The 57,671-nt window shown below is 39.0% G+C and carries 49 protein-coding genes, 1 pseudogene and 1 riboswitch (1 of these 51 running past the window's edge); of the genes and pseudogenes, 29 read left to right on the top strand and 21 right to left on the bottom strand.

The annotated features are described in order from the left end of the window. A partial coding sequence (locus tag GWI58_RS17930; RefSeq protein ID WP_272927284.1) for a hypothetical protein occupies positions 1-100 on the top strand: 100 nt, incomplete at its 5' end. Between the two features lie 48 nt (positions 101-148). On the opposite strand, the gene GWI58_RS09610 is transcribed toward GWI58_RS17930, so the two are convergent. Beyond that, a complete protein-coding gene (locus GWI58_RS09610; RefSeq protein WP_004248280.1) occupies positions 149-523 on the bottom strand; it encodes a DUF454 family protein in 375 nt (124 codons plus the stop codon). Between the two features lie 97 nt (positions 524-620). On the opposite strand from GWI58_RS09610, the gene GWI58_RS09615 reads away from it, so the two are divergent. Continuing rightward, positions 621-818, top strand: coding sequence for a YpfN family protein (locus GWI58_RS09615; protein ID WP_004243408.1), 198 nt, complete (start codon positions 621-623; stop codon positions 816-818). Here GWI58_RS09615 and GWI58_RS09620 read toward each other — a convergent pair. From GWI58_RS09620 to dapA, 6 genes are all read right to left on the bottom strand, one after another. Then, positions 760-2,811: a GNAT family N-acetyltransferase gene (locus GWI58_RS09620; RefSeq protein ID WP_161769131.1), complete on the bottom strand. Its 2,052-nt coding sequence runs from the start codon at positions 2,809-2,811 to the stop codon at positions 760-762. The genes GWI58_RS09615 and GWI58_RS09620 overlap by 59 nt on opposite strands. Positions 2,812-2,813: 2 nt before the next feature. Beyond that, a complete protein-coding gene (locus tag GWI58_RS09625) occupies positions 2,814-3,266 on the bottom strand; it encodes a DUF441 domain-containing protein (RefSeq protein ID WP_004243411.1) in 453 nt (150 codons plus the stop codon). Positions 3,267-3,328: 62 nt separating this feature from the next. Beyond that, on the bottom strand, positions 3,329-4,213 hold the full coding sequence (gene ypfJ / locus GWI58_RS09630; protein ID WP_004243412.1) for a KPN_02809 family neutral zinc metallopeptidase: 885 nt from the start codon (positions 4,211-4,213) through the stop codon (positions 3,329-3,331). A 246-nt stretch (positions 4,214-4,459) separates the two neighbouring features. After that, positions 4,460-5,173 carry a phosphoribosylaminoimidazolesuccinocarboxamide synthase gene (gene purC, locus GWI58_RS09635; protein WP_161769132.1) on the bottom strand — a complete coding sequence of 238 codons (714 nt, stop codon included), beginning with the start codon at positions 5,171-5,173 and terminating at the stop codon, positions 4,460-4,462. 223 nt (positions 5,174-5,396) lie between these two features. Next, positions 5,397-6,443 carry an outer membrane protein assembly factor BamC gene (gene bamC, locus GWI58_RS09640; protein WP_004243414.1) on the bottom strand — a complete coding sequence of 349 codons (1,047 nt, stop codon included), beginning with the start codon at positions 6,441-6,443 and terminating at the stop codon, positions 5,397-5,399. A gap of 16 nt (positions 6,444-6,459) precedes the next feature. After that, positions 6,460-7,359 carry a 4-hydroxy-tetrahydrodipicolinate synthase gene (dapA, locus tag GWI58_RS09645; RefSeq protein WP_004243415.1) on the bottom strand — a complete coding sequence of 300 codons (900 nt, stop codon included), beginning with the start codon at positions 7,357-7,359 and terminating at the stop codon, positions 6,460-6,462. 216 nt (positions 7,360-7,575) lie between these two features. On the opposite strand from dapA, the gene GWI58_RS09650 reads away from it, so the two are divergent. Beyond that, positions 7,576-8,133 (top strand): glycine cleavage system transcriptional repressor, encoded by a 558-nt coding sequence (locus GWI58_RS09650; RefSeq protein WP_004248283.1) that lies wholly within the window; start codon positions 7,576-7,578, stop codon positions 8,131-8,133. Between the two features lie 19 nt (positions 8,134-8,152). Beyond that, positions 8,153-8,623, top strand: a complete 471-nt coding sequence (gene bcp / locus GWI58_RS09655; protein WP_004243417.1) for a thioredoxin-dependent thiol peroxidase — start codon at positions 8,153-8,155, stop codon at positions 8,621-8,623. A 101-nt stretch (positions 8,624-8,724) separates the two neighbouring features. Here the strand turns inward: bcp and GWI58_RS09660 are convergent, their stop codons facing one another. Beyond that, positions 8,725-9,813 carry an AI-2E family transporter gene (locus tag GWI58_RS09660; RefSeq protein ID WP_004243419.1) on the bottom strand — a complete coding sequence of 363 codons (1,089 nt, stop codon included), beginning with the start codon at positions 9,811-9,813 and terminating at the stop codon, positions 8,725-8,727. A 154-nt stretch (positions 9,814-9,967) separates the two neighbouring features. On the opposite strand from GWI58_RS09660, the gene GWI58_RS09665 reads away from it, so the two are divergent. From GWI58_RS09665 to GWI58_RS09675, 3 genes are all read left to right on the top strand, one after another. Further along, positions 9,968-11,440, top strand: a complete 1,473-nt coding sequence (locus tag GWI58_RS09665; protein ID WP_049208065.1) for a beta-barrel assembly-enhancing protease — start codon at positions 9,968-9,970, stop codon at positions 11,438-11,440. 8 nt (positions 11,441-11,448) lie between these two features. Beyond that, positions 11,449-11,805 (top strand): arsenate reductase (glutaredoxin), encoded by a 357-nt coding sequence (gene arsC, locus GWI58_RS09670; RefSeq protein ID WP_004243423.1) that lies wholly within the window; start codon positions 11,449-11,451, stop codon positions 11,803-11,805. Positions 11,806-12,650: 845 nt separating this feature from the next. Then, positions 12,651-13,901 (top strand): MFS transporter, encoded by a 1,251-nt coding sequence (locus tag GWI58_RS09675; protein WP_012368036.1) that lies wholly within the window; start codon positions 12,651-12,653, stop codon positions 13,899-13,901. Between the two features lie 110 nt (positions 13,902-14,011). Here the strand turns inward: GWI58_RS09675 and hda are convergent, their stop codons facing one another. The 4 genes from hda to upp all read right to left on the bottom strand — a co-directional run bounded on the left by hda (position 14,012) and on the right by upp (position 18,419). Then, a complete protein-coding gene (hda, locus tag GWI58_RS09680; RefSeq protein ID WP_036896130.1) occupies positions 14,012-14,719 on the bottom strand; it encodes a DnaA inactivator Hda in 708 nt (235 codons plus the stop codon). Between the two features lie 162 nt (positions 14,720-14,881). Continuing rightward, positions 14,882-16,087, bottom strand: a complete 1,206-nt coding sequence (locus tag GWI58_RS09685; protein WP_004243426.1) for a mechanosensitive ion channel family protein — start codon at positions 16,085-16,087, stop codon at positions 14,882-14,884. A gap of 295 nt (positions 16,088-16,382) precedes the next feature. Next, positions 16,383-17,684: a uracil permease gene (gene uraA / locus GWI58_RS09690; protein WP_094959482.1), complete on the bottom strand. Its 1,302-nt coding sequence runs from the start codon at positions 17,682-17,684 to the stop codon at positions 16,383-16,385. 108 nt (positions 17,685-17,792) lie between these two features. Beyond that, positions 17,793-18,419 (bottom strand): uracil phosphoribosyltransferase, encoded by a 627-nt coding sequence (gene upp / locus GWI58_RS09695; protein ID WP_060558704.1) that lies wholly within the window; start codon positions 18,417-18,419, stop codon positions 17,793-17,795. Between the two features lie 231 nt (positions 18,420-18,650). On the opposite strand from upp, the gene purM reads away from it, so the two are divergent. The 6 genes from purM to mgtE all read left to right on the top strand — a co-directional run bounded on the left by purM (position 18,651) and on the right by mgtE (position 26,398). Then, positions 18,651-19,691 (top strand): phosphoribosylformylglycinamidine cyclo-ligase, encoded by a 1,041-nt coding sequence (gene purM / locus GWI58_RS09700; protein ID WP_161769133.1) that lies wholly within the window; start codon positions 18,651-18,653, stop codon positions 19,689-19,691. A gap of 13 nt (positions 19,692-19,704) precedes the next feature. Next, the gene (purN, locus tag GWI58_RS09705; RefSeq protein ID WP_004243435.1) at positions 19,705-20,334 is read left to right on the top strand and encodes a phosphoribosylglycinamide formyltransferase; all 630 of its coding nucleotides are present in this window, start codon (positions 19,705-19,707) and stop codon (positions 20,332-20,334) included. Positions 20,335-20,443: 109 nt separating this feature from the next. Then, positions 20,444-21,034 (top strand): spermidine N1-acetyltransferase, encoded by a 591-nt coding sequence (gene speG / locus GWI58_RS09710; protein ID WP_004243436.1) that lies wholly within the window; start codon positions 20,444-20,446, stop codon positions 21,032-21,034. A gap of 46 nt (positions 21,035-21,080) precedes the next feature. Continuing rightward, on the top strand, positions 21,081-23,162 hold the full coding sequence (ppk1, locus tag GWI58_RS09715) for a polyphosphate kinase 1 (protein WP_004243437.1): 2,082 nt from the start codon (positions 21,081-21,083) through the stop codon (positions 23,160-23,162). Between the two features lie 3 nt (positions 23,163-23,165). After that, positions 23,166-24,701, top strand: a complete 1,536-nt coding sequence (gene ppx, locus GWI58_RS09720) for an exopolyphosphatase (RefSeq protein WP_004243438.1) — start codon at positions 23,166-23,168, stop codon at positions 24,699-24,701. 233 nt (positions 24,702-24,934) lie between these two features. Further along, complete coding sequence (gene mgtE / locus GWI58_RS09725; RefSeq protein WP_004248289.1) at positions 24,935-26,398, top strand: magnesium transporter; 1,464 nt, start codon at positions 24,935-24,937, stop codon at positions 26,396-26,398. Positions 26,399-26,461: 63 nt separating this feature from the next. Here the strand turns inward: mgtE and GWI58_RS09730 are convergent, their stop codons facing one another. Further along, positions 26,462-26,683, bottom strand: coding sequence for a hypothetical protein (locus GWI58_RS09730; protein ID WP_094959483.1), 222 nt, complete (start codon positions 26,681-26,683; stop codon positions 26,462-26,464). Positions 26,684-27,449: 766 nt separating this feature from the next. Here GWI58_RS09730 and GWI58_RS09735 point away from each other — a divergent pair. Further along, complete coding sequence (locus tag GWI58_RS09735; protein ID WP_004248292.1) at positions 27,450-28,823, top strand: MFS transporter; 1,374 nt, start codon at positions 27,450-27,452, stop codon at positions 28,821-28,823. Positions 28,824-29,245: 422 nt separating this feature from the next. On the opposite strand, the gene dtpA is transcribed toward GWI58_RS09735, so the two are convergent. Beyond that, positions 29,246-30,712 carry a dipeptide/tripeptide permease DtpA gene (gene dtpA, locus GWI58_RS09745; RefSeq protein WP_004243443.1) on the bottom strand — a complete coding sequence of 489 codons (1,467 nt, stop codon included), beginning with the start codon at positions 30,710-30,712 and terminating at the stop codon, positions 29,246-29,248. 564 nt (positions 30,713-31,276) lie between these two features. Between dtpA and GWI58_RS09750 the strand changes: the two genes are divergently transcribed. From GWI58_RS09750 to fbaB, 8 genes and pseudogenes are all read left to right on the top strand, one after another. Continuing rightward, positions 31,277-32,512, top strand: coding sequence for an MdtA/MuxA family multidrug efflux RND transporter periplasmic adaptor subunit (locus tag GWI58_RS09750; RefSeq protein ID WP_110229146.1), 1,236 nt, complete (start codon positions 31,277-31,279; stop codon positions 32,510-32,512). Further along, positions 32,512-35,643 (top strand): MdtB/MuxB family multidrug efflux RND transporter permease subunit, encoded by a 3,132-nt coding sequence (locus GWI58_RS09755; RefSeq protein WP_004243446.1) that lies wholly within the window; start codon positions 32,512-32,514, stop codon positions 35,641-35,643. Before GWI58_RS09750 ends, GWI58_RS09755 begins: the two co-directional genes overlap by 1 nt. Beyond that, entirely contained in the window at positions 35,640-38,723 is a 3,084-nt protein-coding gene (mdtC, locus tag GWI58_RS09760) for a multidrug efflux RND transporter permease subunit MdtC (RefSeq protein ID WP_004243447.1), read from the top strand. Before GWI58_RS09755 ends, mdtC begins: the two co-directional genes overlap by 4 nt. Next, positions 38,720-40,096: a two-component system sensor histidine kinase BaeS gene (baeS, locus tag GWI58_RS09765; protein WP_004243448.1), complete on the top strand. Its 1,377-nt coding sequence runs from the start codon at positions 38,720-38,722 to the stop codon at positions 40,094-40,096. Before mdtC ends, baeS begins: the two co-directional genes overlap by 4 nt. A gap of 65 nt (positions 40,097-40,161) precedes the next feature. Next, the gene (baeR, locus tag GWI58_RS09770; RefSeq protein ID WP_004243449.1) at positions 40,162-40,869 is read left to right on the top strand and encodes a two-component system response regulator BaeR; all 708 of its coding nucleotides are present in this window, start codon (positions 40,162-40,164) and stop codon (positions 40,867-40,869) included. 119 nt (positions 40,870-40,988) lie between these two features. Then, entirely contained in the window at positions 40,989-42,368 is a 1,380-nt protein-coding gene (gene trhP, locus GWI58_RS09775) for a prephenate-dependent tRNA uridine(34) hydroxylase TrhP (RefSeq protein WP_004243450.1), read from the top strand. A gap of 309 nt (positions 42,369-42,677) precedes the next feature. After that, positions 42,678-43,570: pseudogene (yegS, locus tag GWI58_RS09780) on the top strand (lipid kinase YegS). A gap of 49 nt (positions 43,571-43,619) precedes the next feature. Continuing rightward, the gene (fbaB, locus tag GWI58_RS09785; protein ID WP_004243453.1) at positions 43,620-44,669 is read left to right on the top strand and encodes a class I fructose-bisphosphate aldolase; all 1,050 of its coding nucleotides are present in this window, start codon (positions 43,620-43,622) and stop codon (positions 44,667-44,669) included. Between the two features lie 52 nt (positions 44,670-44,721). Here the strand turns inward: fbaB and thiD are convergent, their stop codons facing one another. Then, a complete protein-coding gene (gene thiD, locus GWI58_RS09790; protein WP_094959486.1) occupies positions 44,722-45,519 on the bottom strand; it encodes a bifunctional hydroxymethylpyrimidine kinase/phosphomethylpyrimidine kinase in 798 nt (265 codons plus the stop codon). Between the two features lie 50 nt (positions 45,520-45,569). After that, a riboswitch (TPP riboswitch) is annotated at positions 45,570-45,658 on the bottom strand. 231 nt (positions 45,659-45,889) lie between these two features. Between thiD and GWI58_RS09795 the strand changes: the two genes are divergently transcribed. Together GWI58_RS09795 and pagP are read left to right on the top strand one after the other, a co-directional pair. Further along, positions 45,890-46,189, top strand: coding sequence for a hypothetical protein (locus GWI58_RS09795; protein WP_237611687.1), 300 nt, complete (start codon positions 45,890-45,892; stop codon positions 46,187-46,189). Between the two features lie 617 nt (positions 46,190-46,806). After that, positions 46,807-47,445 carry a lipid IV(A) palmitoyltransferase PagP gene (gene pagP / locus GWI58_RS09800; RefSeq protein ID WP_237611688.1) on the top strand — a complete coding sequence of 213 codons (639 nt, stop codon included), beginning with the start codon at positions 46,807-46,809 and terminating at the stop codon, positions 47,443-47,445. A 100-nt stretch (positions 47,446-47,545) separates the two neighbouring features. On the opposite strand, the gene GWI58_RS09805 is transcribed toward pagP, so the two are convergent. Together GWI58_RS09805 and mgrB are read right to left on the bottom strand one after the other, a co-directional pair. Beyond that, positions 47,546-48,928 carry an amino acid permease gene (locus GWI58_RS09805; RefSeq protein WP_004248300.1) on the bottom strand — a complete coding sequence of 461 codons (1,383 nt, stop codon included), beginning with the start codon at positions 48,926-48,928 and terminating at the stop codon, positions 47,546-47,548. A 147-nt stretch (positions 48,929-49,075) separates the two neighbouring features. Continuing rightward, positions 49,076-49,372 (bottom strand): PhoP/PhoQ regulator MgrB, encoded by a 297-nt coding sequence (gene mgrB / locus GWI58_RS17965; protein WP_004243459.1) that lies wholly within the window; start codon positions 49,370-49,372, stop codon positions 49,076-49,078. A gap of 217 nt (positions 49,373-49,589) precedes the next feature. On the opposite strand from mgrB, the gene GWI58_RS09815 reads away from it, so the two are divergent. The 3 genes from GWI58_RS09815 to brnQ all read left to right on the top strand — a co-directional run bounded on the left by GWI58_RS09815 (position 49,590) and on the right by brnQ (position 52,560). Further along, on the top strand, positions 49,590-49,976 hold the full coding sequence (locus GWI58_RS09815; protein ID WP_020945857.1) for a helix-turn-helix domain-containing protein: 387 nt from the start codon (positions 49,590-49,592) through the stop codon (positions 49,974-49,976). Positions 49,977-50,099: 123 nt separating this feature from the next. Beyond that, the gene (yidA, locus tag GWI58_RS09820; RefSeq protein ID WP_004248301.1) at positions 50,100-50,906 is read left to right on the top strand and encodes a sugar-phosphatase; all 807 of its coding nucleotides are present in this window, start codon (positions 50,100-50,102) and stop codon (positions 50,904-50,906) included. Between the two features lie 301 nt (positions 50,907-51,207). Continuing rightward, the gene (brnQ, locus tag GWI58_RS09825; protein WP_004243464.1) at positions 51,208-52,560 is read left to right on the top strand and encodes a branched-chain amino acid transport system II carrier protein; all 1,353 of its coding nucleotides are present in this window, start codon (positions 51,208-51,210) and stop codon (positions 52,558-52,560) included. Positions 52,561-52,627: 67 nt separating this feature from the next. Here brnQ and GWI58_RS09830 read toward each other — a convergent pair whose 3' ends face one another. After that, positions 52,628-53,512, bottom strand: coding sequence for a peptidoglycan recognition protein family protein (locus GWI58_RS09830; RefSeq protein ID WP_017628032.1), 885 nt, complete (start codon positions 53,510-53,512; stop codon positions 52,628-52,630). A 130-nt stretch (positions 53,513-53,642) separates the two neighbouring features. After that, positions 53,643-55,112 (bottom strand): alanine/glycine:cation symporter family protein, encoded by a 1,470-nt coding sequence (locus GWI58_RS09835; protein WP_004243466.1) that lies wholly within the window; start codon positions 55,110-55,112, stop codon positions 53,643-53,645. Between the two features lie 1,356 nt (positions 55,113-56,468). Here GWI58_RS09835 and GWI58_RS09840 point away from each other — a divergent pair. Further along, entirely contained in the window at positions 56,469-56,693 is a 225-nt protein-coding gene (locus GWI58_RS09840; protein WP_004243467.1) for a DNA polymerase III subunit theta, read from the top strand. Between the two features lie 115 nt (positions 56,694-56,808). On the opposite strand, the gene yebF is transcribed toward GWI58_RS09840, so the two are convergent. Beyond that, a complete protein-coding gene (gene yebF / locus GWI58_RS09845) occupies positions 56,809-57,204 on the bottom strand; it encodes a protein YebF (RefSeq protein ID WP_012368045.1) in 396 nt (131 codons plus the stop codon). Between the two features lie 97 nt (positions 57,205-57,301). Further along, entirely contained in the window at positions 57,302-57,484 is a 183-nt protein-coding gene (locus GWI58_RS09850) for a YoaH family protein (RefSeq protein ID WP_004243469.1), read from the bottom strand. Between the two features lie 79 nt (positions 57,485-57,563). On the opposite strand from GWI58_RS09850, the gene pabB reads away from it, so the two are divergent. Beyond that, positions 57,564-57,671 carry the beginning of an aminodeoxychorismate synthase component 1 gene (pabB, locus tag GWI58_RS09855; protein WP_442958944.1) on the top strand. 1,320 nt of this gene lie beyond the right edge of the window, so the window shows 108 of its 1,428 coding nt (coding positions 1-108); the start codon lies at positions 57,564-57,566; its stop codon lies beyond the right edge, outside the window.

A 57,671-nucleotide genomic window follows, 5' to 3' on the forward strand; every position in this document is an offset into this window, starting at 1 on the left:
TTTAGCGGCAGGACATGCCGTGCTTGCCTGTGGAGGGAGGGTGCAGTCAGACCGCCCGTCGAATCAGGAACCCACCGAGGTGATTCAGACATCAGTCTGAACGCAGTAGGGACCCACGTCCTTTAGGGCGTGGAGGATGTCAATTATCTCAGGAGACATCTTGTTTATCTATTACAGGAAGTCTCCACATAAATATCAACAGACAGGCTAAAATTATCAGCAATAAAATTCTCACCCACCACATTGAGACCAACCATAGCGAGATAGCAAAAGTTACTAAAATGACTAAAATAGCTTTCGGCTTAGCCCCCTTAGGCATGGCGCGATAAGTTTGCCAATAACGCAAATAACCACCAAACCAAGAGCGATATAGCAACCAGTGATGAAAGCGTGTTGATGAGCGAGAAAAACACCATGCCGCTAATAACAAAAATGGTGTTGTGGGTAACACGGGTAAAACAACACCTAATGTGGCTAATCCAACACATAACCACCCTGCTATAATCAATAATATCCGTTTCATGTTATGCTTTCCAAATTATGCTTGATCGCTCTAGGGTAAAGAGTAAATAAAAAAGCTCCTCATTCTCAATAACAATTTTAAAACATAAGGCGGGTTTATGCACTGGATCACTGACTATTGGTGGGTTATTTTAATTCTTTTAGTTGGAATAATTATTAATGCCATAAAAGATATGAATAAAATAGATCCAAAACAGTTTCTAAAAAATAAACGGAAACTGCCTCCCCATCGCGACTTTAATGATAAATGGGATGATGAGGACGATTGGCCCAACAAAAATGACCAGAAGAAGTAGTCGTTAACCAATGTTGGTAAGCCTGTGCTAATTGCTCATCTTTTTCTGCCATCAGTTGTTGGCATTGCCGACGTAGTGTCGTGACAAGGGCTTTCTTACCCGATAACGAAAATTGTTTTACACAGGCCTCTACAGATTGCTTATCAATAAAAAATGCCACTAATAACGGGTAGCGTGTTCTATCACCTTGCAGAAAATAACCAACACTTTGATATACCGTTAATATAGAGCGATGGGCGAAAGCAAAACCTGCCATCATCAGCCAGTGATCTGCTTCACTGGCGCTAGGCAATGCAGTAGCAAGAGAGATACCTGTTTGCTGAGTGATATAATCACTTTGTAATGCGAGTGCTTGTTGTGCAACTTGTAATAATTGCTGCCCCTGAGCACTGATTGGGTAAATAGCCATAGCAGTATAACAGCCACTACTGGCTTCTTTATGAACGCCTAATCTCACCAGATAAAAACCACATTGTTGCCAAAAATTGGCTAATGCGTCGGTATAGCCAAAACTGACAGAAAGGTAATCAATATTCTGTTTCTGGCACTGCTTAGCAATATCCGCAACTAATTTTGCAGCGACTTTTTGACGTCGATATGCTGGCAATACCGCAATTCGGCTGATGCGTAATGAAGTTAAACACATTGCCTCAATGGATAAGCCGTAAGTGACTAACGATTGGGCAACAAGATTACCTCTTGGTCGACGTATACCTCGCCAAACATCTTGTGCTAAGGCTTTCGCTAGTCCCCCTTCTTCAATACACCACACCGCCCCAACAAGATGCCGATGAATAAATGCAGACCAATAGTGCTGTTTTTGTCCATCGAATAAACGTCGAAGATCTAAAGGCGTGGTTCGATAATGAGCACTAGTTAAAAGTTGATAAAAATTGGCTCGTTGTTCACTATCGAAATGCTGGCATGAGGTGATCACCACCTCGCCAGATTGGTTAGCATGATGAAAAGAAGGCTCATCAAGTAACAACAGTTGATTAAGCCAATTTTCGAGTGGATCGTCCTGCGCCCAGCGAATAGGTACGGTAAGTTGATAATTTTGTAACGTTGGAATGCTATCACCCAGTTTTAAAATAAAACCGCGCCCTGTTCCTTCATAGCCTTGTACCGTGGTGGTCATTAACACTCGAGGGAAGTGCTGACAAAGTGCTATCAGTTGAGCAATGGGTATAGTCGCCGCTTCATCAATAATTAACCAATCTCGACACAAATGCTCTGTATCACAAAGGGCTAACAAATTATCCGGTGAGTAGAACTCGATGGTTTTATATGTATGAGATAATAGCACTTCAATACTGTTTCTCGCAGGGGCACAAACCGTCACTGAGCCAGGCCATTGCTCTATCAACATTCCCGCTAAAGCTGATTTTCCTCTGCCTCGTGGTGCCGTGATACTCCATACGCCAGATTTTGCCTGTAAAAGATGCGCTAATAACTGTTGCTGTTGTATGGTTGGTATCCCTTGAGGCAACGCCCACTGTTGGCCTGTATTTTTTATTTCAGGTAGAACAAGGGGCTGCGATGCTTGCCAAATAATGGCCTGTTTATCTGCGAGTGTAATTTTTGCTAACCAAGCCATAAAATGGGGAGTAGATATAACCCCTTGCGCATCATTCCAGCGCTGACTATCGTTATCAATATAATGTTGCCACTGAACAATATCGGGTAAACATAAGATAAGCCAACTTCCTGCTTTCAACGTTCCCGTTAACATCGCTAGTGCATCAGCATTAAAAGCATGGTTAGCGTCAAATACAGCGTGAAGATATTCACGGCCTAATAGTTGATGAGCATGTTCTGGTTTTATCGCCTCAGACATCTCTGAAGAGAGTATTAGCCAATCGCCTTTACACTGCTGTTGGATAGCTCGAAGTTGTTCCCTTTGCCATGTATAGCTCCCCGCTAAAAGGAGTAATCGCCGCTGGCCTAGTCGAGCGAAGGCTTGTTGATAGCGCAATAAATCTAAAGATGGCACTACTATGACTTACCTATCAATAACGAAAGGATCCCCGCAGCAATCAGTGGACCTACTGGAACCCCCCTAAATAGGGCGACACCAATAACGGTTCCTACGAGTAAACCCGCTACCGTTGACGGTTGGTTATTCATAAGTGACACCCCTCGTGCCCCTAACCAAGAGACGATGATACCAATTGCAATCGCTAGTAATGATTTCCAATTTAAAAAAGAATTGAAAACTTCTTGCGCGGAAATGCGGCCTGTGGCAATCGGTGTCATAACACCTACGGTGAGGATCAAGATCCCAATGGTCATACCGTATTTTTCGACTAATGGAAAATATTGGTTTAACGGTGTGATTTTAATAACCAATAAAAAGATCATTGCTAAAGTGACAGTCATATTATGACTGATAATGCCAAGGCCTGCGAGTACCAGCAAAATTAGCAATGAGGGATCAACATTACTCATCTATTTTTATAATCCTTCTCTTTCTCTGAATCATTCTAATATCATTTAAGCGTGAGATGGTATTAGTTCAATGACGAAGAAGCAAATGTATCACAAGATTTAATATCGCCACTATTGTAGCCGCGCATAAACCATGTCTTACGTTGTTCTGCAGTGCCGTGAGTAAAGCTATCCGGTACAGCGTAACCCTGTTGTTGGCGTTGCAGCCTATCATCACCGATAGCTTGTGCGGTTTTAATGGCCGTCAGTAAGTCCGCTTCATCAACACGGCCTTCACCGGCAATAAAGCGCCCCCACATACCCGCAAAACAATCAGCTTGCAGTTCTAGTCTTACTGATAAGCGATTTGCTTCCACTTTTGAACGTGCCATTTGCTGTTTTTCACGCATTTGTGTGGTGATACCAAGTAGATGCTGAACATGATGTCCCACTTCATGAGAAATCACATAACCTTGAGCAAACTCTCCACCCCCACCAAGGCTGTTTTTCATTTCATTATAAAAAGAGAGATCGAGATAAATTTTTTGGTCTGCAGGACAATAAAAAGGCCCCATCATTTTAGTGCCAGTACCGCATTGCGTTGTGGTACTGTTGGTATATAGCACTAATTTAGGATCACGATATTGTTCGCCGGCTTTGGCAAACATCCCTTGCCAAAAATCTTCCGTACTGGCTAATACAACACTGCTAAAATCTGCCGCTTCATTATAAAGAGCGGATTGTTGTTGGCTATTTTGTGTTGGTTGTGATGTTTGCCCTGTAAGCGAATTAAAATCAAACCCCATAAAGCTTGCGATCACCAAAATAATAATGATCACAAAGCCATATTTTGTACGTAATAATAGTGCAATTAATCCTAATGGGAGATTACCACCACCGGATGCAGAAGAAGGCTGCCCTCTTCTATCTTCAACATTATTACTTCTTCGGCGATCATTCCAACGCATAACCCTTCCCCATTATGTAATTCACTTAATTTTAATTGCTAGGTCATTTTGATGACAACTTATCTTAGATAATAACAAAAATTATCTCATCGCTATTGCCTATTTTTTAAGAGCAAAATAATAGCACCCATTAGTCACTTTCAATTCATCTTAGTTAATTTTTCTTTATAGCATATTAAAAAGGTCAGTTTTTAAGCTGACCTTTTTCTTTTATGGATAATATTGCTGACGTAATCGATTGCGCAGTTAGTCTAAAGAAACACCAATTCGACGTGCAACTTCTTCATAGGCTTCAATTAATCCACCTAAACTTTGACGGAAGCGATCTTTATCCATTTTATCTAAGGTGTTTTTATCCCATAAACGGCTACCATCTGGTGAGAATTCATCCCCCAGCACAACTTTACCGTTAAAGAGGCCAAACTCTAATTTAAAGTCAACGAGGATCAGACCGGCTTTATCAAACAGTTCACTGAGGACATCGTTTGCTTTATAACTAAGACGTTTCATTTCTGTGAGGTTTTCTTTTGATACCCAACCAAAAGTTTCACAGTAAGATTCATTAACCATCGGATCATGACGGGCATCGTCTTTTAAGAAGAGATCAAAAATAGGTGGGTTTAAGACAGTACCTTCTTCAATACCTAAACGTTTAACCAGTGATCCAGCCGCTCGGTTACGAATAACACATTCAACAGGCACCATATCGAGTTTTTTTACTAGCACTTCATTATCAGAGAGCAAACGTTCCATCTGCGTTGGGATACCCGCTTCTTCCAATTTGTTCATAATGAAATAATTGAACTTATTGTTCACCATTCCTTTACGATCAAACTGTTCAATACGTTGGCCATCTAACGCTGATGTATCGTTTCTGAATTCAAGAATAAGATAATCAGAAGACTCAGTGGTATAAACCGTTTTCGCTTTACCACGATACAACTCAGCTTTTTTTTGCATCTGACACACTCCAAAGATGTGATAGGTTTAACAAGAAACTTGCTTTCCATACTCTACTCTAGATTGGATAAAAAAGCTTTTAAAACGTGGAGGGGATCACTAAAAAATATCACTGTCGACTATTTTTTAGCGGCTCTAATCAATAAGAGAAATAAGTGAATTGAGTGATAAAAAGGCCGCACATTTTCTGTACGGCCTGATATTTAATAGATAAAAAGAGCTTTTATTTTATTGGCTTACTAAAGGCCGCTTTCATTGCAGCAACCATCTGATCATTTTCAGACTGTGTAAGAGGTTTACCTTTATCACTGATAAATTGCAAACTACTGCGGTTATTTAAGTCACCAACTTGTAGTTTGTAATCCCCTTCATTAATTGTTGGTTTATCAACCCCTAACGTGCTCCAACTTGCACTACTTAAGCCTTTATAAGTCACTTCAATTGAACCTTTCGAACGAGTACGATCGCCCATTTTCATTCCCACGCTTTCTAGCGCGATAGGTAATCTATCCCATACAACATCAAATGGTGCTCGAACAATAATGACAGGCAGCCCAGCATTATCACTTCCCGTTTGTACGTCGATAATACCTTGCAAATTACTCGTTGCGCTATTTTCACTTAAGTTACGCATGCGGTTTAAACCGTCAACCACTTCATTTAATAGTAAGGTGTTATAACGCTTCACTTCCATTGGATCGGAAATCTCGTTTTCACCTTGGCGTAACCCAGTATTCGTAATCGTTAATATCACAACATTACCTGACTGGCTTATCGCTAAATTATGGCGACTTTGGAAAGGCACATTTTCATCAGCACGAGTCCAAGTGATCCAATCGGTAACAATCTGTTTTTGTCCTGCATCACTTTTAGCCAGTGCCACACCTTTATCCGCTAAAACAGCAGAAACTTGCTCGTATAAGGTGGTATTTTCGGGCGTGTTGGGTAATAACAGTCGGCTATTATCCGCATTATTCTCACTACGTGAGCCACTTAATAAGTTTAAAGCCTGTGTTGGTGGGCGAATATCTAATGCTAAACCCACAGGCTCACTCTTTTTAGGCGTAGGAATATCATATTCCCCATTTTGCAAAGGCAACACCATACCCGCTGGGACAACTAAATTTTTTAGCGCTGCTGACTCTAAATACGACTCGTCACCACTGACTTGACGTTTATAGCGCTGATCACTGGAACAGGCTGCCAATAAAACCACCAGCGACAGACCCGCGACTTTCATAATCTTTGATTTATGCAATAGTGTTGCCATTAAAATTCCCTAAGTTTTACAGTATTCCCGCTGTTAACAGCGCTTTCTCTACGATATCCTGACCCGCTGATGTTAATGGAGTCATCGGTAAGCGCAATGTGGCGTCTTCAATCAATCCAATACGTTGACACGCCCATTTAGCTGGGATTGGGTTAGGTTCAACAAATAACTGATGATGTAAGTCCATCAGGCGTCGATTAAGTTCACGTGCTTTTGCAAACTCACCCGCTTTTGCCAATCGACATAATTCTACCATTTCTAACGCAGCAACGTTAGCAGTAACCGAAATAACACCATGACCGCCAAGTTGCATAAAGTCTAATGAGGATGCGTCATCTCCACTTAATAAGATAAAACTATCATCATTAACTAACTGTTGGATTTGACTAACACGACTTAAGTTCCCTGTCGCCTCTTTAATTGCCACAATATTATCCAACTGAGCTAAACGTGCAACTGTTACTGGCAATAAATCACATCCTGTACGGCCGGGCACATTATACAAGATTTGGGGTAAAGCCGTGCTTTCAGAAATCGCTTTAAAATGTTGATAAAGCCCTTCTTGGGAAGGTTTATTATAGTATGGAGTAACCGTTAAGCACCCTGCAATACCTTTATTTTCAAACTGTTGTGTAAACCAAATAGCTTCAGAAGTTGCATTAGCCCCCGTGCCTGCAATCACAGGAATACGACCATCAGCCATATCCAGAGTCATTAATACGACATCAACATGCTCATCATGGCTTAATGTTGCCGATTCACCCGTTGTTCCCACAGAGACAATAGCATCTGTACCTGCTTTAACATGATAATCGACCAACTTGCGTAAACTAACTCGGTCAACATTGCCTTTCGCATCCATAGGGGTGACTAATGCCACCATACTGCCTGTAAAATCAAAATTGTTACTTACCATAATTCATTGCTCCGAGATAGACTTATACACAATGGTACTCATTCATTGCTCTATTGAAAACTACTTAACTCTAGGTTTCTAATGAAATTTGCTAATATTCTTTGATTTGAATTAAAGAGAGATAATAATGAAAGATAGTGCGCTTCTGATCTTGGCAGAAATCAAATTTTGTGTTTACCTGTTAGGAATAAACTGAAAGTCAAAAGGAAGCCTATTTTGCCTATACCTGATAAACATTTTCTCGTACTCACTGCATTAGGGACTGACCGTCCTGGTATCGTTGATACCATTACGCAATTAGTTAGCCAATGCGGGTGTAATATCGAAGACAGCCGGCTTGCGATGTTTGGTCAAGAATTTACGTTTATCATGCTACTTTCTGGTGGTTGGAATGCGATTGCCCAACTTGAAGCATTACTGCCGATAAAAAGTGCAGAACTTGATTTATTGACTGTGATGAAAAGAACCAAAATGGGTGCGCCAGTCTCTTACCCATCAACCATTACTGCAAAAGTAGATATAGAAGATGCCCCCGGCATTGTTGAACGTTTTACCAATTTATTTAGTCAACATCACTTTAATCTTGCAGAATTAGTTTCTAAAACTCATCCTTCTGAGGATGGTACTCCTGCTCGTTTAGAAATTCAGATCACGGCCCATAATCCGTTAGATGATCATGGTCTCGTTATTCATGAGAAATTCAATCAATTATGTACAGAGTTAAACGCTCAAGGCACAATAAGTATCGTAAATAGTCTGATGATGAAACAATAAAAGAATGGAGAATTAGGTAATGAACCCATTAAAAGCCGGTGATAAGGCACCTCAATTCAGTCTGCCTGATCAAGATGGAGAAATCATTAATCTGTCTGATTTTGCTGGCCAACGTGTGCTCGTTTATTTTTATCCAAAAGCGATGACACCAGGCTGTACAACGCAAGCTTGTGGCTTACGTGATGAGATGGATACACTAAAAAAAGCCAACGTCGAGGTATTGGGAATTAGTACTGATAAGTCAGAAAAACTTTCCCGTTTTGCCGAAAAAGAGATGTTAAACTTCACCTTACTTTCTGATGAAGATCATAAAGTTGCAGAGCAATTTGGCATTTGGGGTGAAAAACAATTTATGGGGAAAACTTACGATGGCATTCATCGTACGACGTTCCTAATTGATAAAAACGGTGTGATTGAACATGTGTTTGATAATTTTAAAACCAGCAATCACCACCAAGTGGTTATCGATTATTTAGCTGCACACCCATAGTTTATGATCACAGCTTAGTGCTGATAAATAAAACAGACAGCCATTAACTATCGCTGTCTGTTTTTTTATTATCAATAAGTTGATGATAAATCGCGTCTATATTACTTTTTCTTTTCTAATGTTTCTAAAGGTGGCTCATTGGCAATTTCATCAGGCAGCGCATGTAATACTGCTTTGATTAACGTCGCTAAAGGAATGGCGAAAAACACCCCCCAAAAGCCCCACATACCACCAAATATAATCACGGATAAGATAATGACTAAGGGGTGCATATTGACAGCTTCAGAGAATAATATCGGTACTAATAAGTTGCTATCTAAACCTTGAACCACTAAGTAAGCGATAAATAGCGCCCAAAAATCAGAGCCTAATCCCCATTGAGAAAGTGCAATTACAATGACTGGAATCGTCGCGAGTACCGCCCCCACATAAGGCACTAAAACCGAAACGCCAACTAAAACCGCTAATAAGACTGAATAACGCAAATCAAAAAAAGCAAAGACAAAATAGGTAAATACACCAACAATCACCATTTCGGTGACCTTACCACGAATATAGTTGGTGATTTGCTGATTAACCTCAATCCACACTTGTGCTGCAAGAATTCTATTTTTGGGTAATACCCGACGGACAGCATTGAGCATTTGTTGCTTATCTTTTAATAAAAAGAACGTCATTAATGGCACAAGGATCAGATAAATAGAGAGCGTGATAACGCCGATTAAAGAGGCTAAAGAGACTTTTAACACTGACTCTGCCACCGTTGAAAATTTACTGCGCAAGTTTTCCGCCATCATATCCACGATGCCAACATCCATTAATGCGGGGAATCGCTCAGGTAATTCACGAGCAAATGCATTGAATTTATTGATCATATTAGGGATATCTGAAATTAGCGTCATGGCTTGTTGCCATACCGTTGGCGCTAAAATCAAAATAACAATGGCACTAATACCTATAAATAGTGTCAGAACGATTGATACGGCCCAAATTCGTGCACATCCTAACTTCTCAAGTAAGTGTGTTGGCCATTCCAGCAAATAAGCTAATACAATGGCGACTAATAATGGTGCAAGTATGCCACTGAAAAAGTAGATAATTGAAAAACCGGCAATTAAGATCACCACCAGCGCGATAACTTGGGGATCAGCAAATCGACGTTTATACCATTGAACAAGCAAGTCCAGCATGAAAATAGAGGTCCTTTATAATAACAAGTCAAATATATCTATATGTATTGATTTACATAATCAATAATCTTTTGACGGATTTTACGTTAGCTTTTGCTATGATACATCATTAATTATAAATTTTTCGTTAAGATAGCTATCAGGATGTTGTTGTATGAAACTCAGACTTAAAAAACCACTGGTCGCGCTTCTTGTTTCTACTTTGCTATCAACATCAGTGTTGCCTGCTCACGCTGCGATTGATATTGAAGATACCCTGCCCGATATGGGAACGACAGCAGGCTCAACATTGAGTATCAATCAAGAAATCGCTATGGGTGATTACTATACTCGCCAATTAAGAAATAGTGCACCATTAGTTTTTGACCCTCTACTTTCTAATTACATCAATAATTTAGGTCAAAGATTAGTCTCTAATGCCAGTTCGGTAAAAACCCCCTTTCACTTTTATTTAGTGAATAACCCCAATATTAATGCCTTTGCTTATTTTGGTGGCAATATCGTATTGCACTCAGCACTATTTAGATACAGTCGCAATGAAAGTGAATTAGCTTCTGTTATCGCCCACGAAATTTCTCACGTTACCCAGCGTCATCTTGCAAGAATGTTAGAAGATCAGTCTAAAACCACGCCACTGGCTATGGCTGGAATATTAGGCTCTATTTTAATATTTATGGCTAACCCCAATGCCGGTTTAGCCACCTTTACGGGAAGTATGGCGGGGATGCAACAAAACATGATCACCTTCACGCAAATGAACGAACAAGAAGCTGATCGGATAGGAATACAAACTCTTTATCGTGCAGGGTTTGATCCACAAGGTATGCCTAATTTTATGCAGATCTTAGCAGACCAAGTGCGCTATAGTTCTAAGCCGCCTGAAATGCTATTAACGCACCCCTTACCTGACAGCCGTTTATCTGATGCACGTAGCCGAGCAGCGCAATATGCTCCGCGCAAAGTGCCACAATCGGCTAATTTTCTCTATGCTAAAATGCGGGTATTGACCATGCTAGAGAAAAACCCCGCATCAAGTAACGCCTTGCAAACCACGCTGGATCAGTTTAGGCAAGGAACGGAATTAGAAAAATCAGCCGCCAATTATGCACAAGCCTTACTCTATTCTCGTGATCGTAAATTTAATGATGCGAGAAAAATACTCACCCCCATGCTGGCAAAAGAGCCAAATAATATCTGGCTTATTGATGCCATTACCGATATTGACGTAGAGCAAAACCGTGCTGCAGAAGCGATAACACGTTTACAACAAGCGCTTAAGCAATCACCTAATAACAAAGTACTGACGGTTAATTTAGCTAATGCTTATATGCAAAATAAGCAATATAACGAAGCTAATCGATTATTATATCGCTATACCTTTGACAACCCTGACGATCCTATTGGTTGGCAGTTGGTGGCGGAAAATGCGGCAAAACAAGGTAATCGAGCCCAAGAGCTTGCAGCTTACGCTGAAGATTTGGCATTACGAGGAGATTTTGAAACTGCCATTCGTTATCTTGGTGATGCGAGTCGTCAAGTAAAATTAGGCAGTAATGAGCAAGCTCGTTTTGATGCACGTATTGATCAATTGCGTAAACTTCAACATAAAGACAGTCAATTTAAATAAGGGATAATATGACCAACAAAGTAACGATTTATCATAATCCGCGCTGTTCTAAAAGCCGTGAAACCTTACATTTATTAGAAGAGATGCATATCACCCCTGACGTTATTCATTATTTAGATACGCCGCCTTCTGTCGATGAGTTAAAAGCATTACTCAAAGCGCTAGATTTTGACGATGCAAGAAAATTAATGCGCACCAAAGAAGAAATTTATAAAACCCTAAAGCTTGCTGATGAGAGCTCACAAGAAGCATTAATTCAGGCCATGCATAATCACCCTAAATTAATTGAACGTCCTATTGTGGTCGTTGGCAATAAAGCGCGTTTAGGTCGTCCACCTGAGCAAGTTACCGCCCTTTTTAAGTAGTCTAAATTGGCAATTGCCGACATTGACGGTATGGCGCATCACTGAACGTAATCTGAATGATTTCAGAGCATTGAGACGAGAAACCTTACGGCTGTTTTCAAAGATCGGTGATGCGCCCTAATAACTCATTATCTGCAGTGCGCTCAAAATGACAGAAAACCAACACCTTATACCTATTAACTTACTTCACTCCTCTTCATATCAATAACACAATTCTCTACTGCTTTATTACCACATCACAACGATGTTACCGCCATCTGTATATTCTAAAGGCCACCAATGTTAATTTTATGTTACGAGCACTAAGGAAACACGATAGTTATTTCCATTAGTAGAATAAGGTAGTTTATTGCTTGCTTTCAAAATATTTCATCTTAATTTCATTTTTTTTATAGTGAATATTTTACCAAGATCAAAAATATCTATCACGATCACATTATCCTGTTACAAATAACAGCCAACAGAAAAAATTTATGAAACGTTTCATTTGTATTGTGACAAAAGTCTCTTTACACGAGTGAATTCCTACTTATTATGGTCTTCAGAAAATATGATGGCAGATTTGATTTGCGATACACTTCGAACCATTTTTATTTTCGTTATCATCCAATTCAGAAATTAATATTAGAGATACAATTTAAACAATACTGCAACATAGCAAAATACGTTAATTCGCCACTTCTTTTACACATGCCTACTCGCTATCTCACTAGAGATAGTGCGTTATGTTTTTTTTAAAGTGTATAGATATCGGCAAACTAACTGAAAATATAGCCAACATATGGGCGACTAAAACTAATCAATCATCAAAATACCAGATGATTGCCAGGCTAATAGGAAATTTAATGAACATCGTACATAGACTCAAACTTGTTTCATTCCTCCAATTTTTTATTTGGGGCTCTTGGCTTGTTACGTTTGCTTCATATCTATTTGATAAATTACATTTTAAAGGTACTGACGTTGGGCTAATTTTTAGTGCTTTAGGATTAGCATCACTGATCGCACCGGTGATCATGGGATTTATTGCGGACAAGATAAATAACCGTAAGCTGGTCTTTATTACCCTGCATATTTTATCCGCGTTTGCTTTAGTGTTGATGTCCCAAATGACCACAGTGACTACACTCTTCTTTGCGACACTTCTGCATTTATTGTTCTTTATGCCAAGCATTTCTATGGCAAACAGTATTATTTTTGAGTTACTAGAGCAAAAACACCTAGAGCCAAATGACTATTTCCCCAAAATCCGTGTTTATGGCACCGTGGGTTTTATTGCTGCAATGTGGGTTATTAGCTTCTTAGGTTTCGGTAATAGCTACGATCAACTGTTTGTTGCTGCAATAGCCTCTATTATCTTAGCGGTATTTGCGATGTTTTTACCGGCGACAAAAGCGACAGATAAAACAGAAGCAAAAGAAGAAGTGGCCGCTTTTAGCTTATCGAATACCTTACAAGTGTTTAAAAAGAAAAATGTGGTTATTTTCCTTTTCTTTGCCACATTGTTAGGTTCAGTATTGCAAATTACCAATACATTTGGGGTTCCATTCTTACAAGATATGGCCAAAGCACCTAATGCTGATGACTCTTTCTTGGCTCATTATCCTTCTGTTTTCTTATCCATTTCTCAAATTTCTGAAGTGGTCTTTATTCTATTTTTACCCCTGTTATTAAAACGAGTGAGAATAGAAACTATCGTATTATTTAGTATGATTGCATGGATCTTACGTTTTGGTTTCTTCGCTTACGGTGACTATTCATCATTAGGCCAAATCGTTCTGTTGTTATCCATGATTGTCTATGGTTGTGCTTTCGATTTCTTTAACATCTCCGGCTCACTATTCCTAGAAAAAGAGATCCCATTACAATATCGCTCTACCGCACAAGGTATGTTTATGACCTTAGTGAATGGTTTTGGTACTTATTTAGGTGCGATGTTAAGTGGCTGGGTTATTGATTTGTATACCACAGATGGTGTTATTGATTGGCAGTCATTCTGGTTGATCTTTACGGGTTACACTGTGGCTATCACCGCACTTTATCTGATTTACTTAGTGGTTCCGCAGAAGAAAACAAAAGTTGTAGAAGCACATTAATTATTTCCCCCATTCTTTATTTGTTGCACTCACCGCTTATCTTTCGAGATAAGCGGTTTTTTATTACTGGTTGTCTATTTGCATAATGCGTTGTTTTAAATAGCTTGCGATTAAAGCTTAAGAATATCTTTTACGAAAGGAATGGTCAGCTTACGTTGAGCCACAATAGAGGCATGATCGAGTTCATCTAGCATTTCAAATAATGTGCGCATTTTTCTATCTAAGCGCTTTAATACAAAACGACCCACATCTTCGGGTAATTCAAATCCACGCAGTTTCGCTCTTAATTGTAGTGCTTGAATTTTTTCTTCATCGCTTAGCGGTTGTAAGCGATAAATTTGCCCCCAATCTAGGCGAGAAGCGAGATCAGGAAGTTGTAAATCAATTTGACGGGGAGGTCTATCCCCTGTGATTAATAGACAGGTGCGACCAAGTTCTAATACGCGATTATACAGATTAAACAGAGCAAGTTCCCACTCTTCATCACCCGCAATACATTGAACGTTATCGATACAAACTAATGAAAGATGCTCCATACCTTCAAGCACATCTGGTACGAAATAAGCCCGTTTATCAAGAGGAACATAACCAACTGCATCTCCGGCTAAAGAAAGCTCTGCACAAGCTGCATGCAACAAGTGGCTTTTTCCGCCCCCATCACGAGACCAGAAATAGATATAACTGCCATGTGATTGGTGAATAGCAGTTTGGATAGCAGCAACGAGTGATGCATTTTCCCCTGCGTAAAAGCTATCGAATGTCTCATCATCGGGCAGAGATAGTGGTAATGATAGCTGTGATGGCGTATTCAGAAGCACCTCACCTGAATAGTTTAATAAACGTGGTGATTCTAACACAAATTCTATCAATGACAGAATCAATATTAAAAAAGCAAGACGAGCTGCTTAAGATGACAGCAATAAATAGCGAAACTGTTTATTTTGACATCAATATAAGATCAGTTTAGCCATTCTATTTCGCTATTTAAACGTTATCTTAGAGAGATCGTGACCTGAGGGTTGCTGATAAATATCTAATTTAAAATACTTAGCACAAGCATTTATATACTCAAAAATTTCTGATTGCGTCTCTTCATATTCAACCCATGTGGTAGCACGAGTGAAACAATATAATTCAACGGGTAGTCCCATTGGTGTGGGGGGCATTGTTCTTATCACCAAATACATATCCGGCCTCACATCACCACGCATTTTGATCCAATTTAACATATACTTTCTAAAAAGTTGTAGATTGGTCACCCCGTTGGTTTCTAACCAAGTATTAATATCACCTATCTCTTCTTCTTTACCTTCTAACATCGCTTCAATGCTTTTTTTAAGTGGCGCAGTATTTTTTAGCTCCTGCACTAACTGTTCTGTAGCAAATGAAATCGAGGATTGATCAATATAGAAACTACGCTTGATACGACGGCCTCCTGAAGAGAACATCGGTTGCCAGTTAGTGTATTTTTCGGTTAAAAAGTCCTTTGTGGGTATACGAGAAATCGTGTTATCCCAATTACGTACTGTAATTGTGTGCAGTGCAATATCAATCACTTCACCACTAATATTACTGCTGGGTAATTCAATCCAATCATATAGTTTTAACACTTTACCATTTGAGATCAGAATATTAGCGACGAATGAGATAAGGGTATGTTGAAAAACAAACATCAATACCGCAGCGATCGCACCAAAGCTGGAAATAATAATCAGTGGGGATTGTTCAGTAAATAGCGCGATAATAAGAATAAAGGCGATGATCCACACCACTATCTTAGCAATTTCAATATAACCTTTAATCGAATTGTTACGGTGCCACGATTTTTTAGCATGCCTGATATTGAAAATATCTAACGCGTTATTAAGAAGAGAAGCAATATTGATGACGATAAAAGCACGACAAACCGTTTCAAAGATAATATTCATCTGTGCTGAAAACGAAGGCAATAACTGGTTTATATAGAGAACCAGAGTGACTGCAACAATAGAGGCACTTTTTTTCGCAATATCTTCTATCGTCTCTTCATCTGAGAGTTCGGTGAATAAAAACAATAGACGCTTGGCTATACGACGAAAGATCATCTTTGCCAGAAACCACACCACCAGCAACGTGATCACTAAAAACAGCGTGGTGAAAATCTGCTTAGATACGATAAAGTCGTATATATCAACAAGTTTTTCCATAACTAGCGTCGTCACCCTTTTAAAAGCTTTGTTACAACCTTAAAACAATTTTTAGCTCAATAATAGCTAAAAAGTATCGCTATCACTAAACCGCTAATAATTTCATTGTCTCATTTATTTGCGTTAAATAAATATTATTATTAAGTTTATTTTCTTTTTCTAAGTTTTAAACGCTTTTTATAACAAAAGTGTTTTTGTTTATCTGATAAGAATAAAAAACAACCAATAAAAAAAGCAGTCTATGACTGCTTTTTAGTTCAATGACGAAATATTAGCGAAAAGAGCTCATCAATGATTACTTGGTATTTGTATGTTTGTTAATTGACTCCAGAGTATCATCCACTAACTCAGTTTCTGGGCGAATAATACTCACCAGCTTAAACACTAAACTTAAAACAATACCGACTATCGTTGCTAAGGCCATGCCTTTTAGTTCAGCTGCGCCAATTTGAATTGATGCACCACTTACACCGACAATTAAAATGATCGCTGTTAATATCAAGTTTTGTGGTTTGTTATAATCCACTTTCGAATCTAATAATACGCGAATACCGGACGCCCCTATTACACCATACAGTAATAAAGAGACACCGCCCATTACCGGTACGGGAACCGCTGCAATCGCGGCTGCCAATTTACCAACACAAGAAAGTAAGATAGCGATAATTGCCGCACCACCAATGACCCAAGTGCTATACACTTTAGTAATAGCCATAACACCGATATTTTCACCGTAAGTCGTGTTAGGTGTAGAGCCAAAAAATCCGGAGATAATGGTTGAAAAACCATTTGCAAACATAGAGCGATGTAAGCCTGGGTTTTTCATGAGATCGCGTTGAACAATATTCGCGGTTACCACAAGGTGCCCTACGTGTTCGGCAATAACCACTAATGCCGCCGGCAAGATAATAAAAATAGCACTCCACTCAAAACGCGGCGAATAAAAAGTAGGCAGAGCAAACCAATTGGCTTCTTTAATCGGTGTCACATCAACCACGCCCATAAAGAAAGAGAGTGCGTAACCGGCTAACACGCCAATAAGAATAGGAATAATAGCCAAAAATCCCCTAAACATCACTGAGCCTAAAATAGTCACACCCAGTGTCACCATAGAGATTATCAATGTTTGGCTATTAACGGGATTATCTGCGCTAGGTAATAATCCAGCCATATTAGCGGCGGTTCCGGCCAACTCAAGACCTATTACGGCAACGATTGCGCCCATTGCCGCAGGAGGAAACATCACATTAATCCATCCTCGTCCGGCGATTTTCACAATGCCAGCAACAAGGCAAAATAGCACCCCACAGACAATAAACCCGCCCAATGCTAATTCATAGCCTAAAGGAAGTAGCAATAACACCGGAGAGATAAAGGCGAAACTTGAACCTAAATAAGCAGGAATACGACCTTTACAGATAAAGAGATAAAGCAGAGTACCGATACCGTTAAACAATAATATGGTGGCCGGATTAACCTTAAACAAAATCGGCACAAGTACAGTAGCACCAAACATGGCAAACAGATGTTGAAAACTCAATGGGATTGTTTGTAATAATGGTGGGCGCTCTTCTACCCCGATTGCACGACGAGTCATGCTTACGACCTCTCTTTAAAATAGATATAAATGGAATTTAAATTTCAGCGATAAAACAAACCAATAAGTGATCCAAAAAAAAGCCGACTATCAAAGTCGGCTTAATCATTATTTTGTACCAAATATCTTATCACCCGCATCACCAAGGCCTGGGACAATGTACCCATGCTCATTAAGATGCTTATCAATTGATGCAGTATATAACTCAACATCAGGATGAGCTTCTTCTAATGCTTTGATCCCCTCAGGCGCAGCCACTAACACTAAAACTTTAATTGAAGTACAGCCTGCATTTTTTAATAAATCAATTGTGGCAATCATAGAGCCACCAGTTGCTAACATTGGGTCAACAACAAGTGCCATACGTTCTTCAATATGAGAGGCTAGTTTCTGGAAGTAAGGGACGGGCTTTAAGGTTTCTTCATCGCGGTAAACACCAACTACACTGATCCGGGCGCTAGGAATATTTTCTAATACTCCATCCATCATCCCGAGACCGGCACGGAGGATAGGTACAACAGTAATTTTTTTTCCTTTAATCTGTTCTATCTCAACCGGGCCACACCAACCTTCAATTGTTACCGTCTCTGTTTCTAAATCGGCGGTAGCTTCATACGTCAGTAGACTGGAAACTTCTGAAGCCAATTCACGAAAGCGTTTAGTGCTTATATCATGATCTCGCATCAGCCCCAATTTATGTTGAATGAGTGGGTGTTTTACCTCAACGATCTTCATAATTTCTCCTAATGTACGACGCAGCCAGACAAAAAAATCGCGAGATTATACCGCTTTTTTAGTGACTTTCCATCGTTTTTCTATTGATATTGATCAATCGCACAGCTTTTAACCACACTAACATGAATAATTGTGATCTAAAAAGAAGATCCTCGCAAACGTTTGCTTTGCCTGTTAGAATAGCCACCGCACACATTTTTTCTTAACAGCAACTTGCCGTGAGGGCTAGACGTGACTAACAAATCCTCTCTCAGCTATAAAGATGCCGGTGTCGATATTGATGCAGGTAATGCTTTAGTCGATCGTATTAAAAGTGTAGTAAAAGAAACTCGCCGTCCTGAAGTTATGGGGGGTTTAGGTGGTTTTGGTGCATTATGCGCTATTCCCACTAAATACCGCGAACCTATTTTAGTGTCAGGCACTGACGGTGTCGGTACTAAACTTCGCCTTGCGATGGACTTAAATCGCCACAATGATATTGGTATCGATTTAGTCGCAATGTGTGTTAACGATTTAATCGTTCAAGGTGCTGAGCCTCTCTTCTTTCTTGACTACTATGCCACAGGCAAGTTAGATGTCGATACTGCCGCACGGGTTGTAACGGGTATCGCTGAAGGTTGTAAGCAATCCGGCTGTGCCTTAGTGGGTGGCGAAACAGCGGAAATGCCCGGCATGTATCATGGTAACGATTATGATATCGCCGGTTTTTGTGTTGGTGTCGTTGAAAAATCACAGATTATCGATGGTAGCAAAGTTAAAGCGGGGGATGCATTAATTGCTCTCGCTTCAAGTGGCCCTCATTCTAATGGCTATTCACTGATCAGAAAAATTCTTGAAGTCAGTGGTGCCTGTGCTGAAACTACCCCATTAGGTGATACATCACTGGCTGATAAACTCTTAGCACCAACCCGTATTTATGTAAAATCACTCCTGTCATTAATTGAAAACGTTGATATTCACGCAGTGGCACATATTACTGGCGGTGGATTTTGGGAAAATATTCCGCGCGTGCTACCTGAAAATACGCAAGCTCGTATTAATAGCCAGAGTTGGCAGTGGCCTGAGGTCTTTAACTGGCTACAACAGGCAGGTAATGTCAGCACTCATGAAATGTATCGTACCTTTAACTGTGGTGTCGGCTTATTAATCGCCGTGAGCCAAGCTGATGTTGAAAAAACGCTATCACATCTTAATGCCTGTGGTGAAAAGGCATGGTTAATTGGTGATATTGCCCCGCAAGCAGCGGGTGATGCACAAGTGATTATCAATTAGTAAAAGTACCCCCATGAAAAATATTGTGGTCCTGATCTCAGGAAATGGTAGCAACCTACAGGCAATTATTGACGCCTGTAGGGCGCATAAAATCGCAGGCCAAGTTGTGGCTGTTTTCAGCAATAAAGCACAAGCTTATGGCCTTGAACGAGCGAGACAAGCGGATATCCCTGCTTACTTTATCGATCCGGCTGATTATCCTGATAGAGAAGCTTATGATAAAGCGTTAATCACTCAAATTGATGGCTATCAGCCTGATATTGTGGTTCTTGCTGGCTTTATGCGTATTTTATCGCCGTTATTTGTCAACCATTATCAGCATAAGCTATTAAATATTCACCCCTCTTTACTTCCCAAATATCCCGGTCTGCATACACATAAACAAGTTATTGAAAATAAAGATACTTTTCATGGTACTACCGTACACTTTGTCACGGAAGAATTAGACGGTGGCCCGATGATCATTCAAGCGCGTATTCCCGTCTCTCCTGATGATACCGAACAAAGTTTGCAAGCAAAAATACAAACACAAGAGTATCGCATTTATCCTCTCGCAATTAGTTGGTTGGCAGAAGAGAGATTAAAAATGATAGATAATCGGGCGCTACTTGATGGTAATGTTCTGTTTGACAATCTTGATTAACGGTTTCACTTAAGATAAAAAGTCACTTTGTGCTACACTGTAGCCCGCGGTGACTTTTATTGTGTCACCCTTTTCTCTTTTTATTCAATGCATTTTCACCGAGGTGCTTATGTCCGGTGGTAAGAAAGTTCCACCTATAAAATTACGTCCTCTCGAAAGAGAAGACCTTCCTTTTGTCCATAAACTTGATAATAATGCTAGCGTTATGCGCTACTGGTTTGAAGAGCCTTATGAAGCTTTTATTGAGTTAAGCGACCTATATGAAAAACATATTCACGACCAAAGTGAACGACGTTTTATTGCTGAAAGTGAAGGCACAAAAGTCGGTTTAGTTGAGCTGGTTGAAATTGATTATGTTCATCGTCGTGCTGAGTTTCAAATCATTATCGCCCCTGCTCATCAAGGCCATGGTTATGCAGCCCGCGCGGCAAAGTTAGCGATGGACTACGCTTTTTCTGTACTTAATTTATACAAACTCTATTTAATCGTCGATAAAGAGAATGCTAAAGCGATTCATATTTATGAAAAGCTTGGCTTTAAGAAAGAAGGTGATTTAATAGATGAGTTTTTTGTTAATGGCTCTTACCGTTCTGCGATTAGAATGTGTACATTCCAAGCCCCTTATTTTGAACAAAAAGCCAAAGCAGCAAGACCGGAAAATTTTGTTAAACCGGGTGCAACGATAAAACAATATGTCTGATTAATTCAGATAATAAGATTTAACTTTAACCCATGTTGGAGTTCAGATGTCCCAAGAACGACTCTATATTGATAAAGAGATCAGCTGGCTTGCGTTTAACGAGCGAGTATTGCAAGAGGCGGCAGATAAACGTAACCCGCTAATCGAAAGGGTCAGGTTTTTGGGGATCTATTCAAATAATCTTGATGAGTTTTATAAAGTTCGCTTTGCGGATGTAAAACGGCGTATTTTAATTAATGAGGAGCGCGGCTCACGCTCTGGCTCTAGTCACGCTCGTCATTTAATCAAAAAAATCCAATCTAAAGTTGCCAAAGCCGACCAAGAATTCGACGCACTGTATAACGACTTGCTTTTAGAGATGGCGCGTAATCAGATTTTTTTAATCAATGAACGGCAAATCTCACCTAATCAACAAATTTGGTTACGCCAATATTTTCGCCAAAACTTAAGAAAACATATCACGCCGATCCTTATCAACCCTGAAACTAATTTGGTTGAGTTTTTAAAAGATGACTACACATATTTAGCCGTTGAAATTGCTCAGGGGCAAACTATTCACTACGCTTTGTTAGAGATCCCCTCTGATAAAGTCCCTCGTTTTGTTATTCTGCCTACAGAACAAGGCCGAGGTAAGAAAAAGTCAATGATTTTGCTGGATAATATCTTACGCTATTGTCTTGATGAGATTTTTAAAGGCTTCTTTGACTATGATTCTTTAAATGCTTATTCCATGAAAATGACACGTGATGCTGAATATGATTTAGCCACTGAAATGGAATCCAGCTTATTAGAAATGATGTCATCTACCTTAAAACAACGTCTTACCGCTGAGCCTGTTCGTTTTGTCTATCAACGTGATATGCCCGATGAAATGGTTGCTTTACTGCGTAGCAAATTAGGTTTATCTAATAATGACTCGGTCATTGCTGGTGGGCGTTATCACAACTTTAAAGACTTTATTAATTTTCCTAATGAGGGAAGTAAGTTTCTATTAAATAAACCTATTCCTCGTTTACGCCATGTTTGGTTTGATAATTTCCGTAATGGCTTTGATGCAATTCGTGAACGTGATGTGTTACTTTATTATCCTTATCATACCTTTGAGCATGTATTGGAATTATTACGCCAAGCGTCTTTTGATCCCAGTGTCATTTCAATAAAAATCAATATCTATCGCGTAGCAAAAGACTCTCGGATTATCGATTCGATGATCCACGCCGCCCACAATGGTAAGCGTGTCACTGTGGTCGTTGAATTACAAGCTCGCTTTGATGAAGCCGCGAATATACATTGGGCTAAACGCTTAACCGAAGCTGGCGTCCACGTTATCTTTTCAGCGCCCGGCTTAAAAATTCATGCGAAATTATTTATTATTTCTCGTTTAGAAGAAGGCGAAATCATTCGCTATGCGCATATTGGTACCGGGAATTTTAATGAAAAAACCGCACGCCTTTATACCGATTATTCTCTGTTAACCGCGAATACAGAAATTAATAATGAAGTACGTCGAGTGTTCAATTTTATTGAAAACCCTTATCGTCCGGTGACTTTTGAACATTTAATGGTATCACCGCAAAACTCACGTATTTTGTTAAACCAGTTGATCACAAATGAAATTCACAATGCTCAAGCGGGGCACCCTGCGGGTATTACCTTAAAAGTTAACAATTTAGTCGATGAAGAGTTAGTTAATCGTCTTTATGATGCCTCTCAAGCAGGTGTTAAAATCCGCCTATTAGTACGCGGTATGTGCTCTTTAGTCCCTAATCAGCCCGATTTTAGTGAAAATATTCAGGTCACCAGTATTGTTGACCGCTTTTTAGAACATGATCGTGTTTATGTCTTTACCAATAAAGGGGATGAGAAAATTTTCCTATCATCCGCAGACTGGATGACTCGTAACCTTGATTATCGTATTGAAGTTGCCGTACCACTACTCGACCCTCAGCTAAAACAGCGTATTTTGGATATTCTTGAGATCCAGTTTAATGATACTGTAAAAGCACGATATTTAGATAAAGATCTAACAAATAGCTATGTTCCTCGAGGAAATAAACGTAAGATCCGCGCCCAACTTGCTGTATATGAATACCTTAAATCATTAGAACAACCAGGATCACGAGCGTAATCAATGCCTTTATTACAAGATGACTCTTCTTCACCACGTCCTTTAGAAATTGCGGCTATAGACCTTGGTTCTAATAGTTTTCATATGATCATAGCCCGTGTTGTCAATGGTGCCTTACAGGTATTAAGTCGTTTAAAACAACGGGTATATCTTGCCGATGGCCTTGATGATAATGATAAACTCAGTGAAGAAGCAATGTTGCGGGGGCTTTCTGCACTTTCCCTTTTTGCTGAAAGGTTACAGGGATTTCCAGCAGAAAATGTCACTGTGGTCGGTACACATACGTTACGGGTTGCTAGCAATGCCAAAGTCTTTTTGCAACGCGCAAAAGAGGTGATGCCCTATCCTATTGAAATTATTTCTGGTCACGAAGAAGCACGCCTGATCTTTATGGGCGTTGAGCATACGCAATCTGAAAAAGGGCGTAAGCTAGTGATTGATATTGGTGGAGGCTCTACCGAATTAGTGATCGGAGAAAATTTTGAACCCATCTTGATCGAAAGCCAGCGTATGGGGTGTGTCAGCTTTAGCCGTCAATTTTTCCCGAACCAAAAAATTAGCGAATCCGCTTTTCGTAAAGCTCGCGAAAAAGCAGCACGTAAAATGGAAAAAATTGCTTGGCAATATAAAATGACCGGCTGGGATGTCGCATTAGGCGCATCGGGTACTATCAAGGCTGCACATGAAATTTTGGTTGAATTTGGTGAAAAAGATGGTGTGATCACCCCTGAACGCCTATTAATGTTGACCAAACAGGTACTACGGTTTAAAAAATTTAAGGATATCACCCTACCGGGATTATCCGATGAACGTAAACACAGTTTTGTACCTGGTTTAGCCATTTTATGCGGTATTTTCGATACCCTAGGCTTAAAGGCTCTCCATTTATCTGATGGTGCATTACGTGAAGGTGTATTGTATGAAATGGAAGGCCGTTTTCGTCATCAAGATATTCGCCAGCGTACCGCCAAAAGCCTTGCTGAACACTATAATATCGATCGTGAACAAGCTAAGCGCGTCCTCACCACAATGCAATCACTGTATGCTCAGTGGGCGGAACAAAATCCTAAACTGGTTCGTCCTGATCTAGAAGCGATTTTAGTATGGGCGGTGATGTTGCATGAAGTGGGATTAAGTATCAATTTAAGTGGTTTGCATCGTCATTCTGCTTATATTCTTTCGAATACAGATTTACCCGGTTTTAATCAAGAACAACAACAATTATTAACTACATTAGTTCGTTATCATCGCAAAGCAATTAAGTTTGATGAGTTACCTAAATTTAATCTATATAAAAAGAAACAGTATTATCCATTAGTACAAATACTTAGGTTAGCAACACTACTTAATAATCAGCGTCAATCAACCACTAAACCGGTTTCTTTACGTTTAGTGACCGATGATAATCACTGGACACTCTATTTTCCTAAAAATTATCTTGCCGATAACACATTGATGGAATTGGATTTAGAAAAAGAACAGGAGCATTGGCAGGCCGTTCCAGGCTGGAAACTGGATATAAAAGAGGAATCTGCTTAACAATATGATATTATACAGAAAAAGACGCGGTATAATGCGTCTTTTGTTGCATTTATCATACAACAACTATCACATAACAACGTAAGGTTTGATTTGTGACGATAATATGAAAATACCCAATGTAATATTTTCAAGATCGCTATTTTTTTATATGGAGAAGACCGATAATCATCCTAAAATGGAATAATGAATACTAATGGTTATCTCCCTCGTAAGAATTAAAAAGGAATAACATGTCTCAATCAGCTATCAATAATGATACTGCGGCTGCCATCAATCCATATTCACAAAAAGTGGCACACCTGCGTCAGCAAATTCTGAACATCTTTCTTGAAGATGACCGTTTTGTTGAAACAGTGTTAGGTGAAGCAAGTGAAAGTGATAGGCTGAGCCACCATGAACTTCATGAAAAAATCACCACTGTTAGAGAATTACTACAAGATCTACACGCGGCAGATATTGCAGATATTCTTGAAGCCCTTCCCTATGACGAACGTTTAGCGTTATGGCATTTGGTTGATAATAATGAGCGTGGTGCGGTTTTAGTCGAAGCCTCTGTCGCCGTTTGGGACAGCCTAATTAAAGATATGACGGATCGTGAATTATTACGCTCAGTCGCTTCTTTGCATGTGGATGAACAGGCTTATATTGCGGAGCATTTACCCCGTGATACCATGCGTCGTCTTTTGACCTATTTAGAACCAAGTCTGCGTAATAGGATCAGAGAAGTCCTGCAATATCCGAAGGATAGTGTTGGACAGATGATGGATTTTGAGTTTGTCACCGTGCGTGGCAACGTAACATTAAAAACGGTTCAACGTTATTTACGCCAACGTGGCTCTATTCCTGAAGCCACGGATAAAATTTTCGTTATTGATAATGCCAATCATCTGTTAGGTGAATTACCCTTAACCACAGTATTAACCCAGTCGCCGGATAAACGGGTCTCTGATGTCATGAAAACCGATACTGTCAGCTTTATGCCCGAAGAGAAAGGCGAAGATGCAGCGGGTGCGTTCGAACGTTATGACTTAATTTCGGCTGCAGTTGTTGATAGTAATGGCCTGTTAATGGGACGTTTAACCGTTGAAGATATCGTCGATAATATGCATGAAGAGAGCGATACTAACATTCGTCGTATGGGGGGGTTAAGCCCAGAAGAGGATGTATTCGCCCCTGTCGGGCAAGCGGTTAAAACACGTTGGACATGGCTTGCTATCAACTTATGTACTGCTTTTGTCGCTTCTCGTGTTATCGGTGTGTTTGAGCATACCATTTCCCAATTAGTCGCCTTAGCAACTTTAATGCCTATTGTTGCAGGTATTGGGGGAAATACCGGTAACCAAACCATTACTATGATTGTGCGTGCATTAGCACTACATCAAATTCAGACTGGTAGTTTCTCGTTCTTAATTTTAAGAGAGTTAGGTGTTGCCCTTATCAATGGTATTGTTTGGGGGGGAATAATGGGAGTTGTAACTTACTTCCTTTATGGTGATATTGCGATGGGCGCCGTAATGACAATGGCCATGGTACTCAACCTATTAATGGCTGCCTTGATGGGAGTATTAATACCGATGACCATGATAAAACTGGGTAAAGATCCGGCCATTGGCTCAAGTGTGATGATCACCGCGATCACCGATACCGGTGGCTTCTTTATTTTCTTAGGCCTAGCTACTATTTTCTTAGTTTAACAAAACAGATAAAAACGCCACTGTAGAGTACATCACAGTGGCGTTTTTGTTTTTATAGATTTTTTAGGCTATTGTTGAAAGAGAGTAATAGACCAGTAGTAATGCGACAACAAGCGATACCATAAACGTTCTTCTTACCGCAACACTGACTGATAAATTATCTTGTTGCAGACTCCCATACAGCATTTTTTTTAGTAGCAGACTACTAGCTAAAGCGACAACAAACACAGATGCAAATAGCACAATCGCGGCTAACAACACCGCACTTATCGAAATTGAATTCATCATTCCCCCCTGCTATATCCACCGACATCTGATGTAATTATAACCAGATAATGACGCTTTGAGATGATTTTTGCTGTTTTTCCCTATTTATCATTTAACTATTTAAAATCTATATTTTAAATAAAAATGCGTAACCATGCTTACAATAACCAACTTGATTGACATTTAATATCAATAATTTTCAATTTTAAGAAATTTAAAACTAATGAACAACTAGATTCACTTTAGATGAATACCCTAAAAATAATGACAATAACAGGTTATATTGCTACAAAACATCAATATTTATTAATTAATAATCTAATTATTATTTAATTCACAAGAAATAATAAATTAAAATAACGCTAATTTTATTATTTAATTCAATTTAGAAAAATTGAAATGATATTCAATAAATAGTTTTTTTAACCATAACTAATAAATGAAAATAAAGGTAAGAACAAAACCTCTAATTTTATTAAAAAACTACACAAGAAAATAAAAACCGCCCTAAAAATCACAAAATAAACAAAACTTAGCATTAAAAACTACAGATGTTCACAATGACAACTTATCAGATTGTTTTATTTTATGCTCTTTACTTCATAAAGAGCTTCCTGATATAACTATTTACATCATTACAATATTATTCTTTCTTGTATAAAAGACGATAAATAACTTTTTAACGTTATTTATTGCCACCTTTGTGATCAACTTTTTTAAGAATTTTATTGATGGTTTGGTTATTTACTCTTTTTTATCACGATGATTAATATAGGTTGTTATTATGACATCACAATCACACTCCACTCAGCCGTTGAGTCAACCTACGGCAAGACCTTTAAACCGCAACGACTATAAAACGTTGGGTTTATCCTCACTAGGAGGAACATTGGAGTTCTATGATTTCGTGATCTTCGTGTTCTTTACGAAAACATTGAGCCATTTATTCTTTCCTGGTGATAACGCTTTTATCGCTCAGATGCAGACATTAGGTATTTTTGCTGCCGGTTATCTTGCTCGTCCTTTAGGTGGCATCATTATGGCTCACTATGGCGATATTATCGGCCGTAAACGTATGTTTACCTTAAGTATCTTTTTAATGGCTGTACCTACTTTGGTGATTGGCTTATTACCTACCTATGCCAGCATCGGTGTGGCTGCACCGTTATTACTGTTATTGATGCGTATTATGCAAGGGGCGGCTATCGGTGGTGAAATGCCCGGGGCTTGGGTATTTATTGCCGAACACACCCCGAAACAGCGTTATGGCTTAGGGGTGGGTACCTTAACATCCGGTATTACTGGTGGCATCTTATTAGGCTCTATCGTCGCTATTATTGTACAACGCAGCTATAGCGCTCAAGAAGTGAATGATTTTGCATGGCGAATTCCCTTTATTTTAGGTGGTATATTTGGCTTGATCTCGGTTTATTTACGTCGTTTTTTACAAGAAACACCTATCTTTAAAGAGATGGCAGCTAAAAAAGCCTTAGCACAAGAAATGCCGGTGGTTTCGGTTATCAAAAACCATAAACAAGCCTGCTTAATTACTGCAGCATTAACATGGTCTTTATCTACAGCTATTGTTGTTACTATTTTGATGACACCCAGTGTCATTGTTGAAGGGATCTACAAAATAGACAGAACAACATCGTTAGAAGCTAACTGTGTTGCCACCTTAACGCTGACCTTAGGATGTATCTTCTGGGGCTGGTTGGGGGATAAATTAGGAACCCGTGCATCCATGACCTTATCATGGGGTGGATTAATTGTTACCGCATTCCATTTTTATGGAAGCTTAGATGCCAATATGTCTGGTATCCAATTAGCATTTAACTATGGTTTGATGGGCTTTTTTGTCGGTGCAATTGCCACAACGCCAATTGTGAGTACTAGAGCATTTCCTCCTTCAATTCGTTTTTCTGGCCTCTCTTTTGCTTATAATATGGCCTATGCCGTATTTGGTGGCTTAACGCCAATGTTAACGGGCGCTTGGTTGGAAAAAACGGCAATGGCAGGAGCTTATTATGTTGCAGCTGTTTCTGCATTAGCCATTGTTATCGCATTCTTACCTTTAGCTTATAAAGGGTGGATCGCGGTAAACACCAGCTCACGGGAAAAAGAGATAGCATTGCAAGTTGATAAAGTCGCTAGTTAATCGTTGCTAGCAAGAAATATTTTACTCTCCTTAGAATTTATTATTCACAACAACACCACCCTAATAGGTGGTGTTGTTGCATCAATATAATTAATCTAATCACTGTAGTTTATCTGAATTTAATCTTGTTATATATCAATCAATTGATAAGATTGTAAAAAAGAAAATTTTCCGCAAAATTGGCCCTATCAAGACATTACAGGACTTGAGATCATTACTGAAACATTACATTTTAAGATCAACGATAATGAGTAGATTTTTATTAATTTGAAATATGTTTTCCAAAAAGACAAGTATAAATAAAAAACAACATTATCAATGTACTATAGATATTTTTTGTTAAAATTAACTTTATTTTTAAATAGATATAAAAAAGGATGCCCTAGAGCATCCTTTTATTGTCTGACAATAAATTTCACATATTACTGTGTCATTTTACTCAGCATAGGGGCAGTAAATAGCATTAACAGTGCAATAACACCTGTTACGATACCTATTTGTAAAAATACACTGCTATAAATTTCTAATGATGCGTGTGCATTTTGTACGTCTTCAGGAACGGCCATTAAGCTTGCCACTTTACCAGCAATAATTGCAGCTGCCGCAGATGTTAAGAACCATGCGCCCATAATAAAGCCCATTAAACGCTGTGGCACTAGTTGGGCCACCATCGCAAGACCTAATCCTGAGATCATCAGCTCACCAATACTTTGAAAGCCATAACTGGCAACAAGCCACCATGATGAAACGATACCAGCTTCATTTGCCATACTCGCCCCCAATGGTAATACTAAGAATGCAGTTGCACTCAAAAACATTCCCACTGTGAATTTATAAGGCATGGGTAATTTATCACCCATAAAGTTGTATATAGCAGCCAATAATGGACTAGCTAGCATGATCCAAAATGGGTTAAGTGATTGAAATTGCTCTGGCTCAACACTAAAGCCTAAAATAGCGTGTTCAACATTATGGATCGCAAAAAAGTTTAATGATGTTGGCATTTGATCATAAAGAACAAAAAATACCACGGCTTCCACCATCAGTAAGAAAGCGACGATCATTTTACGCCGTGCAACCCCTTTCATCATAAAAGTTTCACGGGCAAAAATCAGGATAATACCTAATGAAATAATCGCTAAAGACCATGTTGCCACTTCATTATTATGTAATAACCACGTTGATACCGCAGTTAAAGCAACAATCCCCACCAGCGTTAATAACAGTTTCAGGTAGTTTAGTGGCTCAAAGTCAGGCCTAGAGCCTTTATCTTTGATCCAACCGCGACATAGCATAAAGTTTGCCAGTGTGATCAACATCCCCACCACACTTAATGCGAAAGCGACATCCCAACCATAATTCGCCGCTAACCATGGTGTCGCTAACATGGATAAAAATGATCCCACATTAATCGACATATAGTACATGGTAAATGCACCATCTAATTGTGGATCATCTTTCTCATAACAGGTGGCTAATAAAGAGGAAGGATTGGCTTTAAATAAACCATTACCCACCGCAATAGTGGCTAATCCCCAGTAAATCATATCTTTATCATGATCGGAGAAAGCAACCATGGCATAACCAATTGCCAGCACAATAGCCCCTAGGACAATAACCCTTTTTGTCCCGAGAATTTTATCGCCAAGCCAGCCACCAATTGCCACAAAGCCATAAACTAATGCGGTAAATGCGGCAAAAACAGTGATAGCTTCCGCCTCACTCATACCCAGCATTTTAACCAGATAAACGGCCATGATCCCTTGTAAGCCGTAATATCCAAAACGTTCCCATAATTCGATTGAGAAGATGAGATAAAATGCACGAGGCTGTTTAAACGCATTCAGACTCGGTTTCTGTTCATCTTCAGGTGTGTTTGCAGTTGACACTAAAAACCTCTAGTTATTCTATTATGCCCTTATTTTTGGGCTGCTTTTACCAAAAACATTGTGATTCAAGACAGAGTTAAAGCGCGGTGTTATTCATACTGAATTGTTATTCTTAACAAAGAGTTCAACACAGAGAAAAACAAGGTTGGCATTCTATCACCGGAAAGAATAATTATCTAAGAATTATAACTAACTATTGCGTTTTATCATAGTTGACGCCATTTGTACAAAATAGTTATGCGTTCAAAAAATCAACAAACAAAATAACTCACTGATTATTAATCATTTATTTTATGCTGGTTTATTCATCATCACTATATAAAAATAAAGTGCGCCGAGATAGCTAGCTAGAAATCGTTTTTCTCTTTATAAAAAAGAGATAACTCCAGCATATTATTGCTAAGTGACAACAACTGATTAGAATATAATCAATAAACACATTCCTTGACTCAATTTTCATATTTCCTCCATTTTTACCCCTAAAGAAATAGGTAGAATGTCATAATTGATTGTGTCATTTCATTTTTTCTCAATTAGCGAGTTGTCAGTAGGATCACCAACGCAATGAATAACAACAAAAAGACCAAAAAAAGATTTTCTCTTATTATCACCCTGCTTATTGTTATCGCTGGCGCTATCGCCTATTGGCAATACTCTTCAAACAACAGCGCACCTTCTGTGAGTAAAGATACCCCTACTGCGAATACACCAAATAGAAGTACAGCTGGCTCAAGACGACCACCGATGCCACCTGTACAAGTGGCGACATCTACACAAGAAGATGTGCCGCAATTTTTAACCGCTTTAGGCACAGTGAAAGCCGTCAATAGTGTGACCGTGACAAGCCGTGTGGAAGGGCAATTAATGGCGTTGCATTTCACCGAAGGCCAACAAGTGAATCAAGGCGATTTGTTAGCAGAGATCGACCCACGCCCTTTTGAAGTGCAATTAGCGCAAGCTAAAGGGCAATTGGCAAAAGATCAGGCCACACTGGCAAATGCGCGCCTTGATTTAGCTCGCTACCAAAAATTGGCTAAGACCCATTTGGTTTCACAACAAGAATTAGACAACCAAGCGGCTTTAGTCAAACAGTCTGAAGCCAGTATTAGTATCGATAAAGCAGCAATTAATAATGCACAATTACAATTAACCTATAGCAAAATAACGGCCCCTATTTCAGGACGGGTGGGATTAAAGCAGGTTGATGTCGGTAACTATATTTCTGGTGGCTCATCTACGCCAATTGTCGTTATTAACCAGATGGATCCTGTTGATGTGCTCTTTACATTACCAGAGCAAGATCTATCACAGGTTATCTTAGCCCGTAAAAATAGCCCTACATTACCTGTTATTGCATTAGACAGAAATAATAAAATTGAATTAGCACAAGGGGCACTATTTAGTGTTGATAATCAAATTGATGCCACTACAGGGACTATCAAATTAAAAGCCCGTTTTCCTCAACAAGAAAGTACGCTATTTCCCAATCAATTTGTCAATATTCGTTTATATGTCACTACATTAGAAAAAGCAGTAGTGATCCCCAATGCAGCATTACAAATGGGAAATGAAGGACACTTTGTTTGGGTTGTTGATGAGGAAAACAAAGTCAGCAAACTCGCTGTTGAGGTTGCATCACAAAATGCAGATAAAGTTGTCATTGCCTCAGGGTTATCCGCTAATCAACGTGTTGTCACCGATGGTGTGGATAGATTAACGCAAGGTGCCAAAGTCGAGATTGTAACACCGCTGGCACCTAAAGCTAAAACCACTGATCCCGTTGTTGCGGAGAAAGCATAATGAGCGAAAAAATACCCGCTACAGGTGGTGGACCATCTCGTTTATTTATTTTACGTCCAGTGGCAACAACGCTGTTTATGGTCGCGATTTTATTAGCAGGAATAGTCGGTTATCGTATGCTGCCAGTGTCTGCATTACCTGAAGTTGATTATCCGACCATTCAAGTCGTCACACTCTATCCTGGGGCAAACCCCGAGGTGATGACCTCTGCGGTAACAGCACCGTTAGAGCGTCAATTTGGACAGATGTCAGGCTTAAAACAGATGTCCTCACAAAGTTCAGGTGGGGCATCAGTCATTACACTGATGTTCCAACTCACATTACCGTTAGATGTCGCAGAGCAAGAAGTACAAGCGGCCATTAATGCAGCAACTAACTTATTACCTACTGATTTACCTTATCCGCCCATTTACAGCAAAGTAAATCCGGCTGATCCGCCAGTGTTAACCTTAGCCGTCACCAGCTCTGTATTACCGATGACACAGCTACAGGATATGGTAGAAACGCGAATATCGCAGAAAATATCGCAAGTTAACGGCGTTGGTTTAGTCTCTTTAGCCGGCGGACAACGCCCTGCTGTGCGCGTAAAATTGAATGCCCAAGCAGCCGCCTCTTATGGGTTAGATAGTGAAACAATCCGCGTGGCTATTAATAATGCCAATGTTAACTCTGCCAAAGGTAGCCTTGATGGCCCCACTCGCTCGGTAACATTATCCGCCAACGATCAAATGAAATCATTAGATGATTATCGCAAACTGATTGTTAGCTATAAAAATGGTGCCCCTATCCGCCTTGCCGATATTGCCACCATTGAACAAGCCCCAGAAAATAACCAGCTTGGTGCTTGGGCCAATAATCAACAAGCCATTATTATCAATGTGCAACGCCAACCGGGTGTTAATGTTATTGAAACAACGGATAATATTCGTAATTTATTACCGGATTTAGTGTCTAATTTGCCTAAATCGGTAAATGTTGAGATCTTAACCGATAGAACCACGACTATTCGGGCATCAGTGAAAGATGTCCAGTTTGAACTGGGCTTGGCGATTGCACTTGTGGTCATGGTTATCTATCTATTTTTACGTAATGGTGTTGCCACTCTTATTCCTAGCATTGCCGTCCCCCTCTCCTTAGTGGGTACTTTTGCGGTGATGTATTTTTGCGGTTTTTCTGTCAATAACCTCACCTTAATGGCACTTACCATTGCGACAGGCTTTGTGGTTGATGATGCCATTGTGGTGATAGAAAATATCTCCCGTTATCTAGAGCGAGGAGATAAGCCGTTAACCGCAGCCTTAAAAGGGGCGGGAGAAATCGGCTTTACTATTATCTCACTGACATTTTCTTTAATTGCCGTACTGATCCCTCTGTTATTTATGGGAGATATTGTTGGTCGTTTATTTAGAGAGTTTGCCATTACCTTAGCCGTGGCGATTTTAATTTCCGCAGTAGTCTCTTTAACCTTAACGCCAATGATGTGTGCGCGCTTACTTAAACCAGAAAGTCAAATTAAGCACAATCGTTTTGAAATGGCTTGTGAGCGCTTTTTTGAAAAGATGATCGCCGTGTATGCGGTTTGGTTAAAACGTGTATTAAATCATCAATGGATAACATTAGGTGTTGCCCTCAGTACATTAGCACTAACAGTTTTGCTCTATCTATTTATCCCTAAAGGCTTTTTCCCTTTACAAGATAATGGGTTACTACAAGGTACAATAGAAACCTCACAATCCATCTCTTATCAAGCGATGGTTGAAAAACAACAACAAGTGGTTGAGAAACTGATTGACGATCCGGCCGTTGAGAATATTGCGAGTTTTGTGGGTATCGATGGCAGTAATGCCACCCTCAATACAGGTCGCTTGCAAATTACCTTAAAACCCCTCGATCAACGTGATTCACGTATTGATGAAATTATTCCTCGTTTACAAGCACGAGTCGCATCTATTGCAGGAATTACACTCTATTTACAACCCACACAAGACTTAACTATTGATACACAAGTTTCCCGTACTCAATATCAATTTACCTTGCAAGCAACCTCCCTTGATGAGCTTGCCTATTGGGTGCCTAAATTATCACAGGCACTACAAGAGAGTCCGGAACTTACCGACATCAGCAGTGATTGGCAAGCTGATGGGATGATGGCCTATATCAATGTAGATAGAGATTCAGCCAGTCGCTTAGGGATCTCAATGAGTGCCATTGATAATGCGCTGTATAATGCCTTTGGACAGCGACTTATTTCAACGATTTACACCCAAGCAAATCAGTATCGTGTTGTCTTAGAACAAAATATGCACAATAGTGAAGGACTACAGGCACTTTCTGCTGTTCATTTAACCGGCAAAGAGGGTGCTATGGTGCCACTCTTATCTATTGCCTCTGTGGAGCAACGTCTCGCGCCTTTATCTATCAATCACCAAGAGCAATTTCCTGCTACCACATTCTCATTTAATGTCGCGAAAGACGCATCTCTTGAAGCTGCTGTTAATGCCGTTAAGCAAGCAGAAGAGCAAATTGCGATGCCAAAAGATATTACGACACAGTTTCAAGGGGCTACATTAGCTTTTGAAAGCGCCCTTTCCAGCACGCTGTGGCTTATCATTGCGGCCATCGTTGCTATGTATATTGTATTAGGCGTGTTATACGAAAGTTTTATTCACCCAATTACTATTTTATCTACCCTACCTACTGCGGGTGTCGGTGCATTATTGGCACTGATGGCAGCCGGTAATGAGCTAGATATTATTGCGATTATTGGCATCATTTTGTTGATTGGTATTGTTAAGAAAAATGCCATCATGATGATCGATTTCGCACTGGCCGCTGAAAGAGAACAAGGACTATCTCCTTACGAAGCAATTTATCAAGCTTGTCTGCTACGTTTTCGCCCTATTTTAATGACCACTATGGCTGCGTTATTAGGTGCATTACCTTTAATGCTAAGCACTGGCGTAGGGGCTGAATTACGCCAACCATTAGGTGTATGTATGGTGGGGGGCTTAATTATGAGTCAAATACTCACCTTATTTACCACCCCTGTTATCTATTTGCTGTTTGATAAATTATCACTTTACCTTAATCGCCATAAACGCGTTGAACATGATAATGGAGCGGTGTCATGAAGCTGTTTGCTCTATTTATTCAACGACCTGTTGCTACTACACTACTTAGCCTAGCCATTTCTCTTTGTGGTGCATTAGGTTTTATGTTGTTACCTGTCGCACCACTGCCACAAGTTGATTATCCGGTCATTAATATTTATGCCTCATTACCAGGGGCATCACCTGAAACGATGGCTTCTTCTGTTGCCACTCCCCTTGAACGCTCCTTAGGGCGTATTGCGGGGATTGATGAGATGACGTCAAGTAGTGCTTTAGGTAGTACCAGTATCACATTAGTTTTTGACTTAAATAAAGATATTAATACCGCAGCTAGAGATGTACAGGCTGCGTTAAATGCCTCACAAAGCCTATTACCTTCAGGGATGCCAAGTCGCCCGCGTTATTACAAATCAAATCCTTCTGATGCACCGATTATGATCTTAACGCTGACCTCTGAAACACAAAATACCGGTGAGCTTTATGATCTCGCATCAACACGCTTGGCACAAAAAATCTCGCAAATTGAAGGAGTGAGTGAAGTTTCCGTAGGGGGGGGTTCACTGCCGGCTGTGCGTGTTGCACTCAATCCTGATGCGCTATTTAATCAAAATGTCAGTCTTGATGATGTACGCAAAGCCATTAGTCAATCCAATGTAAGAAGACCACAAGGCTTTATTCATAATGATGAAAATCGTTGGCAGATACAAACTAACGATGAGTTAAGCAAAGCTCAAGATTATCGCCCAATTATTGTGCATTATAATCAAGATGCTATCGTGCGTTTAAGTGATGTTGCCCAAGTGACAGACTCTGTACAAAACGCACGGGCGGCAGGAATGAGTGGTGGTGAACCGGCTATTTTACTGGTTATTCGCCGTGAAGCAGGCGCCAATATCATCGAAACTGTCAACCGCATTCGTGATGAACTCCCCGAATTACGTGAGCTACTCCCTGCCAGTGTCAATTTAAAGGTGGCTCAAGATAGAACCCCCACTATTCGTGCCTCATTAGCAGAAGTTGAACGCGCATTAGCGATTGCCGTGGCACTGGTTATTTTAGTGGTATTCTTATTTCTACGTTCAGGGCGTGCTACCTTGATCCCCGCTGTTGCCGTACCCGTTTCATTAATTGGTACTTTTTCGGCCATGTATTTATGTGGCTTTAGCTTAAACAATCTATCATTAATGGCATTAACGGTTGCAACCGGATTTGTCGTGGATGATGCGATTGTCGTACTCGAAAATATCTCTCGCCATATCGAAAATGGCTTAAAACCTAAACAAGCCGCCCTAAAAGGGGTTAGCGAAGTGGGCTTTACGGTACTTTCAATGAGTATTTCATTGGTGGCGGTATTTATTCCTCTCTTGTTGATGGATGGCCTTGTCGGACGACTTTTTAAAGAATTTGCCATTACCTTAACCACTGCGATTGGGATCTCTTTATTTGTCTCCTTAACATTAACCCCAATGATGTGTGCCCATTTATTAAAAGGCATAAAACCCAAAGCACAGTCACATTTACGCGGATTTGGTAAGTTAATTTTTCGCTTACAACAAGGTTACAGTGTCACACTACAAGCGGCATTACGGCATAAACGCTGGATCATGGCTATTTTTATTACCACCTTAGGACTGAATGCTTATTTATATATCAGTGCGCCGAAAACCTTTTTTCCAGATCAAGATACCGGTCGTTTAATGGGGTTTGTACGTGCAGACCAAAGTATTTCATTCCAATCGATGAAAGAAAAAATGACCCGTTTTATGCAGGAGATTAATGCAGATAAAGATGTTGATAGCGTCACGGGATTTACGGGAGGAGGACGTATTAATAGTGGATTTATGTTTATTTCACTTAATCCGCTCTCAGAGCGCACAGATAGTGCAAATCAAGTGATCAATCGCCTTCGTATCAAACTGGCTAATGAACCCGGTGCAACACTATTTTTAATGCCTGTACAAGATGTACGTGCAGGAGGACGCCAAGCCAATGCCAGTTATCAGTTTACTTTACTCGCTGATGATTTAAGTGAATTACGTAAATGGGAGCCATTAATACGTAAAGCGTTAGGCGAATTACCTGAGCTGGTTGATGTCAACTCAGATAAAGAAGATAAAGGTGCCGAAATGGCACTCACTTATGATCGCGATACTATGTCGCAATTAGGCATTAATGTCAGTGATGCCAATAATTTATTAAATAACGCCTTTGGGCAGCGGCAGATCTCTACCATTTATGCCCCGCTAAATCAGTATAAAGTCGTGATGGAAGTGTCTGAACAATATACGCAAGATGTCTCTGCACTAGATAAAATGTATGTGATGAATACACAAGGTGAACGTATTCCATTATCTGCATTTGCCAGTTGGTATCCCGCTAATGCACCTTTAAGTGTTAATCACCAAGGGTTATCTGCCGCCTCTACCATCGCTTTTAATGTGCCAGAGGGCTATACCTTATCTGATGCCATTAACGCCATTGAGCGAACCATGACAGAGTTAGGTGTGCCTAACACGGTACGAGGCACCTTTGCGGGTACAGCACAAATTTTTCAAGAAACCATTAAGTCACAACTTATCTTGATCTTAGCGGCTATCGTCACCGTCTATATCGTCCTTGGTGTGCTTTATGAGAGCTATATTCATCCATTGACTATTTTATCCACATTGCCTTCTGCCGGTGTTGGCGCATTATTAGCACTGCGCTTGTTTGATACCCCCTTTAGCTTAATTGCTCTTATTGGCATTATGCTGTTAATTGGTATTGTGAAGAAAAATGCCATTATTATGGTGGATTTTGCGATTACGGCTCAACGAGAAGGAAAACTATCCGCTCAAGAAGCGATTATTCAAGCCAGTTTATTGCGTTTCCGCCCTATTATTATGACCACCTTAGCCGCGCTCTTTGGCGCTTTACCTCTGATGTTAAGTAGTGGTGATGGTGCGGAATTAAGGCAGCCATTAGGCATTACCATTGTGGGTGGCTTGCTTATGAGCCAATTATTAACCCTGTATACCACTCCGATTATCTATCTGTTTTTTGATGGTGTTCGCCAACGTTGGCAACAGCGACGCCATAACAAAAAAGAGGCAAATGCATGAAACTAAGAAGTAAGCTATTTTTGGTGATCTTCGCGACTTGCATGATAGTGGTATTTGCTATGCATATCGGTATTCGTAGTAGCTTCCAGCAGGGTTTTATTGGCTATATCAAGAAGAACAGTGAACAGCGGGCAACCTTGTTAGCCGAAGCGTTAAGCGATCAATATCAATTAACCGGAGATTGGCGTTTTCTCAATCGAGATGATCGCTCTATTTATCAGATACTACGAACCATTGACCAAATAAGTCAAAGTGGTGAAGGCCCTGCCCCTCGAGGATGGCGTACTCAGTTTTGGATCGTCGATAAACAGATGAAACGCTTATTTGGCCATGATAATCAATTCCCCGCAGAAACCTTTAAAAAACCTATTACTTATCATGATGAAATTGTCGGCTGGGTAATTGTCAGTGCAGCGGATAAAATCAGCAACGAAGCAGATATTAGCTTTGATAAGCAACAGTTACGCACCAGTTGGATCATTGCCGGCTTAACGGTGCTTTTTGCGCTATTAATTACGTTAATCCTGTCACGCAGCATGATCCGCCCAGTAAAGCGATTAGTGGAGGCAACCCATAAATTAGCCGCTGGCGATTTTGCTGTTCGTGTGACCCCAACCAATAAAGATGAAATCAGCCAGCTAGCAACGGATTTTAATCAACTTGCCAGTACACTGGAAAAAAATGAACAAATTCGCCGTGATTATATGGCAGATATCTCCCATGAGTTACGTACGCCATTGGCTATCTTAAAAGGAGAGCTTGAAGCGTTACAAGATGGTGTAAGAAAACCAACTGCAGAAACGTTAAATTCATTACTCTTTGAAGTAACAAATTTAACTAAATTGGTAAACGATCTACATCAGTTATCATTATCTGATAGAGGCTCTTTGACCTATCGTAAGGATTTTATTGATATTAATGAAATTATTTTGTTAGCTGTCGCCTCTTATCGGCATATTTATCAAGCCAAAGAGATTGCTTTACAGACTGATTTAGATGATAACGTCAAACTGATTGTACAAGCTGATCCGGATAGGTTGATCCAACTTTTTCATAATCTATTAGAAAACAGTGTTCGTTATACCAATTCTGGTGGTCAATTGCATATTAGTAGCAAAAGAGAACATAATAATGTGTTGATTGTGTGGGAAGATAGCGCTCCGGGGCTAGATAAAGCACAATATGAAGCGGTATTCCAACGTTTTTATCGGGCCGAAAGCTCTCGTAATCGTTCCAGCGGTGGCTCTGGTTTGGGGCTTGCGATTTGCGAAAATATTGTCGAAGCTCATAATGGTAAAATTACGGCTATGCCATCCGCTATCGGTGGAGTAAAAATACTTATCGTATTACCTGTCTATTCTGAAGATAATTAAATTTTGCTCTATTGATTATACTGAATATTATTGTCCTAATTGATAACTATTGAGCCATATAGACAATGACCACGACCACATCTACATATTCAATTTTAATCGTTGAAGATGAGCCGAAATTGGCACAATTACTTATTGATTATCTTCAAGCATCTGATTATCAAACACAGTGGCTGGCAGATGGTACTGAGGTTATACAACATATCAAACAATCTCATTACGATTTAGTCCTGCTTGATCTGATGCTACCGGGTAAAGATGGCATTACCCTATGCAAAGAGTTACGTCAGTTCTCCGATATTCCTATTATTATGGTCACCGCAAAAACAGAAGAAGTAGACCGACTATTAGGGTTGGAAATTGGTGCTGATGACTATATTTGCAAACCTTATAGCCCTCGGGAAGTGGTTGCCCGTGTAAAAACATTATTGCGTCGCTATTATCGGCCACAGGATATTGTGCAAAATAGCGCCTTAGTTATTATTGATGAGCAGGCTTACCAAATTCAATATCATAATAAAATTCTTGATTTAACTACCGCTGAATTTCGTCTTATTAAAGCATTAGCTACACAACCGGGCAAAGTGTTAAGCCGTGACCAGTTAATGGATCATCTGTATGATGATTATCGCATCGTAACCGACCGTACTATTGATAGCCATATAAAAAACTTACGGCGCAAACTTGAGCAACTTAACGATCAAATTGAATTTATTCGTTCAATTTATGGACAAGGCTATCGTTGGGAAACCGCAGCCTATCGTTTTCGATGATATTTTTTCAGGAATACATTGAACCTCGCTACAGTTAAGCGCTAGAATCCTCCCCTTTATGATATACCCTTACCTTTTGTGTAGGGGACTGACTTGAAATCAGAACCAGGAAATTAATCATGTTTACACCCGAATTGCTCTCTCCTGCAGGCTCATTAAAAAATATGCGCTATGCATTCGCTTATGGCGCAGACGCGGTCTATGCAGGTCAGCCTCGCTATAGTTTACGCGTACGTAATAATGAGTTTAACCACGAAAACCTTGCTAAAGGAATACAAGAAGCGCATGAATTAGGTAAACGCTTCTATGTTGTGGTTAACATCGCCCCCCATAATGCAAAATTAAAAACCTTTATCCGTGACTTAAAACCAGTTATTGATATGGGGCCTGATGCGCTGATTATGTCTGATCCGGGTTTGATCATGATGGTGCGTGAAGCTTTCCCTGATATGGATATCCACCTTTCAGTACAAGCTAACGCCGTTAACTGGGCTACCGTAAAATTCTGGCGTCAAATGGGCTTAACTCGCGTTATTCTTTCTCGTGAGCTATCTATTGACGAAATTGCAGAAATTCGTAAACAAGTCCCTGATATGGAGCTTGAAGTCTTCGTTCACGGGGCCTTGTGTATGGCTTATTCGGGTCGTTGCTTATTATCAGGCTATATCAATAAACGTGATCCAAACCAAGGTACATGCACAAATGCCTGCCGTTGGGAATACAAAGTTGAAGAAGGCAAAGAAGATGAAGTGGGGAATATTGTCGAGAAGTACCAACCTATCCCGGTAAAAAATGTTGAGCCAACGTTAGGTGTAGGTGCCCCCACTGATAAAGTGTTCTTAATTGAAGAAGCTAAACGTCCGGGTGAATATATGACGGCGTTCGAAGATGAACACGGTACTTATATTATGAACTCAAAAGATCTGCGCGCTATCGAACACGTTGAGCAGTTAACTAAGATGGGTGTACATTCACTGAAAATTGAAGGTCGTACTAAATCTTTCTATTATTGCGCACGCACAGCACAGATGTATCGCCGTGCTATTGATGATGCTGTTGCAGGTAAGCCTTTCGATCCGACACTGCTGACAACGCTAGAAGGTTTGGCACACCGCGGTTATACCGAGGGTTTTTTACGTCGCCATACCCATGATGCCTACCAAACCTATGAATACGGCTATTCGGTATCAGATACACAACAGTTTGTAGGGGAATTTACAGGTAAACGTGTTAACGGTTTAGCTGAAGTGGATGTTAAAAATAAATTTATCTTAGGTGATAGCTTAGAGCTAATGACACCAACAGGAAATATTCAATTCACTTTAGATGCGTTATTTAATAAAAAACAACAGCCGACAGATGTTGCTCCGGGTAACGGCCATGTGGTTTATTTACCTGTTCCTGACGATGTTGATTTAAACTTTGCACTGCTTATTCGTAATCTGCCAGGAACGACAACCCGTCAACCTCATAAAATTGATGCGGTAGAAGTGAAGTAAATCATCATTATCTGATTTGATGTGGTCAATTTCAAAGATAGATCACATCAATACCTATTCATTTGCCGTATCATCTATTTCGAAAAATAAAGAACTAGAATGAATACAGTAAGACTAGGAACCACCTCCTTGGCAAATCCAATCTCCCTTGGATTTGCCTTTTCTTTTTTTACCCCCCCGCTATTTTTATTATTATTTTTTGAGTAACGTAAATTGCTTTTGGCTTTGGTGATACTTTGTAAAAAAAATGGTAATTCGCCTAATATCCATTATCTTTAAATAAGTCATATTAATTAAGGAGTCATATTGATGGGCCAAATCAGTTTGCTGATTATCAATGGAAAAACTCAGGCAATGAGGCTCTGCGACAAGCGGTTTATCAACAACGCAAGGAAGGTAATGATATCCAAGTCAGAGTGACATGGGAATCAAGTGATATTCAACGCTTTGTGCAAGAAGCACTACATATTCAAGCGCAAACCATTATCGCCGCAGGGGGTGATGGTACGATCAATAATGTCGCCTCTGAGCTGGTTCGTTTAGCCCCCTCTTCGCCCCCCGCGTTAGGCATTATCCCTTTAGGGACTGCAAATGATTTTGCCACCAGTGCACAAATCCCATTAGAGATGGACAAAGCGCTCAGTTTAGCGATTAAAGGTCGCGCCGTTCCTGTCGATATTATTAATGTGAACAAAACACATTACTTTATCAATATGGCCTCAGGTGGCTTTGGCACCAAGATCACCACTGAAACCCCTGAAGCACTAAAATCCGCCTTAGGTGGTGCTGCATATTTTATTAATGGTTTATTGCGTATTGATACCTTAAAAGCGGATCAATGCACCGTTGAAGCTGAAAATTTTCATTGGAAAGGTGAAGCTTTAATTATCGGTATTGGTAATGGACGCCAAGCGGGAGGCGGACAACAACTTTGCCCCGAAGCACTGATTAATGACAATAAACTCAATATTACCCTTGTTGAAGCCCGTGAATTGCTTCCTTCTCTATTAACCAGTCTGTTCGATCGTAAGAAAAATGACAAAATTATTGAGCGAGAAAGTGATTGGGTCACTATTAGTGCGGCTCATGAAATGGTATTTAATTTAGATGGTGAACCCCTTTTAGGGGATAAATTTGAATTTATTGTACTACCTGAAGCGATCCACTGCCGGTTACCGCCCCAATGTGACTTGTTATCTTAATGTAGATAAATGACAATCACTATCATCTCATCGTGAACTGGAGTAAGTAATGACTGATATAGTAAGTTTGTTAGGTGCTGATGCTAACTCATTATTGGAACATCGCTGCCAAACCATCCCAAGCGAAAATCTCTACCTGCCAGGTTCTGACTTTGTTGATCGTGTGATGATTGATAACAATCGCCCTAATACCGTATTGCGTTCTATGCAAACCCTGTTTAACCATGGTCGTTTAGCAGGAACGGGTTATCTTTCTATTTTACCTGTCGATCAAGGTGTTGAACACTCTGCCGCTGCCTCATTTGCAGCGAACCCACTCTATTTTGATCCCAAAAATATTGTTGAGCTTGCCATTGAAGCCGGATGTAACTGTGTTGCTTCCACCTATGGTGTTCTAGCTTCTGTTTCTCGTCGTTATGCACACAAAATCCCATTTTTGGTAAAACTTAATCATAACGAAACATTAAGCTATCCAACTCAATACGACCAAACGCTGTATGCCAGTGTTGAACAAGCCTTTGAAATGGGCGCTGTTGCTGTAGGTGCGACTATCTATTTTGGTTCTCCAGAAAGCCGCCGCCAAATCGAAGAGATCTCGATGGCATTTGAACGTGCCCATGAATTAGGCATGGTTACCGTATTATGGGCATATTTACGTAATCCAGCCTTTAAGAAAGATGGGGTTGATTACCATGCAAGTGCTGATTTAACAGGTCAAGCCAACCATTTAGCATCAACCATTGGTGCCGATATTGTTAAACAGAAAATGGCTGAAAATAACGGTGGCTTTAAAGCGATTGGTTTTGGTCATACTGATGAGCGTGTTTACACTAAACTGACGAGCGAAAACCCCATTGATTTAGTGCGTTACCAATTAGCTAACTGCTATATGGGACGTGCAGGATTAATTAACTCAGGTGGAGCATCGGGTAATAACGATCTTGCTGATGCAGTACGTACTGCAGTCATTAATAAACGTGCTGGGGGCATGGGGCTTATCTTAGGTCGTAAAGCCTTTAAGAAATCCATGAAAGACGGTGTTGCTCTAATTAATGCCGTACAAGATGTCTATTTAGATAAATCTGTGACTATTGCTTAATTTTTACGATTAAATTACGCATTGAAGCCCCTTTAATAGGGGCTTTTTGATATCACCACCAGCGATGAAAATGATGTACAGGGCCGAAACCTTGTCCCACCTTTAAACTGTCTGCCTGTTCTAACGCTTGCTGTAAATAGGCTTTTGCTTGTTTAACACAACTTTGCCAATCAGAAACTTGAGGACGAATAGCAGCTAAAGCGGCTGAAAGTGTGCATCCCGTACCGTGAGTGTTTTTTGTATTGATGCGCGGTGAAGTAAATCGCCATTGCCCATCTTGGGTCAATAACCAATCAGGACTTTCTTTCTCGCTTAAATGGCCCCCTTTCATCAATACCGCCTGACAACCTTGATAAAGTAATGCCTCACCTTGTTGTTTCATAGTTGTTTCATCTGTCGCGATATCACAACCTAATAGTGCTGCCGCCTCAGGCAGATTTGGCGTGATCAAATCAACGCGGGGTAATAACTGAGTGAACATTTTATCAATAGCATCAGGTTGTAACAGTGGATCGCCACTTTTGGCAAGCATAACAGTATCAAGTACGACAAAAGGAATGGGATATTGTTGCAGTTTATCGCAAACGACATCAATAATACTGGCATTAGAAAGCATACCAATTTTAGCGCTATCTATTCTGACATCAGAAAGTACCGCATCTAATTGTGCTGCGACAAAATCAGGGGATAAATCATAGACAGAGTGTACACCACAGGTATTTTGCGCTACCAGTGCAGTCATGACTGTTGTGCCATATACACCCAGTGCGGAAAATGTTTTCAGATCAGCCTGTATCCCTGCCCCACCACTCGGATCGGTGCCGGCGATAGACAATGCGTTATATCTCACTGATTAACTCCTCCTTTACCAGTTACAGAAAAGTCGGGCTCTGTTAATCAGCACAGTGACCTTGACTTCCCTACGCTGGCATTATCCAGATCAGGTTATACGGGTTCATCTCAGCCAATAGGCGCCCCGAGCCAAAGCTTATATGATATAAGCCACAAGAGTATCGCATGCAGAAGATAAAGAAGCTAGTTTGATAGTGACAACCTTTATCAGCTCACTTAACGTGCTTTAAGTTAACTTTTCTATGTTAGAAGATAAATTAATCTAGCTTATCTATAATAGAGGCAGGCTCGATGATTTATATTTTTATACCAAAACTATATGTACACAAGTCAAAGTTTGGCGCACGGTTGCTGCAGAACATAGTACTGTGACCCGAGCTATTCCTAGGGCATTTTTTAATTATTTACTCGAAAATTATAATATCGTTGTCTCTGATGAAGAACAAACGGGCGCTGGTAAACGATTCTGGGAGACAATGATTGACTGGGCTTTTAAAGCCAATTTATACATTTATATTTCTGATGGAACTGAAGAAGAGCGGCCTCTTATTAAACTAAATAACACTGATGAACTTTATGAAAAATGGGAAGATTTTTGCTGGGGAAAAGATCGCGATATTCATACTCATCGACTATTAGTTATTAGTAAAGAACCGTTATCTCAATAATTAAACGATTTTTTCTTAAAATCTGTGGGTTTTCCCCTCGTTACTCATAACTCACAGATTTACCCCTTCTTTAGGGGTGCTATAGTGAAGTGATCACTTTATCCAGCAGCCATAAAACTTAAACACTTTATAAACACATCTTCGTTTTTTGCTTTTTTTATTTAACTCTCATTATTAATTACTCTATTATCCTGCTCCTTTGCAATTTTGCCCATATAACAAACACTATTCATTATTAACGTTATATTAATATTTCAATATGCGATAAAAAAACCGATGGATATGTAATCGTTATATTATGTTATAATGTTTTTTAGATAATATTTAATCGTTATTATCTTACTTAGTTTGTTTTATTCTAAAATCTAATAAATTATGTATCATTATTAAGCTTAATAAATCCTCAATTATATTAACTAATACTATAAATAATTATCTTTTAAATGGGAGCAACTGAGATACATCTCTTTGTAACCATTTGAAATTAAATATAATGTTATTAAAATAGTTCAATTTCGGATAGCTCTTATCTGAATATTTCACTAATTAAATAACACTATGACACAAATTTTTTTAACATTACCAGAACCACCGCAATGCCGTATTCGGAGTTATATATGTCATCTACCTATTTTCACTCTAGCCTATTAGCAGCTACACTGTTTTCAGTTACGTTAACAGCACCTGCTTTTGCTTCTGAAAATACGCAAAACACACCTCAGACTATTACGACAAAAAAACCTCAGCCAGCAGAGAACACTTTCTCAGAAAAAAATGAGGAAAGCTATTGGGGAAAATTTAAACGTAATCTTACCCAAACTTGGGATAATGACCAATATGACTACTATTTACCGGTATGGACTTGGCATAACCGTTTTACTTACGATAAAGAAAAAACCAATCGTTATAACGAAACGCCTTGGGGATTTGGTATGGGTAAATATCGTTATGATAATGAGGGTGATTGGCATGGCTTATATGCTATGGCCTTTATGGATTCCAATAATCGTGTACAACCTATTATGGGCTATGGTTTTGAAAAAATGTGGTATCCCGGTGGAGATAGAGAGGGTTTTCGCATGGGGGCGGGCTTTACCTTAAGTGTGACTGCTCGTCATGAGTATAACTATATTCCTATGCCATTACCTCTACCGCTAGTGTCAGTCGGTTATGGACACTTATCATTACAGGCGACTTATGTACCAGGAACCTATAATAACGGTAATGTTTTATTTGCTTGGTTACGTTGGCAGTGATCGATTGCCCTAATAAAAAATAAAGTGACCCTTTTTAGAGTCACTTTTTTAATATCGCGTTTTTCTTATCTTTCGCTTAGGCTAACTTAGCCAAGATAATTTAACTATCTTGCCTTGCTTGTGTGGTTGTCAGCGATTTTTTAGTTCTTGAGATCTTAAAACCTATCCAGAGCAAGCCTACCCAAAATGGCATCAAAATAACGGAAATATTAATTTTTGGCATCATTAGAATAATGACCAAAATCATACATAAAAAGGCTAAACACAGATAGTTACCATAAGGATACCAAAGTGCTTTAAATGAAGGCTCTACACCCTCTTTAATTTTAGCTGCACGGAATTTTAAGTTTGCTAAACAGATCATGATCCAGTTAAGCACTAATGTTGTTACCACTAATGCCATTAATAGCTCTAAAGCTTGATCAGGGAGTAAATAGTTAACCAAGATCCCGAGTGATGTGGCTATCGCAGATAACCCCAAAGAAATAACAGGTACACCACGTTTATTAACCTTAGATAATGAATGCGGTGCATTGCCTTGTTTGGCTAAACCGTACAGCATCCGGCTATTAGAATAAACGCCACTGTTATAGACAGATAATGCCGCGGTTAAAACCACCGCATTTAAAATATGGGCAACAACAAAATTATCTAAATTATGGAAAATAAGTACGAAAGGACTTTCTCCTTTCACCACTTGGGTCCAAGGATAAAGAGAAAGCAGTACAATCAATGAACCAATATAGAAAATCAAAATACGATAAACAACTTGGTTAGTTGCTTTGGGGATACTTACTTTAGGATTTTCTGCTTCTGCGGCCGTGATCCCCACCAGCTCAAGTCCCCCAAATGAGAACATCACAATAGCTAATGCAGACATAAACCCAGTAAAGCCATGAGGGAAGAAACCTAGTTCCCATAAATTGCTCACAGAAGCTTGTGGACCACCATTACCACTGACCAATAAATAGCTACCAAATAAAATCATACCAACGATCGCCAAAACTTTTATAATGGCAAACCAAAACTCGGTTTCACCATACATTCTGACATTAATTAGGTTAATTAAATTAATAGCAACAAAAAACACCGCTACCGAAACCCACACCGGAATATCAGGTAACCAATAATTAATATATTTTCCTGCGGCGGTTAATTCAGCCATACCGACAAGAATAAACATAACCCAGTAGTTCCAACCTGATAAAAAGCCAGCAAATGGCCCCCAATACTTATTGGCAAAGTGACTAAATGAACCCGCAACCGGCTCTTCGGCAACCATTTCACCAAGTTGGCGCATGATCATAAACGCAATAAAACCACCAATCGCATAGCCTAATATAACTGATGGCCCAGTCATATTAATGGTTTGCGCGATACCAAGAAACAGACCAGCGCCGACAGCCCCACCCAGCGCAATCAGCTGGATATGTCGATTTTTAAGACCGCGCTTTAATTCTGCTTGTTGCGACTCTTTCGCCATACATCCTCTTTTCTTCATCTATCAGGTAAAAGTGTAAATCAATGTTTACGATTTTGTTTATTTCAAGCCACCATTAAAACACTAATCTGACTTGAATAACAAATACATTTTGTGATAGAGGGGGAAAAAGCATAGAAAGCGGGTTTTTTACGGCTGCTTAGAGGGGAATAAGATGGTAAAGCGACAGATACCTTGCTGAAAATCTTCGCCTTGATCGCAAAAATTATCTAACGCCACAAGGTACAACCCCAAGCTGATAGCTAATATAATTATTAAGCTAATAATTATTTTCTTTGCGTTCAAATTAAAATCCTTTAAATACATTTTGTTAATAGTACTTATTACAAAATAGGCATTCGCTTTAATACGATAACAACGCCTATCACTGTTGTTATAAAATTCGCAATAAGTTATCTCTAAGATTAAATTTAGCATAGTTTTCATAAAGAAAGTTAAATGCTTCCTCGACAGAAAACAGATAATTGGCACTATTTTTTCTTAATTGTACGCAAAATAGGCATTTTTATTTTAATTACACATTTTGCCAACACATAGAAACAGCAATCAACTAATATGGATTTCTCTGTTTGCCACTTTTTGTATAATATTAAGGAGTTAATTTTGTTTTTTACCTTAACTTCATCGATAGAATGGAACTGTAATGCCACAAGATAATCATCTCGCATTAGTTTGCGCGCTAAGTAAATGGATTGAGGAGCATTTAGGTCGCGTAATACACCTTGAAGAGCTAGCGGCTTACTCCGGCTATTCCCTTTGGCATATGCAGAAAATTTTTAAAGAAGTCACGGGCACCTCTTTAGGAAAGTATATTCGCCAACGCCGTTTAGCGGGGGCTATCCATCTTTTACGCACCAGTGACCGCTCAATATTTGATATTGCATTAGATTTCGGCTTTGGCTCGCAATCACACTTTACTTATATGTTTCGTAAAGAGTATGGCATCACTCCATTTGACTTTAGGCAAAATCAAGATATCGAGTTAGAGACAAAACAGCCCTTACATTTGCAATCACTTTGTTGTGATTAGACTGACTTTTATGTGGCATAGAGATATTCTCTTTCGTGTCACATAAATAAAGCCCCAGTTATGTGATGATAATGCCTCGCCCTTACCAACCATTAACTGCTTTACTTTAATATGGGGATGATAATGAGTATTAAGCTTATCGTTATTGATTTAGATGGAACGTTACTAAACGAACAACATGAGATCACACCTGAAGTACATCAAGCGATCCAACATGCTAAAAATTCTGGAGTGCACATTGTTCTTGCATCTGGGCGATCTTTTAACGGCATCTCTCCCTATTTAAAAGCACTTAATCTTGATACATCTGATAACTTTTGCATTAGCAATAATGGTAGCCAAATTCACCAAGCAGAAAATGGTGAAATTATCACCGAAGACTTGCTCAATTTTGAAGATTACCTCTATTTTGAAGATCTCTCCCGTGAGATAGGTGTTCACTTTCATGTTTTAAGTGATAATAAAATTTATACCACCAATCGCCATATTAGCCATTTTACTTGTCGTGAAGCATTCTTAACGTGGACACCTCTCTATTATCGCCCCTTAAGCGAAATGCAAAGAGATATGCGCTTTAGTAAATTTATGATCGTTGGTACACCTACGGTATTAGATAACGCAATGCAATATTTACCTGCTAATATCTATCAACAATACAGCATATTACGTAGTGCTCCTTATTTTATTGAGATATTAAATACCGATGTCAATAAAGGAAACGCGGTACAAAAAATAGCAGAACATTTAAAAATCACTCCAGAGAAAATAATGTGTATTGGCGATCAAGATAATGATTTAGCGATGTTACAGTACGCAGGATTGGGTGTTGCGATGGGAAACGCTCCTGAAGAGATCAAAAAAGTGGCGAAATTTATTACATTATCTAATAAAGAACACGGTGTTGCTGTCGCTATCAATAAATTTATTTAAACACGATATTTTTTGTGTTTTATCACTAATGTCTACAAAATTATATAGCAATTGTGATCCTAGCTAGAGGATCACACTGCTTGCCCCCCTGCTTTATAGCCATTTATTATGCTCCTTTTGCTGCTGGATCAGGATTAAACACCTATTTCTTCTTACATCTCTGTCAGAATTTGTTACTATCAATTCTCTTTTCGTTATTCAAACACTATTTTTACAAGATAATTACCTAGTAATTAGGCTAAATATAGAATAACAAGTATAAATTATTAAGATATTCTCTCTCAGACAGGTAGTATTAGTTATGCTTTCAACAAAAGACATGCTAGTCCTTGGAATGATGGTTTTTGCTCTTTTCCTTGGCGCTGGTAATATTATTTTCCCTCCAATGGCAGGTTTCCAATCTGGAAACCAATGGTTTAGTACGTCATTAGGATTTTTGGTTACGGGTGTCTTACTCCCTTTTTTAACCTTAGTCACCGTAGCTATTCGTGGACGTGGTGAACGCCTTTCTATCGACTTGCCATCATGGTTTGCGGTGTTATTTTGGATTGCACTTTACCTGATTGTCGGTTCTACCTTTGCAATGCCTCGGGTCACGAACACCGCCTATGAGATGGGATTTTTACCTCTTGGTCTTATTGAAAAAAATACCACGACACATCTGACTTTCGCATTAATATTTAACCTATTAAGTATGTTCTTTATGCTTAAACAAGGTACGATGATCAGTGCCATCGGTAAATTCATGACCCCAGCGCTCTTAATACTCCTGGTTGTCGTTGGTATTGCTGTAGTGGCTAAACCGCTTTCCCCTATTGAAGAGCCTACCGGCCTTTATGCGGTAAATGGCTTCTTCTCCGGTATTATTGACGGTTATCAAACCATGGATGTGCTATCTGCTATGGCTTTTGGCGGGATCGTGGCTCGTGCGTTATATACCAAAGGGATCACCAATCCTAAACAAATTGGTTTTATCACCATAAAAGCGGGGATGATTTCGGTTTTACTCTTAGCCGCCCTTTATTTATGTTTGTTCTATTTAGGTGCCACAAGTCACGCGGTATCTGTTTTTGCTGATCCGGCACTAAATGCCACTAACGGTGGCCAAATCTTCTCACGCTACGTAGACGCTTTATTTGGCTCTGTCGGTACTTGGTTGATGGGCGGGATTGTTTTATTAGCCAGTATGACAACCTTAGTCGGGGTTACTAGTGCTGCGGCAGACTACTTTGCGACATTCCATCATCGTTTAGGCTATCGCTTCTGGGTTGTAGTATTTACATTGTTAACGACGTTAGTCTCTACTTTTGGTCTTGATACCTTATTACGTGTCACTATTCCTGCATTATTAATGATTTATCCAACATCGGTGACACTAGTCTTACTACAATTTGTTCGCCATAAACTAAAATCACCGCGTTTTACTTACCGCTTTACAATCTGTGTCATTGTTTTAATGAGCCTACTTGACACATTAAAACAGTTAAAATGGCTAAATGGAGATTTATTACAACTATTTAGTTACATTCCACTGTCTGAGTATGGCCTAGGTTGGTTATTACCGGGTATTATTGCATTCGCAATTTCATTACTAATTAGTCTCAGTTTTAAAGAAACCGACACAGAAATTGCTACACCTAATACAGTAAAATAAATCTATTATTGCAAATAGCCCCGAAGTAAATAGTCACTTTGGGGCTAGTTTTTATCCTTAATAACTATCAATTATCTGAATGTTTTATTGGCTCAGTTGATGGCTGTATCCACTTAGTTCGATATTTATCAATTAACGCCATTAAAATAGCTTCTGACTGCGCATCAGGAATACCTTTAATATCACTTGGTCTAAAATGCATTTGAAATGCGCTAACCACTTTTTGCGTTTCAGGATCTAATATCCCTGTTGTTGGTGTTTGATAACCATACTTCGCTAACAAGGTTTGAAAATTAGCAATATCAACAGGCTCCGAGGCAGCTCTTCCCGCTAAATAGAAAGTAACTGTTTCATCATCTGGCCAAGCGCCTATTCCTTGTTTCGCTAATTCAGCCCATGGGAAAAGTGGCCCCGGATCCACTTTACGTTGTGGTGCAATATCACTATGCCCGACCACATTTTGTGGTTCAATACCATAGCGTTGAATAATATCTTTCATCATCATAGTAATGGTTGAGAGTTGTTCTGCGGTATAAGGTAACCACTCTCTTAATGTACCCTGATCTTTATAACCATAATTCACTATCTCAATACCAATAGAACCATCATTTAAACCTGCACTATTTCCCCACTGACTTAGCCCCGCATGCCATGCTCTTTTATCTTCACTCACTAAAGCAAACACAACCGGCTTACCATCAACATAATTTGGTTTGGTAGGAATTAAATAATGACTGCTTACATTTCCCGAAGTTAACGTTTTTAACGATTCTTTATCGTCAACGGCGGTGTAGTGCATAACTAAAAATTTTACGCGATTATCTTGCCCAGGGTTATTGGGAACAACTTGTGCAAAATAATCCCCCCTATCAATAAGCTGAGGTTGCTGAACACAACCTGAAAGCAACCCCAAAGTAACAAGTAAAAAGAGACTGTAGCGACTAAAGATCATTATCCATCCTGAATACATTAGACTATAAATTTAAGGCTAAATTGTAGACAAAAAACCCATATTAAAAAATATGGGTTTTTTATTTTGGTTTTTTTTTAATAATTTTTTAATGAATACCGTACTTGCTCAATTATTGCCTCACCTTTTCACAGCGGACTAACGGCTCATTAGGTAAAGGCTCTTTATCCCAAATACCTTGCTCAATATCATTTTGTAATTCAGGGTATTGGCGAATATTGAAAGTGGGTAATACACCAGCTTGTCGCTGTTGGTTATAATCTTTAATTAACTTCAAAGCGACGCCTGAAAGTAAAATAATGGCAATTAAGTTAGTGACAGCCATTAATCCCATCGAGAGATCAGCCATTTTCCACACTAACGGCATTTCAGCCAAAGCGCCAAACATCACCATCGCCAGTACGGCTGATCTGAGTAAGAATAGCCCTGTCATATGATTGCGGCCTAAAAAAATCATATTACTTTCAGCATAGGCATAATTTGCAATAATCGATGTAAAGGCAAAGAAAAAAATCGCAACAGCAATAAAAGTACTCCCCCAACCACCGACAGTTGACGATAATGCTAGCTGGGTTAACTGAATACCATTAATACCATCTTGATAATTATCTAACACACCTGAAGATAAAATAATCACTGCAGTCGCACTACAAATCACCAAGGTATCCATAAATACCCCTAACATCTGAATATAGCCTTGCGATGCTGGATGAGGTGGGTAAGGTGTTGCAGAAGCGGCGGCATTAGGTGCAGATCCCATACCTGCTTCATTAGAAAATAGGCCGCGTTGAATACCTTGGGTCATCGCTTGACTAATACCATAGCCAATTGCCCCTGCTGCGGCTTCCTGTAAACCAAATGCGCTTTTAAAAATTAGCATAAACACTTCAGGTAAACGTTCAAAATGATCTGCAACAACCCAAAATGCTAATAATAAATAGGCGATAGCCATAATGGGTACAACCAGCTCGGCAACACGCGCAATCCAACGTAGACCGCCAAAAATAATAAAGCCGCTCATCACCACCAGTCCAATACCAACATATAATGGATCGAAATTAAATGCTGATGCAGCAGCTTGTGCTATTGAGTTAGCTTGTACCGCATTAAAAACAAGTCCGAAGGCAATGATGAGGAAAATGGCGAATAATACGCCCATCCAACGCATATTGAGGCCTTTTGTCATATAATAAGCAGGGCCACCGCGATAGTTACCTTCATCATCTTTAGTTTTATACAACTGTGCTAATGTACTTTCTATTAAGGAAGTCGCCATACCTATAATTGCAACTACCCACATCCAAAAAATGGCCCCAGGGCCACCTGCGGTCAGCGCAATTGCTACACCGGTTAAGTTACCTGTTCCAACACGTGCAGCTAAACTGGTACATAAAGCTTGGAATGAAGAGATACCTGATTTATCTGACTTATGACTATTTTTTAAAATAGAAAACATATGACCAAAATGGCGGATTTGAATAAATCCTGTTCGAATAGTGAAATAAATACCCACACCAAGGAGTAAGTAAATAAGTACATATCCCCATAAAATGTTATTTGCAAAGTTAATTAGCCCTGTCAAATTAATCCCCTTATGTAATAACGTATATAACCTATCCTTACATCGCTATTGAAATAAAAAACAGATAAACACCTATAATTGAACCAATAAATGGCTTATGTATGTCTTTATCTCATATCAAAAATGATTGTCTAAAAAGCGACTTAAATGTAACACAAGATTATACGATATGTATATTTTTTGTTTATTTTTTTATTATTTAATCATTCTATTTAATTATCTTATTAACTAGAAACTTTAGCATAACAAAATAAAAAACCTATAAATATCATTTAGATAAATAATTAAAACATTCTATATTATAGAATAAAATAAATTTACTGATCTACAAAATATTGTTAATTGATTATTTAACAACATGCTAAAAGATGAAAAAAACACCAATAAGAATTGATTGCCAAATATACATTTTCCATTTTAAAGTGAGATTTAAATCAAATAAGTGGATTTATTAATTAAATATTCTCTTAGTAGTAATGCTAATAAGAATTTGAAAAGCGCATTATAAGAAATGCATAGTGAAAAAATAATATAACTTTAACGAACGGAATTATTATTTTTTAACAAAATATTAATAACTTTACTTTAGGGACAGGACTATTACGAACTCTATTAATAAAAAATGTTTTAAAGTACTCCGTTTTTCTTCTCTATCTTCTTTATTTTTACTTAAATTTTATTTTACTTATTTCCATTTTCTGCTTATTTATTAGCGCCTTTTCCCTTTTGTTTCCATAACAATTTAATGTTGATTATTTTTTGATTAATAAAAAAATCAATATTCACGTAAATTTACTTATTAACCATTTAGTTAATTTTATTTATAATACATTTTTCCCTGGTGTTGTATTATTTTTTGCCCTGTTTCCCCAACAGGGCTTTTTTTTATCCTTATTTTTCATTCTGTTAGTGATTACTCAATCGTTTTTATAAAAATTAACTTAAAAAATAAAACATAAAATAGACAATATTAACATTTTATTAAAATTTAATTATTACTTTATCTATAATGTAAAAATAATTGATATAAATAAAATTGATTTAGATCAAATATAAAACTCGTCAAAATTGGTTACTAACTCAGGGAAACATTAAAAAAACTAATTTTAAATATAATTAATTCAATATAATAAACATGTTACCTTGGCTAGCTAAAAAATGTACCAGTAGAATAATTTATTTAAAGACAATATTATTTACTACTAATAACTATTAGTAATAAAGTTTTTTATCCATTATCTATACAATCGCTTTCTATTTCTTTTTTTTAAATTTTTTAAAATAATTTCTTTTAGTTACTTGCATTACTCATCGCTCTCTTTTACTTTACTCTCATATAACAAGGGAGAAAGTACGATGGGTTATAACCTTGCTGAACTTACACAAGAAGAAAAAGATAAAATTAATGTCAACCTAGCCGCTTCAGGGGTTGCCTTTAAAGAGCGTTATAATATGCCAGTAGTGGCTGATGCGATAGCAAGAGAGCAACCTCAAGCTTTACAAAGCTATTTTCAAGAAAGAGTGACCTTTTATCGAGCACGAAGCCAACACTATTCTCGCTTACCTTTTGAGTCGAAATAAATACCGTGCTCAGTATTAAAAAAAGAGATAAACATTTACGTTTATCTCTTTTTTATTTTCAAGTAATGATATAAAAATGGGCGAAAAATCGCTATTTTTTATCAGTTAAATGATACTATTTACTTGATATATAGGTGATTTTATTCTCATCACAATTAACTTCAACATTGTAACGTAGATCGGTACGAGCACCTCTTACATCCAAGATAACATGATAGCTATTATCTCTTTTGATAACATCGTTCGCATTAATATTCGCCACAGGTTTTGGTCCTAGCGCTTTTTTATCATCCTGCCAGCGAGGTAATCGATTGAGTAAATAATCATTTTTCACTCTAGTGGCAAGTTGTTCTTTATCAAGATTAACACAACTAGCAAAAGGGGCTGAGCGCACAACATTATTATCATTATTTACATTTGTGACACTTTCTGCAGAGGCTCCAAAAGAAACCGCAAGAAAAAAACCTGCACCAAGTATCCCTGTTTGACCAACTAATTTGCTTAATTTCATAATAACCTCCCGAAAATATCCCTTAAAGCAGGACGAGTTTCTATTAAGCATAGCATAAGCAAAACAGGGTATTTGTGACATTTGTTAAAAAAATGTTTTAATCATTGTCATCGTCAAACACAATAGAGACTGATTCACGAGTCGTGTGTTTTTCTCTTAATTCTTGAGCGACCAATTGGATCGCCTCACCACTACTCATACCTTCGGACATCAGATGTTGAATTTTTTCTACTGCTTTTTGTTGTTCTTCATGTGTTAATGTAGGCATTCCTAGAAACATAATGTTACTCTTATCTTAATCGATTTCTATGTTGGTCTTTACAATAATGCAATCACTGAACTAATGATTGATAGTGTAAATGATACAGAATACTTGTTTAAATGGTCATAAAATGGATATGCAATTACAGCAACGTGAATTAACTTATACCCCTGATTTAGCATTACGGGTATTTGCACCTATCGCC

This window comes from Proteus sp. G2674, assembly GCF_009915195.1.
Taxonomy (GTDB): Bacteria; Pseudomonadota; Gammaproteobacteria; order Enterobacterales; family Enterobacteriaceae; genus Proteus; species Proteus mirabilis.

Excerpts from the sequence above, each read along its gene's own strand:
- GWI58_RS09660 (WP_004243419.1), bottom strand. The coding sequence starts at position 9,813 with ATGCTGGACTTGCTTGTTCAATGGTATAAACGTCGATTTGCTGATCCC.
- trhP (WP_004243450.1), top strand. The coding sequence starts at position 40,989 with ATGTTTACACCCGAATTGCTCTCTCCTGCAGGCTCATTAAAAAATATG.
- GWI58_RS09735 (WP_004248292.1), top strand. The coding sequence starts at position 27,450 with ATGACATCACAATCACACTCCACTCAGCCGTTGAGTCAACCTACGGCA.
- GWI58_RS09830 (WP_017628032.1), bottom strand. The coding sequence starts at position 53,512 with ATGATCTTTAGTCGCTACAGTCTCTTTTTACTTGTTACTTTGGGGTTG.
- brnQ (WP_004243464.1), top strand. The coding sequence starts at position 51,208 with ATGCTTTCAACAAAAGACATGCTAGTCCTTGGAATGATGGTTTTTGCT.
- arsC (WP_004243423.1), top strand. The coding sequence starts at position 11,449 with ATGACCAACAAAGTAACGATTTATCATAATCCGCGCTGTTCTAAAAGC.
- ypfJ (WP_004243412.1), bottom strand. The coding sequence starts at position 4,213 with ATGCGTTGGAATGATCGCCGAAGAAGTAATAATGTTGAAGATAGAAGA.
- uraA (WP_094959482.1), bottom strand. The coding sequence starts at position 17,684 with ATGACTCGTCGTGCAATCGGGGTAGAAGAGCGCCCACCATTATTACAA.
- speG (WP_004243436.1), top strand. The coding sequence starts at position 20,444 with ATGTCCGGTGGTAAGAAAGTTCCACCTATAAAATTACGTCCTCTCGAA.
- GWI58_RS09755 (WP_004243446.1), top strand. The coding sequence starts at position 32,512 with ATGAGCGAAAAAATACCCGCTACAGGTGGTGGACCATCTCGTTTATTT.
- GWI58_RS09840 (WP_004243467.1), top strand. The coding sequence starts at position 56,469 with ATGGGTTATAACCTTGCTGAACTTACACAAGAAGAAAAAGATAAAATT.
- GWI58_RS09815 (WP_020945857.1), top strand. The coding sequence starts at position 49,590 with ATGCCACAAGATAATCATCTCGCATTAGTTTGCGCGCTAAGTAAATGG.
- GWI58_RS09685 (WP_004243426.1), bottom strand. The coding sequence starts at position 16,087 with ATGGAAAAACTTGTTGATATATACGACTTTATCGTATCTAAGCAGATT.
- dapA (WP_004243415.1), bottom strand. The coding sequence starts at position 7,359 with ATGGTAAGTAACAATTTTGATTTTACAGGCAGTATGGTGGCATTAGTC.
- mdtC (WP_004243447.1), top strand. The coding sequence starts at position 35,640 with ATGAAGCTGTTTGCTCTATTTATTCAACGACCTGTTGCTACTACACTA.
- GWI58_RS09615 (WP_004243408.1), top strand. The coding sequence starts at position 621 with ATGCACTGGATCACTGACTATTGGTGGGTTATTTTAATTCTTTTAGTT.
- GWI58_RS09610 (WP_004248280.1), bottom strand. The coding sequence starts at position 523 with ATGAAACGGATATTATTGATTATAGCAGGGTGGTTATGTGTTGGATTA.
- bcp (WP_004243417.1), top strand. The coding sequence starts at position 8,153 with ATGAACCCATTAAAAGCCGGTGATAAGGCACCTCAATTCAGTCTGCCT.
- upp (WP_060558704.1), bottom strand. The coding sequence starts at position 18,419 with ATGAAGATCGTTGAGGTAAAACACCCACTCATTCAACATAAATTGGGG.
- GWI58_RS09675 (WP_012368036.1), top strand. The coding sequence starts at position 12,651 with ATGAACATCGTACATAGACTCAAACTTGTTTCATTCCTCCAATTTTTT.
- baeR (WP_004243449.1), top strand. The coding sequence starts at position 40,162 with ATGACCACGACCACATCTACATATTCAATTTTAATCGTTGAAGATGAG.
- purN (WP_004243435.1), top strand. The coding sequence starts at position 19,705 with ATGAAAAATATTGTGGTCCTGATCTCAGGAAATGGTAGCAACCTACAG.
- mgtE (WP_004248289.1), top strand. The coding sequence starts at position 24,935 with ATGTCTCAATCAGCTATCAATAATGATACTGCGGCTGCCATCAATCCA.
- ppk1 (WP_004243437.1), top strand. The coding sequence starts at position 21,081 with ATGTCCCAAGAACGACTCTATATTGATAAAGAGATCAGCTGGCTTGCG.
- bamC (WP_004243414.1), bottom strand. The coding sequence starts at position 6,443 with ATGGCAACACTATTGCATAAATCAAAGATTATGAAAGTCGCGGGTCTG.
- yidA (WP_004248301.1), top strand. The coding sequence starts at position 50,100 with ATGAGTATTAAGCTTATCGTTATTGATTTAGATGGAACGTTACTAAAC.
- pagP (WP_237611688.1), top strand. The coding sequence starts at position 46,807 with ATGTCATCTACCTATTTTCACTCTAGCCTATTAGCAGCTACACTGTTT.
- purC (WP_161769132.1), bottom strand. The coding sequence starts at position 5,173 with ATGCAAAAAAAAGCTGAGTTGTATCGTGGTAAAGCGAAAACGGTTTAT.
- fbaB (WP_004243453.1), top strand. The coding sequence starts at position 43,620 with ATGACTGATATAGTAAGTTTGTTAGGTGCTGATGCTAACTCATTATTG.
- GWI58_RS09665 (WP_049208065.1), top strand. The coding sequence starts at position 9,968 with ATGAAACTCAGACTTAAAAAACCACTGGTCGCGCTTCTTGTTTCTACT.
- GWI58_RS09625 (WP_004243411.1), bottom strand. The coding sequence starts at position 3,266 with ATGAGTAATGTTGATCCCTCATTGCTAATTTTGCTGGTACTCGCAGGC.
- yebF (WP_012368045.1), bottom strand. The coding sequence starts at position 57,204 with ATGAAATTAAGCAAATTAGTTGGTCAAACAGGGATACTTGGTGCAGGT.
- baeS (WP_004243448.1), top strand. The coding sequence starts at position 38,720 with ATGAAACTAAGAAGTAAGCTATTTTTGGTGATCTTCGCGACTTGCATG.
- GWI58_RS09730 (WP_094959483.1), bottom strand. The coding sequence starts at position 26,683 with ATGAATTCAATTTCGATAAGTGCGGTGTTGTTAGCCGCGATTGTGCTA.
- GWI58_RS09850 (WP_004243469.1), bottom strand. The coding sequence starts at position 57,484 with ATGTTTCTAGGAATGCCTACATTAACACATGAAGAACAACAAAAAGCA.
- GWI58_RS09805 (WP_004248300.1), bottom strand. The coding sequence starts at position 48,928 with ATGGCGAAAGAGTCGCAACAAGCAGAATTAAAGCGCGGTCTTAAAAAT.
- mgrB (WP_004243459.1), bottom strand. The coding sequence starts at position 49,372 with ATGAAAACTATGCTAAATTTAATCTTAGAGATAACTTATTGCGAATTT.
- ppx (WP_004243438.1), top strand. The coding sequence starts at position 23,166 with ATGCCTTTATTACAAGATGACTCTTCTTCACCACGTCCTTTAGAAATT.
- GWI58_RS09750 (WP_110229146.1), top strand. The coding sequence starts at position 31,277 with ATGAATAACAACAAAAAGACCAAAAAAAGATTTTCTCTTATTATCACC.